The sequence below is a fragment of the Novosphingobium endophyticum genome (genome assembly GCF_014640675.1).
Lineage (GTDB): Bacteria > Pseudomonadota > Alphaproteobacteria > Sphingomonadales > Sphingomonadaceae > Novosphingobium > Novosphingobium endophyticum.
The window spans coordinates 1-55630 of sequence record NZ_BMHK01000022.1 but is presented as its reverse complement, the minus strand read 5'-3'; the positions used below and the strand labels follow the sequence as shown (position 1 = coordinate 55630).

The following is a 55630-nucleotide window of genomic DNA, read 5'->3' as shown; positions in this document are numbered from 1 at the left end:
GGCGTGGCGAAGCCGGCTGTGGATGGCGAAAAACCCATGGTTCGAGGCCGAAGTCCTGCCCGAATTGCGCGGCCGGATACGCCTGGCCCTTAACTAGTCGCCACGGCGATTCTGCCAAAAGCCGGCGCCGCGCATATCAGCGCGAATCTGTTCTTTCAGGAATTTATCTTCAAGACAGTGCGCAAATCCATTATTGAGTCCATTATTGAGGTGGCAGTCGTTTGCGCAAATTGTGAAGCGGGCCTGGTTCGAACAGACAGGGGAGAGGCTCTTGATTGCGGCTGACCAGACAGGTCACATCGGCAACAGGCAACCTCGCCTCGCGAGATCGGCATGAGTGACGAGGCTCCGGATCGCGACGAGGGTACCGGGCAGGCCGTTCCGGCGGTTTCCGGCAACGAAGCGCACCTGCAGTCGATCCTCGACAGCGTGCCCGATGCGATGATCGTGATTGACGAAGCGGGCAGGATCATCTCGTTCAGCTCCGCCGCCGAAAGGATGTTCGGCTTTTCTGAAGCCGAACTGATCGGCGAAAACGTCAGCACGCTCATGCCTTCCCCCGACCGGGAGCGGCACGACATGTATCTCAAGCGCTACCTCGTCACCGGGGAGCGGCGCATTATCGGGATCGGCCGGGTCACCACCGCGCGGCGGCGCGATGGCACCACTTTTCCCATCGAGCTTTCGGTGGGCGAGGCGCACATCGGCTCGCGGCGCATCTACACCGGCTTCATCCGCGACCTGACGGAGCGCCAGCGCACGGAACTGCGGCTTCACGACCTGCAGGATGCGCTCACGCACGTTTCGCGCGTCACGGCCATGGGAACGCTGGCGACCTCCATCGCGCACGAGTTGAACCAGCCGCTCACCGCCATCGCCAACTACGTCCAGACCGCGAGCGAGATGCTGGCCGATCCGAGCGCGGAAAACATCGCGCTCATTCGCGAAGCGCTGGACGAATGCGCGGCGCAGTCCATCCGGGCCGGGCAGATCGTGCGCCGGCTGCGCGACTTTATCTCGCGCGGCGAGACCGAGCGGCAGATCGTCGCGCTGCCCCGGCTGGTCAACGAAGCGAGCGCCCTCGCCTTCGTCGGCACCGGCAGCCGATCAGTGGAGTTCGAGGTGCGGATCGATCCGTCCGCCGAACTCCTGCTGGTGGACCGCATCCAGATCCAGCAGGTCCTGCTCAACCTCATCAGGAACGCGGTCGAGGCGATGGAAACCTCGCCATTCAAGCGGCTGGAACTCAGCAGCAGCCGCATTCACGATGGCCATGTGCAGGTGACGGTGGCCGACAGCGGGCCAGGCCTCGCCCCGCAAGTGGCGGCGCAGCTCTTCCAGCCGTTCATGACCACCAAAGCGGCGGGCATGGGGCTCGGGCTTTCCATTTGCCGGACCATTGTCGAGGCGCACGGGGGAAAGATCTGGGCCGAGCCCTCGTCGCTTGGCGGCACCGCGTTCCATTTCACCCTGCCCGAGGCGGAGATCCACGCCGATGAATGACAGCAAGACGGTCTATCTGGTAGACGATGACGAAGCCATCCGCCGGTCGGCCTCATTCATGCTGCGCAGTTCCGGCTATGCGGTGACGACGTTCGCAACCGGCGTCGATTTCCTCGATGCCGTCGGGCAGCTGGACGCCGGCTGCATCCTCCTCGACGTTCGCATGCCGGAGATGGACGGGCTGGAAGTCCAGCAGGCCTTGCGGGAACGGGCGATAACCTATCCGGTCGTTGTGATGACCGGGCATGGCGATGTCACCGTGGCGGTCCAGGCGATGAAGGCAGGCGCGGTGGACTTCATCGAAAAGCCATTCGACAAGGCCGTGTTGCTGGAAGCAATCGAGGACGGCTTTTCCCGGCTGGCGCAGTCGCACAGCAACCTTTCCCGTCGCGAACAGGCGCTGGCCCGGCTGAGCGTGCTGACCCCGCGCGAGCTGGATGTCCTGGAAGGGCTCGTGCGGGGGCACCCCAACAAGACGATCGCCTTCGATCTGGAGATCAGCCCGCGCACGGTGGAGGTCCACCGTGCCAATCTGATGCAGAAGCTGGAAGTGGCGAGCCTGTCCGAAGCCCTGCGCGTCGCCTTCGCCGCCGGGGTCGGAGCGGATCAGGATTGACGATCGACAGGCGGTAGGTCGACGACGCGAAATGGCCAGCTGCCGCCCTCACTCCTTTCGATCATCACCTCGTCGCCCGGCAACAGGCGTCGCATCTCGATCAGGAACAGCGTCCTGCCATTCGTCGCCGGCTGGAAGGACAGCGCCCAGCCGCCATCGGTACGCACGACATGCCCCCGCCGGTCCGGCTCGTTGGGCCAGAAGCGCCGGAACCCCGCAATCGCGGGATTTGCCCGAACCGCTTGCACATCAACGGTGCCGTCCTTGCGCATGGGAAGGTTCAGCATGTAGGCCCTGCTTGCCGAACCGCTCGGAAATCCCGGCGTCTTGGCCAGTTCGAGACGGATGCTCTTCCAAACATAAGTCAAAGGACCGCGTGCCGTCATTCTCAACAACTGCGGGATACGACCAGTCGCGGAAATTGGGATTGTTACGTAACCCGGCCGTCTAAGCACTTTCAGCACGGGTCTCCAGCTCCTCTCGATCGAGGATCGCGATCGTGCGCTTGCCTGGCGTTTCGATCAGCCCGTCGCAGCGTAGCCTGGTGATCTGGCGGCTGACGGTCTCGATGGTGAGACCAAGCACCTCCGCGATCTCCTGCCGCCCGAAAGGCAGTTCGAACACGATCCGACCGGCTTCGTCTTCGCCATCCTCGGAAAGGCGCGAGGCCATTTCGAGCAGAAAGCTCGCCACCCGTTCAATCGCGCTCTTCTGCCCCAGCAGCAGCATCCAGCGCCGCGCGTGGTCGAGGTCCGACAGCGTCCGCTGCAGCAGCGAGTGCTCGAGATCGGGATTGCGTTGTGCGACGGCATCGAAATCCGCCCGCGTGAAGGTGCACACCATGGCGTCGGTCAATGCCGTCACCGACTGTTGGCTCTTCGTTCCGAAGGGCCGGCCGATGAAGTCGCTGGGATAGGCGATACCAAGCGTCTGGTCGCAGCCGTCCCAGGTCGAGGCGGAGAGCTTGAGCACGCCGTCGATCACATTGCCGACAAGCAGCGAATCCTCGCCTTCCCACAGCAGCGTCTGCCCCCTCGTCACGTTCTGGCGGCGCCCGTACCTGCTGAGTTCCTCGAGCCTGTCTTCGGGCAACGAATGGCAGATTGCGCTTTCGCGGACGGCGCAGTGAGCGCATGCATCCATGGTTCAGAGGTCCTTTCTGAAAGGGGGCCACGGGTTTTGCTGTTCTCATTGCCCGGCCGCCTTGCGGCGCTGATCTGCCGGTCAATGAGCTACATCAAGTTCACGCCCTTTTTCTCGTCCACGGCTCGCGGCCTCGCCATTCGCAATTTTACGGATGGGAACACCGCGTAGCGCGATGAGGGGCGCCCCGTTTCACCCGGCGCGCCGAACCGGATACGCCGCGATGCGCAGGATATAGTCCGCCGCGCCGGACGTGAGGTGGCATTCGAGGATTTCGTCGAACGTTCCCACCGCCCGCTCGAAATCATCCATGGCGTCCCGGCTCTGGCTCACGAGCGTGATTTCCACGAAGATTTCGGCCCCCGGCCTTATTCCGATGAATATGCCGTTCAAGCGCAAAATAGGAAACAACTGGCGGGCATTCTGGATTATTCTCCAATAGTCCCCGGGCGCATTCGCCCTCGTACCGGATCGAAGGTGAGGAGAAGGACCGCCATGCGCATCGGCACCGTTCGCGAAATCAAGAACCATGAATACCGCGTCGGCCTGGCTCCCGAGAGCGTCGAGGAACTCGTTTCGGCCGGGCACGAAGTCTGGGTCGAAACCGGCGCGGGTCTCGGGATCGGCGCCGCCGACACCGCCTACGAGGCCGCTGGCGCTGCCATCCAGCCCGACGCCAGGACCGTGTTCGACGGCGCGGAAATGATCGTCAAGGTGAAGGAACCGCAAGCCGTGGAGCGTGCGATGCTGCGCCGGGGCCAGATCCTGTTCACCTACCTGCACCTCGCGCCCGATCCGGACCAGACGGCGGATCTCGTCAAGTCGGGTGTCACCGCGATCGCCTATGAAACGGTGACCGGCCCCGGCGGCGGCCTGCCGCTGCTCAAGCCGATGAGCCAGGTGGCCGGCCGGATGGCGATCCAGGCGGGCGCGACGGCGCTGGAGAAGGCGCATGGCGGCCGCGGCGTGCTGCTGGGCGGCGTCCCCGGTGTTCTTCCCGGCAAGGTCCTTGTCATCGGCGGCGGTGTCGTGGGCTTCAATGCCGCGCAGATGGCGGTCGGCCTGGGCGCCGACGTGACCATTCTCGACCGCGATCACGGCGTCCTGGAACGGCTCGACAACCATTTCGAAGGCCGCGTGCGTACTCTCTATTCGGGCAAGGCGACGCTCGCCGAGCTGGTCACCCACGCCGATCTCGTCATCGGCGCGGTCCTGATACCGGGTGCCGCGGCGCCACGGCTGGTCACGCGCGAGATGCTCGCGACGATGAAATCCGGCGCGGTCCTCGTGGACGTGGCGATCGATCAGGGTGGGTGCTTCGAGACCAGCCGTCCTACGACCCATGCCAAGCCTACCTATGTCGTCGACGGCATCGTCCACTATTGCGTCGCCAACATGCCCGGAGCCGTGGCCCGCACCAGCACTTATGCCCTCAACAACGCGACCCTGCCGCATGTGCTGCGAATCGCCGGCAAGGGCTGGAAGGCGGCGCTGGCGGCCGATCCGCACCTCGCCGCCGGGCTCAACGCCCATGAAGGCAAGATCACTTACGAAGCCGTCGCCCGCGATCTGGGCTACGCGTTCACGCCGGCGTCGTCGATCATCGGCTGATCCCACCCGGCGCGGTTCGCGCTAAACGCGCTCCCCGCCTCGAGCCTGAACCAGATCCTCGCGGTTGACCTCGAAGTCGCGCGCGTCGTGGCGCTCGCGCAGCTGGCTCTCCGGCTCGCCCGAAGTGCGGTTGACCATCCTGCCCCGGATGACGGCGGGGCGCGCCGCGATCTGCCTCACCCAGCGATCGAGATGGGTGTATTCATGAACCGACAGGAATTCCTGTCCATCATAAGCGCCATTCATGATGCCGCCGTACCAGGGGAAGATGGCCATGTCGGCAATGGAATATTCGTCGCCCGCCATGAACTCGCTGCGGGCCAGGTGCGTGTCGAGCACATGCAGTTGCCGCTTGGTTTCCATCGCGAAGCGGTTGATCGGATATTCCATCTTGAAAGGCACGTAGGCATAGAAATGCCCAAACCCGCCGCCGACGTAGGGCGCCGCGCCCATTTGCCACATCAGCCAGTTCATTGTCGCCGCGCGCTTGTGCGGTTCCGAGGGGAGGAACTCACCGAACTTCTCGGCGAGGTAGAATAGGATCGAACCGCTTTCGAACAGATGAACCGGCGGATCGATCGAGCGATCGACCATGGCCGGAATCTTCGAATTGGGATTGATCGCCACGAAGCCGCTGCCGAACTGATCGCCTTCGCCGATGCGGATCAGCCAAGCGTCATATTCGGCGCCCGCATGCCCCTTTTCGAGCAGCTCCTCGAGCATGATGGTGACCTTGACGCCGTTCGGCGTGCCCATCGAATAGAGCTGGAGCGGATGCCTGCCGACGGGCAGTTCCTTGTCGTGCGTCGCGCCCGAGACCGGACGGTTGATATTCGCGAAGGTGCCGCCGCTTGGCGCATCCCAGGTCCACACCCGGGGCGGAACATAGCCCGGGGGCTGGTTCTGCGCGAAATCGCCGTCGGCCATTCGCTTTTCTCCTTCTCGATAATGGTTTGCCGTGCGTGCGACAGATAGGCCTCGATCGCATATCGGCAACCGTCGCCGCCAGATAATGCCCGCCGCGAACGCCGGCTGCCACGCGTCTTGCGGCAGCCTATTCGTGAATCCGGGTCAGCATCTCGATCAGCATTTCGACCTCACGGTCGGTAAAGCGGGATTTCAGCCAGCGTTCGTGCTCGACGATCGCCTCCTTGGCGGTCACCAGCGTCTCGCGACCGGACGGAGTCAGGTTGAGCGTCTGCTTGCGCGCGTCGGTCGGGGATTTGCCGCGCACCAGATAGCCGCGCGCCTCGAGCCGATTGACGATCGCCATCGTCGTCGCGCGGTCCATGCGCATGCGCTGTGCAACGTCGGTCTGGGCAACGTCGGGATGGTCTTCGACCAGCCACAGGACGGACACCTGCTTCTGGGTCAGGCCAAGTTCGGAGAATGTCTCGGTGAAGTGGCGATAGACCGCGCCGTGTGCCAGCCGGATATGGAAGCCCACGATGTTCCGGATTTCGCCGATGTCCTCGTCCCCCTCCACGTGGGGCGCGGTCGGCACCGGATCTTCCTTGGATCTAGTCATCAGGGTCTCCCGGCGGGATCGTCATACTGTGAATCGAGAGGACAAGCATGGCCGTCATCGCCCGAACCCGCCAATGCCAACGATTTCAATGCCCCATCGCCGATGAAGCCTCACGCCGCAATCAATACCCGTGCCGCCGGTTGTAATCCGCGATCCACTCGAGCGTCTTTACCATGCCACCGAAGGGGTAGAAGTGCAGCCGCACGCGGCCGTGCTCCGGCCCCAGCCCGGCGGCGAAGGCATCGACCATCTTGTCCGGGCCGGCACTGCCGAGCAGGTTGGTGACGGAAATGCCGTACTTCTTCAGAACCGAAGCCGATGCACCCACGCCGCAGCGCGCCGCGTAGGACAGCAGGCGCTTGATCCCCGCCGGACCCGGCACGCCGAGACGGACCGGACAGTCGATGCCGCGCACGCGCAATTCCTTGAGCCACGCGAGGAAAGCATCGGGGTCGAAGCCGAACTGGGTGACGATCAGCGGCGCCATGCCGCGCCGTTCGATCTCGGCGACTTTCCGTTCAAGCACGGCCCAGCATTCGGCCGTGGTCATGTTCGGGTGGCCTTCGGGATGGCCGCCGATGCCGATCGCCCTGATTCCCGATCGCTCGAAAGCGCCGGTGGCGATCAGCGCGGACGTGTCGAAATAGGGTCCCTCGGGCTCGGGCGGATCGCCCGCGACGATGAAACAGCGTTTCACGCCCGCCTGCTCGACGACGGCCTTCAGATAGCCCTCGAAGTCATCCTCCGAGTGGATACGCCGCGCCGAAAAATGCGGCATCGGCTCACAGCCAAGCTCGCGCACCGCCACCGTGGCGGCGACGCGTGCCTCCAGGGCCTCGCCAGGCAGGTAGGTGATGGCGACGGGGGTTTCGGCCGGGACCAGCGGCGCCGCGTCGCGCAGCGCAGGCTCGTCCCTGGCGGTCATCTCAAGCGAGAAGCCGTCGGTGATCCCGTTGGGCTCCTTGTCCCAGTTCGGGTGGATCAGCGGTATGGCCATGCGTCTCCTCAGCCGGTGGCGGTCGCCGCCCGTTCGCGCTTGCGGCGATCCTGGCGGCGCGGCGATTGCGGGGTTCAGCCGTGGGTGCGCCAGCCTTCGTGATAGGATTCGCGCGCCACGCGGCTGTAGGGCACCGGCGAGACGATCGCGCGGACCGAAAGCTGCTTGTGCGGCTCGACGGTGGTCTTCCCGGTGCCGCCGTTCTCTTCGCCCCAGACCACGCGGATCTCGCTGCCGACCGGAACCGAGGGGTCGATGGTGGCGAGCGAAAGCGCCTGCTTTTCATTGAACGAATAGCCGGTGAACATCGAGAAGCCGAGGGTCTTGCCGTCGGCGTCGGTGACGCGGTCGTAGTTCGAGGAGGCATAATTCGCCAGCGGCACGTCGAAGAACTTGTAGTTCTCGCCATCGGGATCGAACAGCGACGCCATGATCTTCGCCATGTCCTCCGGATGCCAGGCGAGCGTCACCTTCGTGCGCTGCGCGGCCGGATCGAGCTGCTCCAGCGCCTTGCGGCCGTGGAAGTCATGATCGAACTTCACGAACGGGCCGTAGCCCAGTTCCCACGGGTTGAGGTAGTAATCCTCGATATTGTCCGAAACGAACGAGCCGCCGATCGAACCGGTCGCCTCGTAGCTGTCGCCGCCGAGCCACTCGCGGTAGGCCTTGAGCTTGTCGCCGGTGTAGATCGCCGGGAGCGGCGAGGGAATCCATCCCGACTCGAGCGTGTTCGAAGGATAGGCCCGGCTTCCGCACGGGATCAGGCCGAATTCCCTGCCCGCCTCCAGAATCGCCGCGCGGATTTCCTCCTGCTCCTCGTAGGGGCCCCAGATTTCGAGGCCCGGCGCGCCCGACATGCCATGGCGCAGGGTGCGGACCTGGCGACCGGCGATGTTCATCGTGCTCATGTTGAAGAACCTGAGCTGCTCCAGCGGGCCGCCGTGCAGCTTCTCGATCACGGCCCAGGCATTCGGACCCTGGATCTGGAAGCGCCATTCCTTGCGGACCACCGGCTTGCCCATCGGGCGCATCGGCGAGCGGTCGTCCAGCTCGATCTCGACGTCGTAGCCGCCGGTCGCGGCATGGAAGCGCAGCCAGTTCGAAGCCGGGGCGCGGCCGACATAGGTGAACGACTCCTCTTCCTCCCAGAAGATGATGCCATCACCGATAACGTGGCCATAGGGTGTGGTCGGGACGTACTGCTTGGCCTTGCCCACCGCCCAGCCCTTGGGCGAGTTCACCATGGTGTCGGACAGTAGCTTCAGCGCGTCCTTGCCCCGGATATAGAGGTTCACCATGTGGTGTGACTGGTCGAACAGCACCGCAGAGTGCTGCCAGGCCCACTGCTCCGAACGCCAGTTCGAAAACTCGGGCGCAACCACGGGGTAGACATAGGCGCCCAGCTGCGAATTGCGCAGCATTCCCACCACATCCCCCGTCCGCGCGATCACATCCTCAAGGCTGTTGACCGACATTTCGTCCTTCTCCCATCGAAAAACACTGTAAGCAACGCATATCAAATTTCGTATGCCATGCAAACAATCGTCGTCCTGTGCTCCCGCCGCACCTCGTGCGGAACGCGATAGAGGCGATGAAAGCATTGCTGGGCGCCCGAACGACTCGGGCCCGCAATAGTTCGCCAGACCTGCCTCGCGCGGGATCGTTCAACCGCCGGAAAGCAAACGTAAAGAAATCCAACGGCACAAGATGGCACAGGTTGGCATGCCGGTGGATAGGTCGAGTTAATTGCTGGTAGCCAAAAGCGAAACTTGATACCATTCGAGTCTGACGAGCAGGGCGAGCGAGGTATTTCGCGATGGCCACGAACGATCTCTTTTCAAAATACATGCACTCCTATGAGGCGCATCGGGAAACCGAGTGGACGCTGGAGCAGTACCTGTCCAAGTGCAGCGATGATCGCATGCTCTACGCGGGCGCTGCCGAGCGTCTCCTGGCGGCAATCGGCGAGCCGGAAATCGTCGATACATCGAAGGACGCGCGCCTCGGCCGCATTTTCATGAACCGGACGATCCGGGCCTACCCGACGTTCTCCGAATTCTACGGCATGGAAGATACGATCGAGAGGATCGTCTCGTTCTTCCGCCACGCCTCCCAGGGGCTCGAGGAGCAGAAGCAGATCCTCTACCTGCTGGGTCCGGTCGGCGGCGGCAAGTCGTCGATCGCCGAACGGCTCAAGGCACTGATGGAGGTCCATCCGATCTACGTGCTCAAGGCCGGTGACAGCCTGAGCCCGGTCTTCGAGAGCCCGCTGATCCTGTTCGATCCCGATGTGGACGGACCCGACATCGAGGAGACATACGGCATCCCGCGCCGGTACATGGCGGGCCTGATGAGCCCATGGTGCCGCAAACGCCTCGACGAGTTCGGCGGAGACATTTCCAAGTTCCGGGTCGCGCGCATCACCCCTTCACGCATGCGGCAGATCGCCATCGCCAAGACGGAACCGGGGGACGAGAACAACCAGGACATCTCCTCGCTGGTCGGCAAGGTCGATATCCGCAAGCTCGAGCTGCTCTCGCAGAACGACCCCGACGCCTACAGCTACTCGGGCGGCCTCAACCGCGCCAACCAGGGCATTCTCGAGTTCGTCGAGATGTTCAAGGCCCCGATCAAGATGCTGCATCCGCTGCTGACCGCGACGCAGGAGGGCAACTACATCGGCACCGAGAATATCGGCGCGATCCCCTTTTCCGGCGTCATCCTGGCGCACTCCAACGAATCGGAATGGCAGAACTTCAAGAACAACCGCAACAACGAGGCTTTCATCGACCGCATCTACGTGATCCAGGTTCCCTACTGCCTGCGCATCACCGAAGAGCAGAAGATCTATGAAAAGCTGCTACGCGAATCGCAGCTTTTCGAAGCGCCCTGCGCGCCCGGCACGCTGAATATGCTGGCCCGGTTCTCGGTTCTGACCCGGCTCAAGAATCCGGAGAACAGCTCCATCTATTCCAAGATGCGCATCTATGATGGCGAGAGCCTGCGCGATATCGATCCGCACGCCAAGACGATGCAGGAATACAAGGACAACGCCGGCGTCACCGAAGGCATGAACGGCATGTCCACGCGCTTCGCCTTCAAGGCGCTGGCGGCGACGTTCAACCATGACACCGAGGAAATCGCCGCCGATCCGGTGCACCTGATGTACGTACTCGAATCGATGGTGCGGCAGGAACAGCTTCCCGCCGAAACCGAGGCGCAATACCTCGAATTCATCAAGGGCGAACTGGCCCCGCGCTTTGCGGAGTTCATCGGCAACGAGATCCAGAAGGCCTACCTCGAATCCTACGAGGACTATGGCCAGAACCTGTTCGACCGCTACGTCGCTTATGCCGACGCCTGGATCGAAGACCTCGACTTCAAGGACCCCGATACCGGCCAGATGCTGGACCGCGACGTCATCAACCAGGAACTGACACGGATCGAGAAGCCGGCGGGCATCGCCAATCCCAAGGACTTCCGCAACGAGGTGGTCAAGTTCGCCCTGCGCATGCGGGCGGCCAACCACGGCCGCAATCCCTCGTGGAACTCCTATGAGAAGATCCGCGAAGTCATCGAGAAACGCATGTTCAGCCAGGTGGAAGACCTGCTGCCCGTGATCGGCTTTGGCTCCAAGCGCGACAGCGAGACAGAGCGCAAGCACGACGAGTTCGTCACGCGGCTGGTCGAGCGCGGCTATACGCCCCGGCAGGTCCGGCGGCTGGTCGAATGGTACATGCGCGTCAAGCAGGCGGAGTAAGGCCCGTTTGAGCTGAGGAGGCGTACCAACAACGACATGCATATCATCGACCGACGCCTCAATCCCCGCGGCAAAAGCCTGGTAAACCGCCAGCGTTTCCTGCGCCGGGCACGCGACATGGTACGCGGTGCGGTGCGGGACTCGCTGGGATCGCGCAAGATCCGGGAAATCGAGAGCGAAGGCGAAGTCAGCATCAAGCCCGGCGGCGTCCATGAGCCGACGCTGCGGCGGGACAGCTCCAGCGGCAATCGCGACCACGTCCTGCCCGGCAACCGGGTGTTCCGTACCGGCGACCGGATCAAGCGCCCGCAATCCGGCGAGGCGAGCGGCAGCAAGGCCGGCCAGGGCAACGGCGAGGACGAATTCCGCTTCATTCTCACGCGCGAGGAGTTTCTCGACCTCTTCCTCGAAGATCTGGAACTGCCCGATCTCGCCAAACGCCAGCTGACCGCCAGCGATGCATTCGACATCCGCAGGGCGGGATACACGGTCACAGGCTCGCCTTCCGCCCTCTCGGTGCCGCGCACCATGCGCAATGCGATGTCGCGCCGACTGGCAATGCGCCGGCCGAGCAAGGCTGAGATGGACGAACTCGAAGAGGAGATCGCAGGGCTGGAAGCCAAGGCCGTGCCCACGGAAAAGGACCGCAAGACACTGGGCGAACTGCGTGAAAGGTTCGAGGCGCTGGTGCGGCGGCGCACGCTGATCGGCTATATCGACCCCATCGACCTGCGTTACCGGCGCTTCGAGCAGGATCCCCGGCCGATCTCGCAGGCCGTGATCTTCTGCCTGATGGACGTTTCGGGATCGATGAACGAGCACATGAAGGAGCTGGCGAAGATCTTCTTCATCCTGCTCTACCTGTTCGTCACGCGCTGCTATCGCCACGTCGAGATCGTCTTCGTCCGCCATACCGATTCCGCGCAGGAAGTGGACGAGGACACGTTCTTCTACAGCACCGAAACCGGCGGCACGCGCGTTTCCGCGGCGCTCGAGGAGATGTTGGACATCGTCCGGAAGCGCTATTCGCCGCTGGACTGGAACATCTACCTCGCCCAGGCTTCCGACGGCGACAACTTCACGCGCGACAATCCGCGAACGATGTCGCTGATGCGTGACGAGATTCTGCCGCTGGTGCAGTATGCCGCCTATCTGGAGGTTTCGGACGCACCCGCGTCTCCCACGGCAGCTTCGGCAATGGGCGAGGAAAGGCCCAGCAATCTGTGGCAAGCCTATCAGGAGATCGGTACGGCGGGCGGGAAGTTCGCGATGCGCAAGGTCCACTCGCGCAAGGACATCTATCCCGTCTTTCGCGAGCTGTTCCAGCGTCGGGGCATGGCGCGCGCCTCATGAACGCACCGACCTCCACCCTGCTTTACCGCGGCAGCGACTGGGACTTCGACACCTTGCAGCGGATCTACGACGCGGTGGAGCGCATCGCCATCGGCGAACTGGGCCTCAATGTCTATCCCAACCGGATCGAGGTGATCACGTCCGAGCAGATGCTCGACGCCTATGCCTCGACCGGGATGCCGATCTTCTACAAGCACTGGTCGTTCGGAAAGCAGTTCCTCGCCAACGACCTGCTCTATCGCAAGGGGCTGCGCGGCCTGGCCTACGAGCTGGTGATCAATTCCGATCCCTGCATCAGCTACGTCATGGAGGAAAACAGCGCGACCATGCAGACGCTGGTGATCGCGCACGCCGCATTCGGCCACAACCACTTCTTCAAGAACAATTACGTCTTCAAGCAATGGACCGATGCCGAGGGCATCCTCGATTACCTCGAATTCGCGCGGCACTACATCGCCCGGTGCGAGGAACGGCATGGGCAGGCCGAAGTGGAACGGCTGCTCGATGCCGCGCATGCGCTGATGCAGCAGGGCATCCACCGCTATCCGCGCGCCGCGCCCCTGAACCTCAACGCGGAGCGACGGCGCGAGGAGGAGCGCCGCGCCTACGAGGAAGCGACCTACAACCCCTTGTGGCGCACACTGCCCAAGAAAAAGCGCGGCAAGCGCGAGAATCGCGACGAGCGCCGCCGGACGTTCGGGCTCCCGCAGGAAAACGTCCTCTATTTCCTGGAGAAGTCCGCTCCGCGACTCAGGGGCTGGCAGCGCGAAATCCTACGAATCGTCCGGCTCATCGCGCAATATTTCTATCCGCAGCGCCAGACCAAGGTCATGAACGAGGGTTGCGCCGTCTGGTGCCACTACCGGATTCTGGAACGGTTGCACAAAACCGGACAGATCAGCGACGGCGCCTTCATGGAGTTCCTGCACTCGCACTCGAACGTGCTCTACCAGCCGGTCTACGATTCGGGGCACTATGGCGGCCACAATCCTTACGCGCTCGGCTTTGGCATCATGCAAGACATCGAGCGCATCTGCATCGACCCCACCGAGGAGGACCGGCTCTGGTTCCCCGAATTCGCCGGCGGGAACGAACCGGTCGAGGTGCTGAAGAACGCCTGGGCGAACTACCGCGACGAAAGCTTCGTCGCCCAGTTCCTCAGCCCTCATCTCATCAGAAAATGGCGTCTTTTCAAGCTCGACGACAACGAAAGCGAGGACGAGGTCCGGGTCGCGGCGATCCACGACGAGCAAGGCTACCGCGAGATTCGCCGGACCCTGGCGCGCCACCACGACGTCGCCTGGCAGGATCCCGACATCCAGATCGTGGACGTCGATTTCGACAGCGACCGCAAGCTCCTGCTCGAACACAGCGTGCGCGACAAGGTGCTGCTCGAACCCGACGATGCGGAGCGGGTGCTGCAGCATCTCGCCGACCTGTGGGGATATGAGGTGATTTTGACCGAGGTGTCCGGCGCCGACAGGAAGAGTCTCAACACTTACACGATAGAGCCGCGGCCCGGCTTATTCTTCTGAACGGTCTCCTGACGCGCCGAGTTACCTCGATTCGGGTTCCCTTCCAGTCTATTCTGGCGTAGATTGGTCGCTTGGAATTGCCGGCTCAGCCATGCGGGCTTGCCGGTGCATGGATTCCGGCGTAACCACCCTTCGTCGGCATGCAAATGCTGGTGGGTGGGGCAGAACCCGGAGGAAGACGAATGGAAGGCAATCTTTCGTCGGCCGAATATCGTCAACGTGCTGAAATGCACGATTCTCTTGCGAATGCGACGGCCGATGCCGAAGCGCGCAAGATGCATCGCGCCATGGCCGAGACGTACCGGCGCAAAGCTGATCAGCAGGACGTGGGCCTGGAAGAATACCCCGTAGGACGCGGGCCGGTTCTTGAGGTTCAGATCCCGGTGGGCGCCCGCGGCTGACAGCCCGGTCAGAGGCCCGATTCCGTCCCTTTCAGCAAGCTTCACGGCAGGTCATGTCCGATCCGCCGTAAATGGCCGCATGCCTGTCGCAATTCCGGCGCTTGCCCGTTGGAGGCGGCGCGAGTCTCTGCTATAATTCGCCGCACCAAAGGCGCTGGTCCGACCTGGCGCCCGGCTCGGTCCCGAAGCCCTCTTGCGGACCGCACCTTCGGGACAGGCCGTACAGCGCTCCGGATGGACTGGAGAACGCCATGGCTATCTCACCTCACCTGCGCGAGTATCTCACGGGCTGTGGCACGGCCTACGACGAGATCCCGCACGATCGCACCTTCACCTCGGCACAGGCCGCGCAGGCCGCGCATGTCTCCGGCAATCATGTGGCAAAAGGCGTGATGCTGCAGGCAGGCGATGACTACCTTCTGGCGGTGCTGCCCGCGTCCCGGAGAGTGGACCTGAACCGGCTTCGCAGATCGCTCGGCCGCGATGTCCGCCTGCTCAAGGAACCGGAAGCGGCGATGAGCTTTCCCGACTGCGAATTCGGGGCCATTCCGGCGCTGGGCGCCGCCTATGGCCTGGAAGTCATCGTCGACGACGACCTCATGCGTGAGGAAACGGACAGGGATGACGAGATCTTCTTCGAAGGCGGCGATCACCGCACGCTGGTTGCCATCGAAGGCGCGGACTGGCGACGGATGAACGGCAAGTCCAGGCATTGCGCCTTCGGCATGCTCAACTGATACCAACGGCCAGCCGCCCTTCCGCAGCATCGATCGCCGCCGTAACCGCGTCGCGGCGCATCAGTTGCGAGGTGTCGAGAACGATCGCATCGCTCGCGGCCCTGAGCGGCGCCTGCGCGCGTTCCCGGTCTCGCTTGTCTCGCGCCGTCAGTTCGGCCGCCACTTCCCTCAGTTCGATCGGATATTCGGCTTCCATCAGCGCTTCGAAACGGTGGCGGATGCGGATGGCAGGCTCGGCAGTGACATAGAACTTGAGATCGGCATCGGGCGCTATCACCGTCCCGATGTCGCGCCCCTCCAGCACTGCGCCGCCGCGCCGATGGGCAAAGGCCCATTCCCGCTCGAACAGGGCCTGCCGCACCGCCGGGAAAACAGCAACATGGCTCGCAAGGTCCGCGATCAGTTCGGAAATCAGGTGCGGCTCACTGAGCAGTTCGATCGGGAAATCGCAGGCATCGAACGCGTCGTCTTCATCATCGACATTGCCGCCATTGAGCAGAACCTGCCGGGCGACGGCGCGATAGTGCAGCCCCGTATTGAGATGCGGAAGTTTGAAACGCCGGGCCAGCGCACCGGCAATTGCGCCTTTTCCCGCTGCTACGGGACCATCAACGGCGATAAGCATGGCCTTGTGCCCCCTATCTTGTCGATGATCCCGAGATGGGCATCTACAGGCATGTTTGCAATGATCCGGCAGGGTTGGCCGGGCGGCACGGTCAGCCCTGCAGCCCGCGGTCGATGGGTCCGGAATCGAGCAGCGGCGCGGCGTCGATGTCGCTCGCGCCGAGCAGCTCGCTGAGACGTTCGAGCCCGGCGAGGATCATCGCCTGCTCCCATTCCGGCAACGAGGAATAGCGTTCTCCGAAGCGGTCCTGGAGCATGTCAGGCGCACGGTTCAGGACCGACCGGCCCTCGTCGGTGATCCGCAACAGCATCCGCCGCTTGTCGAGGTCGCTGCGCTGGCGTGTGACGAGACCCACCGCGACCAGACGGTCCACCAGCGTCGTGATCGTTGCCTGGCTGAACTGGAGCGCATGCGCCACGGCGCTGGGCATGACCTCCCCCCCGCGGTCGACCTCCTGCAACACCATGAGCTGCGACGTCGTCAGCCCCGTCACAGCGGCCAGCTGCTTTCCCCCCAGTTCGGTGACTCGCAGGAGTCGGCGAAGCGCGCGTAGCGTAGGATGCAAAAAATCGGTTTCCACAGCGGTTTTCTACTTTTTGTCGCCGTCCGCGACAATCGAATTTCCCTTAGTCAAACTAAGCATTTTGGCAAGGCGCGCGCCCTCCGGGAGGCGCTGCTCCAGCATAATGGGTTGATAAAAGCGTCACAATCCTCATATACGGCGCCACATCGGGCGCAGCGAAGCGCCTATTTGAACTGAAAAATCCTTTGGGAGGTAAATTATTTCCGACCGGAAGACCAAAGCGATCCCCGGATCGCCGCGGGACAACACGCTTTCTCCCGAACCAGGCGAGGAAGCGTTCAGTTTCAGAGAGCCTCGCGCCGAAGACGGGCCGGCCGTCACCAGCCTGATTGCCGCCTGCCCGCCGCTCGATACCAATTCCGCGTATTGCAACCTGCTCCAGTGCAGCGACTTTGCCGACACCTGCATCATCGCGGAGCGCGGCGGCGAGCTGATGGGATGGATTTCCGCCTATCGCCCCCCCACGCGCCCCGGTGAGCTGTTCGTCTGGCAAGTCGCGGTATCGGAGAAGGCGCGCGGGCAGGGCCTTGGCGGGCGCATGCTCGATGCCCTGCTGGGGCGGCCCGCGACGCATGGGGTGACCGCGCTTACGACGACCGTCACGCCCGATAACGACGCATCGCTCGCCATGTTCCGCAGCTTCGCGCGGCGGCGCGAGGCGCCCCTGGAGCGGACCCCGCGCTTCGACCAACAGATTCACTTCGCCGGCGCGCACGCAACCGAATGGCAAATTCGCATCGGCCCTTTCCATACCCAACCGGCCGGCGACGCCCGACCGGCCAAACCGGAGATTTCGCTGTCATGACAATCATGCCGAAACCCAGCCAGAATATTCCCGACCGGGGCATCTACGAGCGCCGCGAATCCGTGGTGCGCAGCTATTCCCGGGCAATGCCGCGCCAGTTCAACCGGGCCGAGCACGTCTGGATCCACGACGATCAGGGCGGCCGTTATCTCGACTTCCTGGCCGGCTGCTCGACGCTCAATTACGGGCACAATCACCCCGTGCTCAAGCAGGCCCTGCTCGACTACATCTCCGCTGACGGCATCACCCACGGCCTTGATCTGCACACCGATGCCAAGGCCAGCTTCCTGGAAGCGCTGGAGACAGTGATCCTGAAGCCGCGCGGCCTCGACTATCGCGCCATGTTCACCGGCCCGACCGGCACCAACGCGGTAGAGGCGGCAATCAAGCTGGCTCGCAAGGTCACCGGACGCGAACTGGTGATCGCCTTCACCAACGGCTTTCATGGCATGACGCTGGGCGCGCTCGCCTGCACCGGCAATGCCGCCAAGCGCGGCGGCGCGGGCGTGCCGCTCTCGCACGTCAGCCACGAACCCTACGACGGCTACTACGGCCCGGACGTGGACACCGCCGATCTGCTCGAACAGCGGCTTGCCGATCCCTCCAGCGGCCTCGATGCGCCGGCGGCGATCATCGTCGAGACGGTGCAGGGCGAAGGCGGGCTCAACGCCGCCTCGCCCCAATGGCTTCGCAGGATCGCGGCCATCGCCAAGCGCCACGGCGCGCTGCTGATCGTAGACGACATCCAGGCCGGCTGCGGGCGCACCGGCGGCTTCTTCAGCTTCGAGGAGATGGGCTTCACGCCGGACATCGTCACGCTGGCCAAGTCGCTTTCCGGCATGGGCCTGCCTTTCGCGCTGACGCTGTTCCGCCCCGAGCTAGATCAGTGGTCGCCGGGCGAGCACAACGGCACCTTCCGGGGCAACAACCATGCCTTCGTCACCGCCGACGCGGCATTGCGCCACTTCTGGGGCGACGAGGGCTTCATTGCCGACGTCAAGCGGCGAGGCGACCTGCTTGCCGCGCGGCTCGAGCGTCTGGCGGCCGACCTTGGCCTTTCGACGCGCGGGCGCGGCATGATGCGCGGCATCGACGTGGGCTCGGGCGAGGCGGCCGAGGCCATTACTTCCGCCTGCTTTGCGCAGGGCCTGATCATCGAGACCAGCGGCGCGCACGACGAAATCGTCAAGGTCTTGGCGCCTCTCGTCATCAGCGACGACGAACTCGCCGCCGGGCTCGACATCCTCGAACGCTGCACGCGCGACGTGCTCGCGGCCGCCTACGACGTGGCCGCGGAATAAGGAGATACTACCCAGATGATCGTTCGCAAACTCTCGAAAATCCGCGACTCGGACCGCAACGTCAAATCCGACGGCTGGGAAAGCGCGCGCATGCTGCTCAAGGACGACGGCATGGGCTTCTCGTTCCACATCACGACGCTCTACGCCGGCGCGGAACTCCACATGCATTACCAGAACCACCTGGAGTCGGTCATGGTGCTCAAGGGCACCGGCACGATCGAGGACCTTGCCACCGGCGAGGTTCACAGGCTGGCGCCGGGCGTCATGTATGCCCTCAACGAGCACGACCGGCATATCGTGCGCTGCGAGACCAATATCCTGACCGCCTGCGTGTTCAACCCGCCGGTGACAGGCGACGAGGTGCACGACGAGAACGGCGCCTATCCGGCCGATCCGCAAGTGCCCGCCGAGCCTGAATTCAGTACCTGATCGCAGTCAGAACCAAGCAGGGGAATTCCCATGCAGGACATCTATCCTTCGCGATGCGCGGCAGAGCCCGAGATGCTCCCGCGCACCGATCCTGTCGTGCACGGCACGTGGACCGAAGCGGCGCCATTGACGCGTGCGCAGACCGAAGGCTTCGAGCGCGACGGCTTTCTCGTGCTCGAAGACCTGTTTTCCGCGGATGAGATCGCGGCGCTCCAGACAGAGGCGGCCAAGATCCTCGCCGATCCCGACGCGCTCGAACCCGAGACGGTGATCGCCGAACCGGGCGGCAAGGAAGTACGCTCGGTCTTTTCGGTCCACACGCAGAACCGCCTGATGGCGCGCCTTGCGGCCGACGAGCGGCTGGCCGGCGTCGCCCGGTTCCTGCTCAACGACGACATCTACCTCCACCAGACCCGCCTCAACTACAAGCCGGGCTTCCTGGGCAAGGAGTTCTACTGGCACTCCGACTTCGAAACCTGGCACGTCGAGGACGGCATGCCGCGCATGCGCGCGCTGTCCATGTCGGTCCTGCTGGCCGAGAACACGGCCAACAACGGCCCGCTGATGCTGATCCCCGGATCGCATCGGAATTACCTGACCTGCGTCGGCGAGACGCCGGAAAACCATTACAGGACGTCGCTGCGCAAGCAGGAATACGGCGTGCCCGACGATCAGAGCCTGGCTGAAATGGCGCACCGGCACGGCATCGTCGCGCCGACCGGCAAGCCCGGCACGGTGATCATCTTCGACTGCAACACGATGCACGGTTCGAACGGCAACATCACGCCCTTCCCGCGCTCAAACGTGTTCTTCGTCTTCAACGCCGTCTCGAACCGGCTGGAGCGTCCTTTCGGCCCCGAGACGCCTCGGCCCGAATTCATCGCCGCGCGCGCCGAAACACCGGCACTGCGCCCGGTAAGCGGCCTACTGACAGGGGAATTGGTGTGATGGGCAACCATAGCGTCGAAAAGATCGGCGGCACTTCCATGGCCGCCACCGCCACCGTATTCGACAACGTGCTGATCGCCGGCCGCGAAGGCGCGGAGCTTTACAACCGCATCTTCGTCGTTTCGGCCTACGCGGGCATGACCGACCTGCTGCTGGAGCACAAGAAGACCGGCGCTCCCGGCGTCCATGCCCGCTTCGTCAACAACGACGGAGAGGAGTGCTGGCGCGAGGGGCTGGAAGATGTCCGCAACGCGATGCACGAGCGCAACGCCACCATGTTCGCGCGCGCCGGCAGCCGCGATGAAGCGGACGCCTTCGTCGATCAGCGAATCGATTCGCTGGCCGCCTGCCTCGAAGACCTCGACCGGCTGCGCTCGCACGGGCGCTTCTCGGTCAAGGACCAGCTCATGACGGTGCGCGAGATGCTTGCCGGGCTGGGCGAGGCGCACAGCGCCCACAGCACCGCCCTGCTGCTGCGCCACCGGGGCGTCAACGCGCGCATGGTCGACCTCACCCACTGCGGCGAGGAAGACCAGGCCAGCCTCGACGAACGCATCCTCGCGGCGCTGGAACCCATCGACCTCACCCGCGAGTTGCCGATCGTCACCGGCTATGCCGGCTGCAGCGACGGGATGGTGCGCCGCTACGCGCGCGGCTATTCCGAGATGACGTTCTCGCGCATCGCCGTGCTGACACAGGCACGCGAGGCGATCATCCATAAGGAATTCCACCTCTCCAGCGCCGATCCCAAGCTGGTCGGCAAGGGCAAGGCACGCAAGATCGGCCGCACCAACTATGACGTCGCCGACCAGCTTGCCAACCTCGGCATGGAGGCGATCCATCCGCGCGCCGGGCGCGGCCTGCGCCAGACCGATATTCCGCTGCGCGTGCGCAACACTTTCGACCGCGAGGACGAAGGCACGCTGATCTGCGGCAACTATGTGTCCGACCGGCCGAAGGTGGAAATCGTCACCGGCGTGCCGACCGTCCATGCGCTGCAGTTCTTCGAGCAGGACATGGTGGGCGAAAAGGGCTACGATGCCGCGATCCTGGAAGCACTTACGCGCCACGGCGCCTGGATTGTCAGCAAGTCATCGAATGCCAACACGATCACGCACTACCTCACGGCGACCGGCAAGACAGTGGCCCGCGTCCTCGAGGAATTGCAGGGCGCCTATCCGGGCGCGGCGATCAGCGCGCAGAAGGTCGCCATGGTCTCGGTGATCGGCAGCGACATTGCCCGGCCGGGGCTGGTGCCCGACGCGCTCGTGGCGCTGGACCGCGCGGGCGTGGGGATGATGGCCATGCAGCACCAGATCCGTAACGTCGATATCCAGTTCGTCGTCGATTGCGCCGATTTTGAGACCGCCGTGCGCGCACTGCACAAGGCGCTGGTGGAAACCACCGCCGCCGCAGACGGTCGCCGGGCGGCCTGAGAACGGCCCCGGCGCGCCGCCTCCTCCATGCTCGCCGCGACCCTCCCCGTCAGGAGCCTGCTGCTCGCCATCTTCATGCTGATGGCGGGCAGCGGCTTTCTCTCGACACTCATCAGCGTGAGGCTGGAGCGCGCGGGGGAAGGCACACTGCTGATCGGCATGGTCGCGACCGCCTATTTCGCCGGGCTCACCATCGGTGCCCTGCGGGTCGGACGGCTGATCCAGCGTGTAGGCCATATCCGCGCTTTCGCCGCGTTCGTCTCGGTCCTCTCGGCCAGCACGCTCGCTTATGCCTTCTGGCAGCACCCGCTGTTCTGGGCCGCTTTGCGCCTGATCGACGGGTTCAGCCTCGCCGGCGTCTATGTCTGCATCGAAAGCTGGCTCAATGAGCGCGCCGAGCCGAAGACGCGCGGCTCCATTCTCGCCGGCTACATGATCTGCCTCTATCTCGGGCAGGCGGCGGGCCAGTACCTGCTGAACCTCGATGACAGCGCCGCCCCCTCGATCCCCTTCCTGGCATCCTCGGTGCTGATCTCGCTCGCCTCGATCCCGGTCTTGCTGACGCGCATCGCCGCGCCACTGTCGGGCGATGCCATGTCCTACTCGCTGCGTCGGCTTTACCACACCTCGCCGCTCGGCGTGACCGGCGCGGTCCTGACCGGCATGATGCTGGGCGCGTTCTATGGCCTAGCCGCCGTAAGCGTGCGCCGCATGGGGCTGGATCTTGGCGCCACGGCGATGTTCATGAGCGTGGTGATCCTGGGCGGCGTCGCCCTGCAGTGGCCGCTCGGCCATCTTTCCGACCGCTATGACCGCCGGCGCGTGATCGTGTTCGCGTTCGCCGGCGCGGCGCTGGTCTGCGCGGGCCTCGCTCTCACACGCGGAAGCGGCGCGCAGCTCTTCGCGCTCGGCGCCCTGTTCGGAGGCCTCAGCTTCGCGCTCTACCCGCTGTGCGTCGCGCATACCAACGACCGGCTGGAGGCCGAAGAACGGATCGGCGCGACCGGCGGCCTCGTGCTGCTCTATTCGGCCGGCGCGGCGGTCGGGCCGATGTTCGGCTCGGCGGCGATGACCCTGTCGGCCGAAGGCGGCCTGTTCGCTTTCATCGCCCTGTGCGCCGCCTCGGCGCTCGGCTTCGGCCTCTGGCGGCAGACCGCGACCCCGCCGGTGCCGTCAGACACGCAGCAGACCTATCAGATCCTGCCGCGCACCACACCGGTTGTCGCGATCATCGATCCCAACTCACCGGACAACGCAAACCTGACGGAAGACAACTGATGCCGCAAACCGATCCCGCCACCCTGCGCCGCGCGATCGCCGCTTCAGCGATCGGCAACGCCACCGAATGGTTCGACTACGGGATCTATGCCTATGGCGTCACCTATATCTCGGCGGCGCTGTTTCCCGGCGACACCGACGAGGCGGTGCTGTTCGCGCTGGCGACATTCGCGATCTCGTTTCTGATGCGGCCGCTCGGCGGGCTGTTCTGGGGGCCGCTCGGCGACCGGTTCGGGCGCAAGTCGGTGCTGGCAATCACCATCATCGTCATGGCGGGCGCGACTTTCTGCGTGGGGCTTGTTCCGGACTATGACGACGTCGGCTTCTGGGCGCCGTTGCTGCTGATCGTCCTGCGCATGGTGCAAGGCTTCTCCACCGGCGGCGAATACGGCGGCGCGGCGACTTTCATGGCCGAATATGCGCCGGCCGAACGGCGTGGCTTCTACGGCAGCTTCCTGGAGTTCGGCACGCTCGCGGGCTTTTCCCTCGGCGCGCTGTTGATGCTGGGCTTTGCGCTGTTCCTGGGAGACGCCGCCATGCACGAGTGGGGCTGGCGCATTCCCTTCCTGGTGGCGGGGCCGCTGGGCGCGGTGGGCGTCTACCTGCGATCGCACATGGAGGACACGCCGGTCTTCCGCGAGGCGCGCGACGAGAGCAAGCGCGTCTCGCACGGCCTTCCCTACCTGATCCAGCACTACTGGCGGCCGATGCTGGTGATGAGCGGGATGGTCGTGGCGCTCAATGTCGTCAACTACACCCTGCTCAGCTACATGCCGACATACCTCGAACGCCGGCTGGGCCTGACGCCGGACGAGGCGCTGATCGTACCGATCCTGGGCATGCTGTTCATGATGATCCTGCTGCCTTTCGGCGGTTCGCTATCGGACAGGGTGGGGCGCAAGCCGCTGTGGTGGTTCTCGCTCATCGGACTCTTCGTGGGCGTGGTCCCGCTCTATTCGCTGATGTCCTATGGCCTTGCCGGCGCGGTGGTCGGCTTCATGGCGCTCGGCCTGCTCTACGTGCCGCAGCTCGCGACGATTTCGGCGACGTTCCCGGCGATGTTCCCGACCGCCGTGCGCTTCGCCGGCTTTGCCATCTCATACAACGTCGCCACCTCGATCTTCGGCGGCACCGCGCCCGCGATCGGCAGCGAACTGATCACGGCCACCGGCAATACGCTGATGCCAGCCTACTACATGATGGCGGCTTGCCTGGTCGGCGCGGCGGCGCTCGTGTTCCTGCCCGAAACGGCGGGCAAGCGGCTCGAGGATGTTCATCCGGAATAGCCCCGCGCCGGTGCCACCCCGCCGGAAGGGTCGGGACGGTAAATCCCGTCAGGCGCGCTTCAATTCGCCCAGAGACTCACGCCTGCCAAGCGCTAGCAGGGCAATGGCCGCGAGCAGCGAACCGCAGGCCATGACAGTCGCCACGACCGGCAGCCCGAAGCCGACCTGAAACAGCAGTCCGCCGCATATCGGACCCAGGACGGCGCCACCCCGGCCCACGCCGATGACAAAGCCGGTGCCGCCCGCGCGCACGGCGGTCGGGAAAGACGCGGCGGCAATCGCGTAAAGCCCCACCATTCCCGCATTGGTGAAGAAACCCGCCGCGGCGGCGGCCATCGAAAGCCCCTGAAGATCGGCCTGTCCCAGGCCGAACACGCAGACCATCACCGCGGATGCCAGCATCACGCCGATCACCAGCAATCGCAAGGCGACCCGCAGCGAAAGCACGCTGAACAGGAGCGAGCCGATCAGGCCGCCGACGTTCGCCCAGACCAGCACGCCACCCGCCGAGGAGGGCGTGAAGCCCATGTCGACGACGATCTTGGGCACCCACTTGAGGATGAAGTAGAACGTCATCACGTGCAGGAAATAGGCCAGGGTCAGCAGGATCGTGACCGATGCCAGCCCCGGAGCAAACAGGGCGACAGGACCGGTGCGCGGAGCGTCGGGCTCCGGGTCGGGCAGTTCGGCGACAGGCTGGTGGCCGAGCGCCTTCAGGCTCCTGTTCACTTGTGCGAGCGTCTCGCCCTTGCGGCGATTCAGCAGCGAACTCACGGGCTCGGGCACAAGCAGCGGGATCAGCGGAAGACACATCGCCGTCATGCCCGCGCCCAGGAAGAACACCTGCCGCCAGCCGCCGGATTCGAGCAGTTCATTGGCGATGGCACCGCCGGCAATCGCGCCCGCGGGATAGCCCGCGGCCATGATCGCCACGGCCGCCGCCCGCCACTTCCGGTTGGAAAACTCCGCCACCAGCGCGTTGGTCGTCGCCAGCATGCCGCCAATGCCAAGGCCGGTGAACAGTCGGGTAGCGGCGAGGGCGCCGATGGTCCCCACTTGCGTGGTAGCCAGCATTCCCGCCGCCATGATCAGGAGACAACCGATTGCCGTGGCCTTGCGGCCGACACGGTCGGCGACTTGCCCAAGAACCATCGAGCCCGCCGACATGCCGATCAGTTCCATGGACAGTACGACACCGAGTGCGGCGCGGTTTATCCCCCATTCGTCGGCAATGCCGGGCGAGGCGAAGCTGATCGAGAGCACGTCGAACCCGTCGAGGCCATTGAGCAGGACACAGACACCCACGGCAAGGAACTGCCGCAAGGTCATCGGCGCGTCGTCCAGCATCCTGCGAGGATCGGCCTTCACCTGGATCGTCAACTGCATTCTCCCGATCCGCCAGCCCGCCATTGCGGGTGCCACGGCAATCCGTCGGACATGCATGAAGGGATCATCGCGCCTGCCGGCGGTTCGCCTATCCTTACGACATCCAGCGGACGGCGCCATTCATAACAAACTTATTGCTATAAACAATAACGGTATCGAGGCGCGGCAGACGGTCCTCGCGATGAGGCGTCACACCGCCGGTCCGCATTCAGACCGGCAGGCCCACGTAGTTCTCGGCGATGCTGGTCTGCGCGGCGCGGCTGGTGGCGATGTAGTCCAGCTCGGCCACCTGCATGGCACGTTCGAAATCGCCGTCCTCGGGGAAACGGTGCATCAGGCGGGTCAGCGACCAACTGAAACGCTCCGCCTTCCATACGCGGGCAAGCGCCTTGTCCGAATAGCCCGAAATCGCGTCCCGATCGTTGCGCTTGAAGAATCCGGTCAGCGCCTCGGCGGCATAGTGCACGTCGCTCGCAGCAAGATTAAGCCCCTTGGCGCCCGTGGGCGGCACGATATGCGCGGAATCGCCGCACAGCATCAGGCTGCCGTGGCGCATCGGCGCGAAGACATAGGAACGCAGCGGCGCGATCGACTTCTCGATCGAGGGGCCACGCATGATATGCGCCGCCGCGTCGGGGCCAAGGCGGATCGCCAGTTCGTCCCAGATCCGCTCGTCGGACCAGTCCTCTACCTTCTCGGTCAACGGAACGTCGACATAGTAGCGGCTGCGGGTATGCGAACGCATCGAGGCGAGCGCGAAGCCGCGTTCGTGGTTGGCGTAGATCAGTTCATGGTTGCAGGGCGGAACGTCGGCGAGGATGCCAAGCCAGCCGAAGGGATAGACACGCTCGAACTCGCGCCCCGCTCCGGCGGGGATGGCCTTGCGCGAAGGACCGTGAAAGCCGTCGCAACCGACGATGAAGCGGGCGTCGATACGCTGCCGGGCACCGGCGCTGCTGAACGTGACGTAAGGAGAATTGCCGTCGATGTCATGCAACGCGACGTCCGCGGCTTCGTAGATCACTTCCAGGCCGCGTTCGTCGGTGGCGTCCATCAGGTCGCGGGTCAGTTCGGTCTGGCCGTAGACCATGACCTGCTGGCCGGTCAGCGCGGCGATGTCGATGCGGATGAGGCGCTCGCCGTCGGCGAGATTGAAACCGTCGTGCGGTAGTCCTTCGGCCTTTATGCGGCCGTCGAGACCAAGCCGCTCCATCAGGCCGACCGTGACCTGTTCCAGCACCCCGGCGCGGATGCGCGAAAGGACGTAGTCCCCCGTCCGCCGTTCAAGCACGATGCATTCGATTCCCTCGGCCTTCAGCAGGTGGCCCAGCAGCAGTCCCGCAGGGCCGGCGCCGATGATGGCGACTTGTGTACGCATGCTTGCTCTCCCGGCTTCCGCGCCCTCGCGGCGCGTGTTGCCATGGACGCGACATTGACAGGTCCGGCCCATTGGCTGAAGGTGCGGCTGGACCAATATTCCGGTACTTTCGGGACATTCCGATGCCTGCGCCTTCCGCCATTCCCACATATGTCCTCTACGGCGAGGAATTGAGCGCAGGTACGCAGGTATTCGCGCATATCGAGACGATTGCCGTGCGCAGTTCGCTGCACGACTGGGAGATCTCTCCCCACCGCCACACCGGCAGCGTTCAGGTGATACTGGTGTCTGAGGGACAGGTGGACTTTCTCATGGACAAGACCCGCAAGATCCTGCGGGCACCGTGCCACATGGTCATTCCGATCGGCAGCGTGCACGGTTTCCGCTTCGAGCCGGACACCCAGGGTCATGTGCTGACGCTCTCCGCCGGATTTGCGGGGCGCTGCGACGGAGCAGAGGACCCCATGCTCCGTCTGCTCAGTCACGGCGCCGGCCGTGAAACGCCCACGGCCGTCCAGCCGCGCGTGGATTGGCTGTGCCGCGAGATGCTTTCGCTGGAGGCGCAGTGGCACGCACCGCAGCCGCTGTTCCTTGCGCTGGCGGAAGCGCTGGTACGCTCGCTGGGCAGCGAGGAGGGGGAGGACGACCTCCTTGCCGGTGGCGACCGGCGGCTGTCCCGATTCCGCGAACTGGTGGAGATCCACCTCAGCGATCACCTTCCGGTGAGCCGCTACGCGCAAGTGCTGGGCATGACGACGAAGACGCTGACGCGACTGTGCCGGCGCGAGCTGGGGCGCACGCCGCTGGACGTCATCCACACGCGCCTGGCGCTCGAGGCGCAGCGCCTGCTCTGCTTCACCAATGTCGGCGTGGCGCAGGTGTCTGACGAATTGGGCTTTTCCGATCCGTCCTATTTCTCGCGCTTCTACCTGCGGATGACGGGGCGCCGTCCGCAACAGGACAAGTCCGCTTTTTCCGGCGGTCACCAGAACGATGCCTGATTATGCGCCCAAACGCTCCGGACTCGGCATCGACGGCATACGCGGCGCTCGACACTCTTGCTGCAGCGCGGCATAAGGCCGCCATGGATTTCCTCGTATGGTATGAGCAGACGGCCAGCTGGATCGTCAGCTTTTGTCCGCCGCCGGACAAGGTCGCGCATAGCTATGCTGGCCTGGCCATCTGGCTCGTCGCCGCCCTGACGCTGCGCAAACCGCTCCATTCGGTCTGGCCGCTGCTGGCGGTTATCGCCTTGGAGCTGGGCAACGAAGTGATCGACCGCATGGCGCACGGTTCGTGGCGTATGTCCGATACCACGCGTGACCTTGCCGCGACCTGGTTCTGGCCTTTCCTGCTGTTCGCCTGCATGCGGCTGTTCCCCTGGCTGTCCGGCGGGAATGGCGCGGCGCAGGCGGAGCCGCTAGCGCCGCCGCTTCAGCACCACATAGAGCGCCCCCGCCCCGCCATGCCGCCGATGCGCGCCGCGAATCGCGACGATGTCCCCGGCGTGCTCGCTTGCGGCGAGCCAGTCTGAGATCTTGGCGCGAATGGCCCCGCGCCGTTCGCCGCGATCCATGGCATCGACCGGGCGCGGCTTGCCGGTCACGATCAGCACGACACGCGCGCCCATGGCCTTGGCCTGCGTCAGCCCGTGCATCAGGCGGCGATAGGCGGTTTCAAGGTTCGCCCCGTGAAGGTCGAGATGGAAGTCGGGAATCAGCGTACCCTTCGAAATGCGCCTTTCCCAACTGCCGTCGAGATGAGCCCGGTCCTCGCTTGCGGGCTTGGCCGGAACGGGAGCGGGGGGTAACGGTGGAGGGACGCGGCCCTTGACCTTCCTGGTCGGTGCAGGACCGGGCACGGGCGCCGCGTGGGGCTTGGGCGGCGAGTGCTCCCCTTCAGCGCCGGAGGGACTGACCTTGCGCCGGACCAGCGGCGTCACGGTCCGCGCCACCCTGGCCCAGACCTCCTTTTCTTCCGGCGACAGCGGGCGCCCCGAACGTCTCATTGCACGCCAAGGCGGCTCAGCGTTCCCTTCGGCAGAAGGATCAGCGCGTCGCCGCGTCCGCTCATGCCGCCAGCGATCGTGCGCGCCTCCTCGCCGGCGCCCCAGAAGGTATCGAAGCGATTGGCGCCCTTGATCGCGCCGCCGGTGTCCTGCGCGACCCACAGTCCGTCCGCCTCGCCGCGATCCAGATCGAGCCAGACGGGGGCGCCCAGCGGCACGAAGCGCGGGTCGGCGGCGACCGAACTGCGCGGGCGGACGGGCACGCTGAGCGCACCGAGAGGACCGTCACCGTTAAGTTCGCGGAAGAACACCCAGGACCTGTTTTCGCGCATCAGCGCCGCGCCTTCCGCCGGGTGCTCGCAGATATACTGCATGATCCCCTGCATCGAGCCCGGATATTTTCCCGGTCCCGATCCGATCAGGCCGCGTTCGCGCATGAGGCCGCCGATACCGGTATAGGGCTGTCCGTTCTGTCCGGCGTAGCCGATGCGCATGACCGTTCCGTCGGGCGCGCGCAGGCGCCCCGAACCCTGCACCTGAAGGAAGAACACCTCCACCGGATCGGCCGCCCACGCGATTTCCAGACCCCTGCCCATGAGCGCGCCCTGCTCGATCGCGGCACGGTCGTAATAAGGCACGAACCTGCCGCGTTCATCATATCGGCCAAGCGGCATCCGGCCGTTCGCCAGCGGCTGCGCATCGCCCGGCCGCGCCCGCACGAGATCGGGCGGCAGGCCATAGATCGGCACGTCGTACCCCGGCAGGCGCACCCGCGAGCCGGTGATTTCGGGCTCGTAGTAGCCGGTGGCGAAAGCGGTACCGTCGCCGACGCGGGCGGTTTCGAAAAAGGCGGAGAAGAACCGGCTCGCCGTCGCCGGCGCCCAGCTTGCGGCGGCCGTGCAGGCCTGGCGCCAGTCCCCGGGGCTGGTGAGGCCGCTCGTGTCCGTACGCGAAGTGACGCGCGGGCAGCTCTCGCGAAAGGAGGCCAGCGCGGCGACGGCATTACCGTGTCCGAGCCGGAGCGAGCCGATCGCCGGGCCGGGCCGCACGCCGAGCGCCGCCGCCGATTCGGCTTGCGGCAAGGCCGTGGGTGCTCCCGGACCGCCGGGAATGAGCCGGACGCACGAAGCGAGCAGCATGGCCAGCGACACGGCGGCCACCCGGCATGCCCCTGCATATCCGGACCAGTGCCTCGCCGCTCCCCCTCGTTCCAACGTCACGCTCCGGTAAGAGTCGGGGCCGGAAAACCGGCCCCGCTTCAAATCAGTGTCGAGAAGACCTGCCATGCGATCCGGCCGACGACAATCAACCTTCGTCGGTGGCGTCTAGCAGCCAGTCAGGATCGGGCGAATTGACGTCGCGGCCGAAAGTCCACACGTCCACCGCCTCCACCGCATCGTCGAGCGAACCGGCAATGACAAGCCCTTCGGCATCGCGCGTGACCGCGGCGATGTCGGCGCGGAAGCGCACGGTGATGCGGGCATAGGAGTCGTCGAGCCCAGCCGAAGTGATAGTGCTTTCCTCGACGCGGATCAGGCGGTTGTCGAGCGATTCGCCGGCTTCCACGCGCGCATCGATCGCGGCGGCGAAGCTGTTGTAGACATCATCGTCGCAAAGCGCGCGCAATTCGGCCTTGTCGCCCTTCCAGAAGGCTTCGAGAATCATGCGATAAGCGCCGCGCGCGCCTTCGAGGAAGGCGAGCGTATCGTATCGGCGATCGAAACGGCCGATCTCAGCGAGACCGCGCTCGACCGAAGGCGCCGCCAGCGGCAGATCGCGCATTTGCGGCTGCCTTGGCTGCGGACGATCATCCGCCTTGGCGTCGGGCTTGCTGGGAGCCGGAACGCGCCGTGCACCCGGCTGCCCCTGATGCCCTTCGAACCGCCCCGGGATCGGCTCTTCCTCGTGCTCGGCACGACGTCCGAGCACGGAATAAAGCCGCAGGCCCAGAAAGGCTGCGATCATGGCCAGGATTACAATTTCCGGTGTCACGTTCCCTTAACCATCCCTTCTTCGCACTGGTCGGCGGCTTGCATTCGGCGGGTTTCGCTTCATCCGTCACCGAACCCGCGGGGCTTTCGATCCTGACCGTCGCGTCGATCAGCGAACGCCCTCTCCAGTACGTCAACATAGCCTGAGATAGGTAGCCTTTACAAATGAACAACGCGTGAGCGGCCGGGTCGAGGCATTTTTTCGCCCGTCTGTTGCCTTTTCGACGGCTGCCGAGCCGGCGCGGACTTCTCCGTCCGTGAAACCGCCCGATTTCACGCCGAACGCAATTTCCGGAGCCTCGGGTGTTCCACCGGCCGGCAAAATGCTCTAGGCGCGCGCAGACATTTACGAAGACATCTTGCGGAAAGACAGCACAATGGCCGACGAGGGCAACATCATCTCCGACCTCAACTCGGGCAATGGCGAGGACACTTCGCCGAGCGCGGGCATCATCTCGCAGTACATCAAGGATCTCTCGGTCGAGAATCCGAACGCGCCGCAGAGCTTCCAGTGGCAGGAACAGCCGCAGATCGACATCCAGTTCAACATCGGCGCCCGCCCGATCGATGCGGACGTCCACGAAGTCGAACTGAAGATCACCTGCGCGTCGAAGACCGACGCCGGCACGGCCTATGTCATTGACCTGTCCTATTGCGCGCTCGTCGGCATGCGCAATCTGGACGAGGCCCAGGCCCATGCGTTCCTCTTCGCCGAGACGCCGCGCATCCTGTTCCCCTTCGCTCGCCGCGTGGTGGCCGATGCCGTGCGCGATGCCGGCTTCGCGCCGCTGATGCTGGAGCCGATCGACTTCAACGGCCTCTACGTGCAGCAGCTCCAGGCCCAGCAACAGGCGGCCGAAAGCCAGCCTGCCGGCAACGCCTGAGTCCGCCACCCGAACGTGACCGCACCGATACCGGCCTGACGCGATGAGCCTAGTCCGCAATGTCGGCACCATCGGAGGGCTGACCGCGCTCAGCCGCGTCTTCGGCTTCGCGCGCGACATCCTGCTCGCCAGGGTGCTGGGTGCCGGACTGGCGGCGGACGCATTCCAGCTCGCCTTCGTCCTGCCCAACACCTTCCGCCGGCTTTTCGCCGAAGGCGCCTTCTCGGTCGCATTCGTGCCGATGTACACGCGCACGCTGGCGGGCGAAGGCGGTGAGGAAGCCGCCGACAGGTTCGCCAGCGACGTGCTATCGGTCTTCGTCTGGGTGCTGCTGGCCTTTTCGGCGCTGGCGATGATCGCCATGCCGGGCATCGTCTGGCTGCTCGCGCGCGAGTACCAGGACGTTCCGGGCAAGTTCGAACTGGCGGTCACCCTCAGCCGCGTGACGTTCCCCTACCTCGCGCTCGTCAGCCTCGTCGCCATGCTCTCGGGGCTGCTCAACGCCCATTCGCGATTCGCGCCCGGCGCTTTCGTGCCGGTGCTGCTCAATGTGGTGCTGATCACCGGCATCGTCACCGGCCATTTCCTGCGCGAGGCGGGCGGCAACGACATGACGGTGGCATGGTCGATTTCCGTCGCCGTGACGGCTGCGGGCATTGCCCAGCTCGCCTACATGGGATGGGCGACGCGCAAGGCAGGCGTGCGGCTGAAAATCACGGCCCCGAAGTTCACGCCCGAGGTCAGGAAGCTCGGCCTGCTGATCCTGCCCGCCACTTTCGGCGCGGGCGTCTATCAGATCAGCCAGTTCGTCGACACGTTCTTCGCCACATCGCTGGCGCAGGGTTCGCTGACGCTGCTCAAGTATGCCGACCGCCTGAACCAGATGCCGCTCGGCATCGTCGGTATCGCGCTCGGCACCGCGATCCTGCCGATGCTGGCGCGCCACATCCAGAGCGACGACCGCGCCGGCGCGCAGCGGCTTCAGGCCAACGCGGTGGAGATCGCCACGCTCCTGACCCTGCCCGCCGCCGCCGCACTGGCAATCTGCGCACCGGCCTTCGTCACCGCCTTCTTCGTGGGCGGCAAGATGACGGTGCAGAACGGCGAGGTCATGGCCAATATCGTGGTGGCCCTTGTCGTCGGCCTGCCGTCCTACGTGCTGGTCAAGGTGTTCCAGCCCGCCTTCTTCAGCCGCGAGGATACGCGCACCCCGGTGTGGGTGGCGGCTGGAGCGCTGGTCATCAACATCATCGTCAACATTATCGTCGTTCCGATCTTCGGCATCGTCGGCCTCGCCGCGGCGACCGCCTTCACCTCGACGCTCAACGTGCTGACGCTCTACACCATCCTGCAGATTCGCGGCTGGTTCCGTTTCAGCGGAAAGCTCGCCTCGCGGATCGGCCGCCAACTCGTGGCGACGGCAGCGATGAGCGTAGCGTTGTGGTTCCTGATGCCCACGATGGCATCGCGCTACGCCGGCAATGTCTTCGAGAAGGTCTGGTCGCTCGGCGCGCTGTGCGGAGCCGGGTTCGTCGTGTTCTTCGGCGTGGCCTATGTCGTCGGCGCTCTCGACAAGGACCTCATTGCCCAGCTACGGCGTCGCCGGCCGGCGGCGAAGGAGCAGCCGGTCGATCTTTCGGAATAATATCAGGCCATATCACACATGCGCATCGTCTCCGGCATTCAGCCCACCGGCAACCTGCACCTCGGCAATTACCTGGGCGCGATCCGCAACTGGGTGAAGATGCAGGATGATGCCACCGCGACGGGCGGCGAGTGCCTTTACTTCCTTGCGGACCTCCACGCGATCTCGATGCCGCACGTTCCGGCCGAGCTGGCGTCGAATACGCGCGAGATGGTCGCCGCGCTCGTCGCCTGCGGCGTGGATCCGGACCGGTCGATCCTGTTCAACCAGGCGCAGGTGCCCCAGCATACCGAGCTGCAATGGCTGCTCAACGGCACCGCCCGCATGGGCTGGCTGAACCGCATGACGCAGTGGAAGGACAAGGCCGGCAAGAACCGCGAGGGCGCGAGCGTGGCACTGTTCACCTACCCCGTGCTCCAGGCCGCCGACGTCCTGCTCTACCAGGCGACGCACGTTCCGGTGGGCGAGGACCAGAAGCAGCACCTCGAACTCGCGCGCGACATCGCCCAGAAGTTCAACAACGACTTCGCCCCCAAAGATGGGAATGGGGAAGAAGCGCCGGTCTTCACCCTGCCCGACCCGATCATCCCGCCCGAAGCGGCGCGCATCATGTCGCTGCGCGACGGTACGGCGAAGATGAGCAAATCCGACCCATCGGACATGGCGCGCATCAACCTGACCGACGATGCCGACACGATCATGAAGAAGATCAAGAAGGCCAAGACCGACCCCGAACCGCTGCCCTCGGACAAGGCGGGCCTGGCAGGCCGTCCCGAAGCGGCGAACCTTGTCGGCATCTATGCGGTGATGACGGGCGGTACGGTCGAGAGCGTGCTTGCCGAGTTTGGCGAAGAAGGCTTCGGGAAATTCAAGCCGGCGCTGGGCGAACTGCTGGTTTCGAAGCTGGCGCCGATCAACGACCGCTTCGTCGAACTGCGGCGGGATCGCGCGACGCTTGACGCGTTCCTTCGTCAGGGCGCGGAAAAAGCGCGGGCACTCGCCGTACCGACGCTGAACGCCGCCTACGATGCGCTCGGGCTGGTGCGGGGGTGACCACAATACAAAGCCCCGTCCTCTGAGGAGTAGGGCTAGCGTGTGTGCACCTCCCCCTGCCCCCCTCATCGTCACCCTGAACTTGTTTCAGGGTCCATCGAGCCGCCCAACCGGGGGGTCGGAAACACCGCAAACCGCGCGCCCATGCTTCATTCAATGGGCGGGGCGAACCGAGGAATGGATGCTGAAACAAGTTCAGCATGACGACGCCGGAGACGAAATTCGTGTATCCGATTGCCCTGCGCCTCTGAGGAGCAGGGCCTTCAATCCGTTTCAAGGGTCCAGCAGCTTCGCGCGCCGCGCGCGCCAGGGCTCCGCCAATGCCGCCACGGCGCCCAGCGCTTCGAGGCCTTCGCGATCCCGCTTGTGATCGCCGGCGATGAGCAGGCCGAAAACGCGCCGCACCGTCCATTCGGGCCACGGCCGTGCGACGAGCCTCATCACATCGCCCGCGCCGGCCTCGCCCTCCTTGATCACGCGGTAGTACCAGCCGGGTCGGCGCGCCTTCACCACGTTCGCGTTGACGGGCGCGCCGTCGAAACGGTGGTCCAGCTTCCAGCAGGGCTGGCGCCCCTGGCTCACCTCGACCAGCGCGCTGCCGAGGCGCCAGCGGTCTCCGATGCAGACCATGTCCTCCGTCAGTCCCGCCGTGGAGATGTTCTCACCAAAGGCCCCGTAGTCCGCCAGCAGCGGGTGGGCGCCGATCGTCCGGCGCCAGAAGTCATAATGATCATACGGATAGTGGTGGATCGCCTTGTCCGGTCCGCCATGGACGGTGCGATCCGCCTGCTCATCGCCATCGAGGCCGAGGCGGTGGACGCGCACTTTCCCGGCAACCGGAAACTTGCCGATGGCGCTGGGCTCGCTCTCTCCGCGAAACGGGCGGGCCTTGCCGCGCTGGACCGAAAGAACCGGGAAGGACAATTCAGGAACAGAATTCGCCATAGGCCGTTGTATTCCTACATGCGATCCTTGTGTGCAAGGCACTGAATGGCGGCCATGGGCAGCCGAATGGTGGTTTGCTTCAGGCTACGGGCCGTCGTACACTTGGCTCCATTCAACCGCTATTCAGACCGTAGGCCTTAGATAACTATCGGAAAAGGAATCGCGGGTCCGTCGTGCGGGGTCAGGCAGGCCCCCATGAACATTGGAGAAGGCCAGGATGACTTATCACTCCGGATCACTTTGGGGCAGATTGCGCTTCGCCGCGGCGGCAGTGCTGCTCATGGCGGTGGCGGCTTGCGCCACGCCTTTCAAGGCGGACGTCTCGCGCTTCCAGTCCCAGCTTCCGGCGCCTTCAGGCCAGACGTTCGCGGTTGTCGCGGACGATCCGAAGCTGAGCGGCGGCCTGGAGTTCGAACAATACGCCAGACTGGTCGAAAGCCGCATGGCCAACCTCGGCTACGCGCCGGTGGCGGACCCCGCCAAGGCGCAACTGATCGTGCGTTTCGACTATGGCATCGACAACGGCCGCGAACGCATCCGTTCGACCGGCGGCTTCGGCCCTCGCTGGGATCCGTGGTACGGCTATAGCCCATATTGGGGACGTCACCGCTTCGGCTACTGGGGCGGCCCGTGGCACTACGGCTGGTATGATCCGTTCTTCGACAACCGCGTCGACAGCTATACCGTCTATACCAGCGGCATAGACCTGAAGATCGACCGCGCCGCCGACGGCCAGCGCCTGTTCGAAGGCAAGGCCGAGGCCGTCTCGACCTCGAACCGTCTGCAGTACGTCATACCCAATCTCGTCGAGGCGATGTTCACCGGCTTCCCCGGGAACTCGGGAGAGACCGTACGCATTACAGTGGCGCCAGAGAAAAAGTGACCTGACAGGCTCCCCGTAAAAAGGGAGTCACCGAGGGACGGGTCCGTCGCGAGGCGGGCCCGTCCTTTGACTTTGGCGGAAGCCCGCCTCGTCGAACCCGGACATTCCCGCCCATGAACACTTTCATGACCATCATGTCGCAGCTTTTCTGGGGCGTGACTGTGGGCGCACTTTCGTCCGCCTTCTCGTCGCTGGCGACAGGCGCGGCGACGGTCGCGGCCGTTGGCGGCGCGGGATGGTACGGCTGGAAGCGCCGGCGCCGGAAGCGGTCTGGCGAGGATCAGGACTGAACCGCCACGCCGCCGGCGGGGCCGTATGACGGGAACGTCCGATGCGCTCGAACCGCACAGTTGACCTCCCCCCGCGCGGCCTGAGCGGAGTTGGGTAATGACTGAGGCGTTCGGGTAGGCGTCGTTGCGGAAGCCCACCCCGCTGCGACTATGTTCGCCTGAAGGCTCACCAAGTCTCGCGGCCCTCCCGCTTGCGGGAGGGCACAGACACGCCGCCCCTGGAACTCCCCTCCCGCATGCGGGAGGGGTTGGGGGTGGGCTTTTTTCGCAGCGTCCGTTTTGTCAGCGCGACCGCGCCATCAGCTCCCGAGCGACACAACCCCGCCGGTCGAGCCGAAACCGCCTTCGCCCCGCACCGTCTCGTCCAGTTCTTCCACCTTCAGCCACGATGCGCGCGTGACGGGCGCCAGGACGAGCTGGGCCACCCGGTCGCCGCGCAGGATGGCGAAGGCCTCGGCGCCGTGGTTGATGAGGATCACTTTCACCTCGCCGCGATAATCCGAATCGATCGTGCCGGGCGCGTTGGCCACGGTGATGCCATGCTTGAGCGCCAGCCCCGAGCGCGGGCGGACCTGGATTTCAAACCCGTGCGGAATAGCCACGGCCAACCCGGTCGCGACGGCATGGCGCGCGCCGGGAGCGATCGTCACGTCCTCGGCCGAGACCACGTCCATTCCGGCCGCGCCCTCGGTCGCATAGGCGGGCAGCGGCAGATCCTCGCCGTGCGGCAGGACCTTGATCGGCACGGGAACGCTAGGAGACGAGTGCATCGGCAAACCTTTCGACGAGGAGCCGCGCGACATCCTCCTTGGGCATTTCGGGCAGGCTGACGACATCCGTGCCGGTTACGATATGCACCGTATTGGCATCGCCGCCCATGACGTCGCCCGACACGTCGTTGGCGATGATCCAGTCCACGCCCTTGCGCTTGCGCTTTTCCTTGGCGTACTCGATCACGTTGTCGGTCTCGGCGGCAAAACCGATCAGCAGCGGCGGCCGGTCGGGCCGCGCGGCGACCGTCGCGAGAATGTCGGGATTCTCTGTCAGCAGCAGCGCCGGCGGGGCCGAGCCGCGCTTCTTGAGCTTTTCCTTGGCGGTATTGACCGTCCGCCAGTCGGCCACGGCGGCGACCATGACCGCGATATCGGCCGGCAGGGCGCGCTTGACCGCCTCGGCCATTTCCAGCGCACTCTCGACATCGACCCGGCTGACACCCGGCGGCGTGGGAAGATGGACCGGCCCCGCGACCAGCGTGACCCGCGCACCGGCCGCGGCGGCGGCGGCGGCAATCGCGAAGCCCTGCTTGCCCGAGGAACGATTGGCGATGTAGCGCACCGGATCAATCGGCTCCCAGGTCGGTCCGGCGGTGACAAGCACATGGCGGCCCTTGAGCGGCCCATCCACCGGCAGCGCGTCGGCGGCCCCGCCTTCCGCGAACATGTCCGCGCCCATGTGCTGGTCTTCGAACGCCTCGGGGGCGCCGGCATGACGGTCGCCTGAAACGAGATGGTTGATCGCCTGAGGATCGGTGGGCGGCGCTGCGCGCGCGGCACCCTTTTTCGACACCAGCGGCGGTGCGGGCGCGGCCTCCGGTGCCGTGGCGGCCTCTTCCTCGTGATGACCGAACGAAATCGCCTTCTTGGCCTTCTGCAACCCGCGCGAGATCATGGAACCGGTCAGACCGCCCAGCCCGTGGACATCGGAATCGGAATGCTCGGTTTCATGCTCGTCGAACTGCGGCTGCCAGATCAGCGGGTCCGGCTGAGGAGCGTGCGGCAGGCCGGGAACAGGCGCGGAACCCGGCAGCGGCGCGACTTCCACCGGGCCAAGGCCGAGCGCCCAGGCAATGCGCTGCCAGATCGCGATGGGATCGGGCAGGCGGCCGGGTCCGAACTCACCGCAGGCCATGGTGCCTTCGTCCGGCTCCATCACGTCGACGCCGGCCTCGCGCAGGGCATGGACGTTGCGCATGGTCGCCGCATGTTGCCACATGCGCACGTTCATGGCGGGCACGGCCATGACGGGCTTGTCGGTGGCGAGGAGCATGGTCGTCGCCAGATCGTCGGCGATGCCTGCCGCCATCTTGGCGAGCAGGTCGGCCGTCGCCGGACAGACGACCACGAGATCCGCCTCGCGGCTGAGCTGGATATGCCCCATCTCGACCTCGTTCCTGAGGTCCCAGAGCGTGGTGTAGACAGGTCTTTCCGAAAGCGCGGCGAGCGCCATGGGGGTGACGAACTTCGACCCGCCCTCGGTCAGCACGCAAGTAACCTCGCCGCCCTCCTTGCGGATGTGGCGGACGAGCTCGCAAGCCTTGTAAGCGGCGATCCCGCCGCCGACGACCAGGAGGATTCTGGGTCCACTCATCGTCCGGGCTTGTGCATCAGCATCGGCGAACACGCAATTACTTTACGGCGGTTAACCGCGCCCCGCCCGCAAGCCTTGCCGCTTCGACAAGCGCACCCAGCGCGCGCGGCGCAAAGACGATGCCGGCGAACATGGCCGGCGCGATCATCGCCCCCCAATAGAAGTTGTCCCACCGTCCGGCGAGCATGAAAGCCGCGCCATAACCCGCGCTCAGCAGGAAGCCGAAAGTTCCCGCGCGCGAATTCCAACCCAGCCAGCCGAACGTCATCAGCACCACCGCCGGCCCCGCCAGCCAGTGCGGCAGCCAGCGCAAGTTGCTGGACTGCACGACGTTGGCGAGCCAGCCCGGCAGGCCGCGCAGCACCAGCCAGGGCGCCGAATGCGGATCGCTCGGCAGAACGTCCTGGGCGACGATGGCGAGGTGCCAGGCAAGACCGGCGAGGAACAGTACGACGAGCGCCAGCCAGGCCGCCCCCTCGCGCCAGTTGCGATAATAAAGCGCGGTCGCCGCCATGAGCAGGACGAAGGGCAGCGTATGCTCGCGGATCGCCAGTGCCAGCGCGGCGGCGAGGAATGCGCCGATCCAGCGCCCGCCATGATCCCTCGTCCCGATCCGGTGCAGGCCGAAGGACAGCGCGATCAGCATGCCCGCCCAAAGTTCATGCAAGGGAAAGAAGTGGCGATTGAGGCCAAGCGCGGCGGCTACGGCGACCATGGCCGTCGCCCTTGCCGACAGCCGTCCAAGCGCGGGATCCTCGCGAAACTTGCGCCACCACGCGGCAATCACGCCCAGCATGAGCGCGATCGCGGCCGCCATCTGCCCGAAGCTGCCCAGCCAGGCGTCAATATAAGCAAGCGTCGGCAGCCGCACGGCCAGGCCGGGGTTTACGGGATAGCGGCGGGCTCGCTGCTCGGAGACGATGAAATCGTAGTAGCTCTCACCCTGCCGGATCCGCTCGATGGCGACCTTATAGAGCGCGATGTCCTCGTCGTAATCGGCGGCCACCGCGTCTGCGGCCTGCCGCGCTTCGACGGAACCTTCCGATCCGGCGGGCCTGCCGACGGGTACGAGGGCTGAAGCCGTCAGCAGCAGTGCCAGCACCGCGAGCGCGATGCGCGCGACAAACGGCGGCAGGCCAGCTAGCCGAGAATGCTCCAGTACGTGACCGCCCATGCGGCAATGCCCCCAGCAATTGCGGCAAGAGCATAGCGCGCCCAATGGTTACTATCGGGTTTACCCGAACCTTCCCGCGCTACCCTTCGCCGCCAGATGAGGTCGACTTCGGGCAATGGCGCCTGTTCGGGCGCGCCTCCCTTGGGCGGGAATTTCTCCTCGATCCGGCGGACGAGGTCGGGCAGACGCGCGAGCACGCCCAGATCCTCGCGCAGGCGGTCGGCGATCTTGGCCTCGGGGCCCAGTTCGTCGCGAATCCAGCTTTGCACGAAGGGGCCGGAGACATCCCACATGTTGATGTCGGGATCGAGCGCGGTCGCCAGTCCCTCGACCATGACCATGGTCTTCTGCAGCAGCAGGAGGTGCGGCTGGACCTGCATGTCGAAATCGCGGGTGATGGCGAAGAGCCCGTCGAGCATCTGTCCCACCGAAAGCTCAGACACCGGCTTGCCGCGCATCGGCTCGCCCACCGCGCGAAGGGCCGTCGCGAACTCCTCGATCGTGTGATAGGCGGGCACGTATTGCGCCTCGAAATGGATTTCGGCGACGCGGCGGTAATTGCCGGTGGTGAGGCCATAGAGGATTTCCGCCAGCCACAGCCGCGCCTGGCGGTTGATGCGGCCCATGATGCCGAAATCGATGGCAACGATGGTGCCGTCGGCGCGCACGAACAGGTTTCCCTGGTGCATGTCGGCATGGAAGAAACCGCCCGAGATCGCCTGCGTCAGAAACGTCAGCACCAGCTTGCGCGCCAGCGCCGGCATGTCGTGCCCGGCGGCGCGCAGGGCGTCGAGATCGCTCATCCTGACACCGTCGATCCATTCGACCGTCAGTACCGAGCCATTGGTGCGATCCCAGTCGATGTCGGGGATGCGATAGCCCTCGATCCCCTTCATCGATTCGGCGAGTTCGGAAGCCGATGCCGCCTCGCGCCGCAAGTCCAGCTCGCGCACGGTCCAGCGCTTGAGGTTGTCGATAACCGCGCGCGGGCGAAGCCGTGCCGCCTCTCCGCCCAGCGCCTCGAGATGCGCGGCGGCCCATTCGTAAGTGCCGACATCGCGGGCAAAGCGTTCACGGATGCGTGGGCGCAGGACCTTTACCGCGACCTGCCGCCCGTCGGTCGTCACCGCGCGGTGGACTTGCGCGATCGAGGCCGCGCCGACCGGCTCCTCCTCGAAGGAGGCGAACAGGACATCGAGCGGCCGGCCGAAACTCTCCTCGATACGCTCGCGGATCAGTCCGAAGTCGACCGGCGGGAGGCTGTCCTGCAACGCCAGCAGGTTGCGCGCGGGGCCTTCGCCGACCAGATCGGGGCGGGTCGCCAGCGCCTGCCCCAGCTTGATCGCCGCCGGACCGACTTCCTGAAAGGCGCCCGCGTAATCCGGTTCCCGTGGCTGGCGCGTGCCAAAGCGGGCGATACGGCACAGCCGCTTGACCTGCGCGGGCGCATTGCGGTCCCTTTCGATTCCCCGCAGCGCCCCGTGGCGCGCCAGAACGCGGCCCCACTTGAGCAGGCGCAGGATGTGGATGGCGGGATGGGTCAAAGCACAACCTCGCGCCGCCAGGCCGCGAGACAGCCTTCTCCCCTCTCGCTGGCGGGAGGGGCCGGGGGAGGGCATGTTGTCGTGCGTAAACCGGTCGCCAGATCGAGAGCGGACACTCCCTCCCCCTGTCTCCCCTCCCGCCAGCGGGAGGGGAGACAGGGGGCTTCGCTGCTTCGCGCGAAGGTCGCTCTCACACCTTCCACCCCGAATGGATCGCCACCAGCCCGCCCATGATCGGCTCGACCCTGGTATGCTTGAACCCCGCCTCACGGATCATGCGCTCGAACTCGGGCATCGGCGGGAAGCGGCGGATCGATTCGACGAGGTAACGATAGGAGTCCGCGTTCCCCGCGATCGCTTTGCCGATCCGGGGCACGAGGTGATGCGAATAGGCATCGTAGATGTCCTTGAACCCCGGCCACTGCGTGGTCGAGAATTCCAGGCAGAAGAACCGCCCGCCGAACCCCAGTACGCGGAATGCCTCGGCAAGCGCCTTGTCGACATGCGTCACGTTGCGGATGCCGAAGGCGATGGTGTAGGCATCGAAGAAGCGGTCCGGGAAAGTCAGCTCCTCGGCATTCTGGCGTGACCAGACGAGGCTGTCGATGCCGCGCTCCATGGCGCGTTCGATCCCGACGTCGAGCATGTCCTGGTTGATGTCGGATACGGTGATCCGCGCGCCCGACTTTTCCATTCGGAACGCGATGTCGCCCGTGCCGCCCGCCATGTCGAGGATCTGCTCACCCGCGCGCGGCTTCACCCGGCGGACGAACTTGTCCTTCCACACGCGGTGCATGCCTGCCGACATGGCATCGTTCATCACGTCGTACTTGCGCGCGACGCTGGAGAAGACCGCGCCGACGCGGCCCTCCTTCTCCTCGGGGGCGACCTCTTCGTAGCCGAAGGAAACGGTTTCGTTCATGGGCGGGGCTTTAGGCCGGTTTGCCCGGCTAGCAAAGGGGCCTGAGGCGGGAAGCGGCGGCTTCTCCGGTCCAGGGTCGATATCGGGGTCATCGTGATCAACCGAGCGGGCTCCCCGGAGTTTTTAAGTAACGAAATTTTTTTATTTTTGTGGTGATCCCTTATCTCAATCAGTCAAGGGTCGCGCAAATCAGCATCATGAGCGGATATTCGCCAGTAAACACGGGGTGGAAAGACCGGCGCGGTGCCGTCTCGGTCCTGAGCGCGCTGTCGCTGCCCTGCATTATCGGTTTCGTCAGCCTCGCGGTCGAAGTGGGGAACGGCTATGCCGTCCACATCCGCAATCAGGCCATCGCCGACACCGCGGCGCTCTCCGCCGCGCAAGCATATCTGGTCAACGAGAAGAATGCGGAATGGGAAGGCGCGGCCAGGGAAGCCGTGGCTGCGGCCGGGCTTTCCGCCGATGCGGTCGCCCCGGCCCTGGTCGATTCTCCCGACGGCAGCGGCGCCCAGGCGATCAAGGCCGTCGTCACCACGCAGCAGCCCTACTTCTTCAGCCGCATGTTCAACCTGGGCAGCAGCTTCACCATCAGGGCCGCCGCCTATGCCAAGCTGCCCGGCGAGACCGCACCCTGCATCATAGCGCTGGCACAGGGTTCCCTGAACGGCGTCGAGGCCGCGCGCGGCTCCGGCATCGACGCGGCGGACTGCGCGATCCACACCAACGCCAACGTTTACGCGTCGGGCAGTTCGTCGATCTCCTCCAACAGCATCAGCGCCCACGGAACCATATCCAGACCGCCCAACGAAAGCGCGATCACGGCCTCGCTGATGGGCGAAGGCGCCGATGTCGTGAGCGATCCGCTCGCGGGCAACGCAGCCATTGCTACAGCGCTATCCACCACTGGGACGTATACCGCGGTCCAGCTTCCCCACATCGCCCCTGTACCGACCGTTTCCGCATCATGCAGCAATGCGCGGTTCGAGCGGACATGGTGGCCGGCAAACGGCTATTTCTACAAGAACGGCGGAACCTCGATCGGCGCCACGCTGGAAGGGGACACCTGGGTCTTCCCCGCCGGAACCTACGAATTCGACGATCTTTCGGTCGGCGAGAAGATCGCGTTCGACGGCCCGACGACGATCAATGTCAACAAGTCCATCACCATGGTCTGGCCGAGCATCACGATTCGCGGCGACGGTGTCGTCAATGTCGGCAAGAACGTGGAGAACGTCGCCGGTCTCACGATAACCGGCAACGGCATCGTCAATGTCGGTGGAAACGCCGCGTTCGGCGGGTGGGGAGACGGCCTGAAAATCGGAGGCAGTGCCGAACTCAACGTCGCCGGCAATGTGAGCACCGGCGCCGGCTTCTCACTGGGCGACGGCGGCTCAGCCACCGTCAACATCGCCGGGAACCTGACGGTATCGAACTACTTCATCTCCGGCGACGGCGACCTTGCCGTGGCCGGCCGCACGACCGTGCAGGGCAGCGCCAGGACGACCGTCGGCAATGGCCGTCATTACTTCGGCCCGATCGAGACCGCGGGCTCAACCGCGCTGACGGTAGGCGACGGCGATACCGACGTGAACGGCAAGCTGACCGTGGGCGACAGTTCCACCGTGCGCTTCGGCGATGGCGCTTTCGCCATCGTCAAGGACGTCTCGGGCGACGGTCTGGCCATCCAGGTCGGCGGGTCTTCCAGCCTGGCGTTCGGATCCGGCCCCTTCAGCGCAAACGGCGGCATCAAGGCGTCGGGCACCGTCACTTTCGGGGCGACGGCAAGCCACTACATCAACGGCGATCTCGTACTCGGCAACAATACCACGTTCGGCGCGGGGGCCTACTACATCAACGGAGGCCTGACCAACGCGACCGCCGGCAGCATGACCGGCACGGATGTCAGCTTCATCCTGGCGGGACACGTGACGATCAGCGGCGCGGCCGCGCTCAACCTCACCGCCGCGACGACCAGTTCCACCGGCGCGCTCAAGGAGATGCTGATCGTCACCACCGACAGCCGGGACACGGTCATCGAAGGCGCCGGCGGCAGCGTGCTGTCCGGCATCATCTACGTTCCCAATTCGGCCCTGGAGGTCCGCTACGGCGGTACGCTCAGCGGCGGAGGCAAGTGCTGGAGCCTCGTTGCGCAGACGGTCTACGTCCATGACGGGGCCGGCGCCGCGACATCCGCATGTTCCGCGCTTTCCGACGGGAGCGGCGGCGCTTCCACATCGATTTCACTGGTACGATGACCATGACGAAAGACACGATTCTTTCCCTTCGCGACGATCGCCGGGGCGTCGCCATCATCGAGTTCGCGCTGTGGGCCAGCGTGATCTTCGTCGTCCTCCTGGTCAGCGCCGACTTCGCGATGTTCTCCTTGTACAAGGCGCGCCTGGGACGCGCCGTCAGCGCCGCGTCGCTTGCGGGCTTCAACAGCCGCGAAGCTCCCGACACCGATCAGATCGCCCGCTATGTGACCGCAATGGCCGACATTCCGGGGATCACTCCCGAAGTGACCGTGACGTGCAACGGCAATACCGTCTGCGATGCCGGCCTGGCGCAATGCGGCTGCATATCGCTGAGCGACGGCAGCTTCTCGGCGGCGCATTCGTGTGGCACCTCCTGTCCGTCGGGCGCGCTTTCGGGCAAGTTCCTGACCATTTCCGCGCGGGCCACCTATCGCCATGTCGTCATGCCCAATCCTTGGCTGGAGGGAAGAGTGATGACCGCGACCACGACGGTCCGCCTGTGATGCCGCGCCGGCTTCTGCGCGAGCGGCGGGGCGTGACGGCGGTGGAGTTCGCCATCATCGCGCCGGTGCTGCTGCTCTTCATATTCGGGATCATCGAGACAGGCCGCATGATGTGGACCTGGCAGGCCCTGCAGGAGGCCGCCTATGCCACGGCGCGGTGCGTCGCCATCGGCGACACGCGATGCGCCACCGACGAACAGGTCAGGCAATACGTGATCGACCGCCTTGCCGGCTCGCGGATCGGCCTTGCCACATCGGACGTCTCTATCGCGAGCACCGCGACATGCAACGGACTGAGCGGCATGTCCCGCGTCGCATTGACCTTGCCCTACGAGGCCCCGCTGGGCGGCCTGTTTCCGGGCTTTCCGTCGGAACTGACGGTGTCGGGCTGCATGCCGGCACAGGGAGGGTGAGCGCTGCCATGGCCCTGCCCGTTCCTCGCAACGGGGAGGATCTGATGACACCCCGCGCTATTGCCGCTAACGCACCCGCAAATGCCCGAGCTTCCCGAAGTCGAAACCACCGTGCGCGGCCTGGCGCGCTATCTCGAAGGCGAGCGCATCGCGCGCATCGCGGTCAACCGGCCGGATCTCAGGCGCCCCTTCCCGCCCGATCTGGTCCAGGCGCTGACTGGCGCGCTGGTCGTTTCGCTCGGACGACGGGCCAAGTACGGCCTCATCCACGCCGACCGGGGGCAGACCATGGTCTTCCACCTTGGCATGTCGGGCCGCTGGCGGATCGAGCCGGAAAGCCCCGACCGGCACGACCATCTCGTGATCGAGACGGGAAGCGGCCATGTCCTCGCCCTCAACGACGCACGGCGCTTTGGCTCGGTCGATCTGGTGTCGACCGAAGGGCTGACGGCATGGGGTCCCTTCGCCGGCATGGGCCCCGAGCCCCTGGGAGACGGACTGACGCCGCGGCACTTGCGCGCCGCCTTCTCCGGCCGCACGGCGCCGATCAAGCAGCTTCTGCTCGACCAGCGGATCGTGGCCGGGCTCGGCAACATATATGTGTGCGAAGCCCTGTTCCGTTCGGGCATCCGCCCCGACAAGCCGGCGGGCCGCGTCGCCCTGTCCGCGCTCGGCCGTCTGGTCCCGGCGATCCGCGCGGTTCTCACCGAATCGATCGCGGCGGGCGGCTCCACTATCCGCGACTATGCCCAGCCCTCGGGCGAACTCGGCTACTTCGCCGCCGCCTGGCAGGTCTATGGCCGCGAAGGCCAGCCTTGCGGATGTGGCGCCCCGGTGTTGCGCATGGCCCAGGGCGGGCGCAGCACGTTCTGGTGTCGAAAATGCCAGAAATAGGCGGTTTCGAGCCGGTCAGCCACCTTGACGCAAGGCCCGCCTGCCGCTAAGGGCCGCGCTTTCCGGCGAGTCCGCTCGCCATTCACGAGATTCGACAGGCAATTGGGCCGCGAGGCGGCCAGACAGAGGAACGACATGGCCAACACGCCGCAAGCCCGCAAGCGCATCCGCCGCAACGAACGCCGCGCCGAGATCAACATCACCCGCATGAGCCGCATCCGCACTTTCGTGAAGAAGGTGGAATCGGCCATCGCCGGTGGGGACAAGACTGCCGCAGCCGATGCGCTCAAGGCCGCTCAGCCCGAGCTGGCGCGCGGCGTTGCCCGCGGTGTGCTCCACAAGAACACTGCCGCGCGCAAGATGTCGCGCCTTTCGAAGCGCGTCGCCTCCCTCTGAACTTCCGAATCGCAGGGCGCGAGAATCGATTCGCGCGCACTGTCATAAGGACGAAACAGGAACGGGGCCGGAGAGTCGATCTCCGGCCCCGTTCCTGTTTCATGCCGCACCGCAGCATGGCCGTCCACAAAGCGCGGAATACCTGCGATTCGGTATATCAACTTCTGCAACTGACTGATTTTTAAGGCGGAAATTTTCCCCCGTAAAATTTCGGCGGAGTTGCGTGAGTCAACCGACATTATTTTATTTATTTGGTTGGCCGCGTCTTGCCTGTCCGGCCAAGGCGTCTTTAGAAAGGCGTCGGCCGTTGCGGAACGGGCCGGGGAACATCGATTAGCAGGCGAGATACCTGCTGCAAACACCGGTTTGCAGCAGAGGACTCGTTTACGCCGGAATCGTGTGGAAAACGGATTGTTCCGCAAGTCTCGGGGGGCCGGATGCGGACAAGGGGAGTTCGACCGTTGACAGGTAATTCGACTGGGCGAGGGGCTGGCGCAGGTCATGGCGTGCACCACATCATAAAGAAGTCAAAGGCGGACAAAGCGGTAATGGAAGAGGATCAGGAAGCCGTGAATCTGGCGGCGGACTGGGCCGACATCAGCCAGGGCCTGCGCAAGGACCTGGGGCACCAGGCTCACAGCCAGTGGATCAAGCCGATCCAGCCCGGCAACTACTGCAAGGAAACGGGCACGCTCGACCTTTACCTGCCGACCGAATTTTCGGCCAACTGGGTGAACGACCGCTTCGCGGACCGTCTCTCGCTGGCGTGGAAGATCTCGCGGCCGGACGTGCGTCATGTGCGCATCCTGGTCCACCCGGGCCGCCGCCAGCTTCCCGAGCTGCGTCTCGGCCACGGCGGCCGTCCCAGCGGCGCGCCGGCCAACGATTCGGCACAAGGCGTGGCCGATCCGATCTCGGCCGCACTGGCCGGCGATTCCTTCGCCGCGCTCGGCCAGGGCACCGCCGGCATCGATGCCTCGCAGACTTTCACGACTTTCGTCACCGGCACCGCCAACGTGCTGGCCTTCAATGCCGCGCAGCGCATGGCGGCAAGCGAAAAGCCGCAGTTCTCGCCGCTCTATCTCAAGGCGGCGACGGGCCAGGGCAAGACGCACCTGCTCCACGCGATCGGGCACGCATATCTTGCAAGCCACCCGCATGCCCGGATCTTCTACTGCTCGGCCGAGCGCTTCATGGTCGAGTTCGTCCAGGCCCTGCGCCAGAACCAGATGATCGAGTTCAAGGCACGCCTGCGCGGCTTCGACCTGCTGCTGGTGGACGACATCCAGTTCATCATCGGCAAGGCCAGCGCACAGGAAGAACTGCTCTATACGATCGACGCGCTGCTCAATGAGGGCAAGCGGCTGGTGTTCGCCGCGGACCGCGCGCCGCAGGCGCTCGACGGCGTCGAGCCCCGCCTGCTCTCGCGCCTCTCGATGGGCCTTGTCGCCGACATCATGCCCGCCGACATCGAACTGCGCCGTTCGATCCTGGAGAACCGCCTGCAGCGCTTCGCCTCGGTCGACGTCCCGGCCGATGTCATCGAGTTCCTGGCGCGGACCATCAACCGCAACGTGCGTGAACTCGTCGGCGGCCTCAACAAGCTGATCGCCTATGCCCAGCTTACCGGCCAGGCCGTCTCGCTGCAGCTTGCCGAGGAACAGCTTACCGACATCCTCTCGGCGAACCGCCGCCGGATCACCATTGACGAGATCCAGCGCACCGTCTGCCAGTTCTACCGCATCGACCGCACCGAGATGAGCTCCAAGCGCCGCGCCCGCGCCGTCGTGCGCCCTCGCCAGGTGGCCATGTACCTCGCCAAGGTGCTCACCCCGCGCTCCTATCCCGAAATCGGCCGCAAATTCGGCGGACGCGATCACTCGACGGTGATCCACGCGGTGCGCCTGATCGAGGAACTGCGGACCCGCGATGCCGACATGGACGGTGACGTCCGCTCGCTCCTGCGCCAGCTCGAAAGCTGAGGTTCTGCCGGGGGATCCCCGGCCTGCACACAGTCTTGTCCACAACGGGCGCGAGAGGGACCGGCCTTCTCGCGCCCGTCGTGTGACCATTTGGCGGTGCCTTCTCCGCGATGCCGGGCGTTAAAGATCTTTAACTTGCCGGTTGCTTGCCGCGTACAGCACTATTGGCGAGACTGGTACAATCGCCCGCCGACACGATTGATAGTCTGTCACGCGGGTAGATCCCGCAGGACGCGCCGGCCAGACCCGGACCAGGGCGGTCTGCCGCAAATCCTGCCGGCAATGCCAAGGGTTTCTCGCAATAAATTAGTACCTTGCGCGCAAAAATTAACGATTGACTAAGGACATCTACTTAGACTTGCGGATCGAAACGACATCTCTGCGACAATGATAAAAAAGGCACCGCGATGCGCTTCTACAAAGCCACGGCCTTTCTGTTCCCGAGACACTACGAACGGCGGATATTGCTCGTCTGCCTCGTCACGGCGCTGATCCCGCTGACCGCTTGCATCGTTCTTCAGGCCACTACGGGCGCATGGAACATCCCCACGCTGACGACGCTCTTCGTCGCAACGCTTGTCGCCGCCGCGCTGGGCCTCGCCGCGATCCACGCCCTGCTCTCGCCGATTGGCCATGCCGTGACGGTTCTCGATGCCGTGCGCGGCGGACACCCCTTTGTCGACCTGCCCGAATGCGGCGATGACCTCGTCGGCCGGCTGTTCAGGGGTGCCGCCGCCGCAGCCAGCGAGGCGGCCGGCCGGATCGAAAGCCGCCTCGAGGCCACCGAGCGCGATCCCCTCACCGGCCTCCGCAACCGGAGCGGCTTCCTCGATTCGGCGGAGAGCCTCCTGCTCGGCACCGGAAACGCGGTGGTGGCGCTGGTCGACGTCGACCATTTCAAGCTGATCAATGAACAGTTCGGCCGCGCCGCCAGCGATTCGCTGCTCAAGGGGCTGGCCATGCGCCTTGAGGACAGCCTGCGCCGCACGGACATCGCAGCACGCTGGGGCGGCGAGGAGTTCGCGGTGCTGTTTCCCGACACGCAGCTCGACGAGGCGCGTCTGGTGATGGAACGCCTGCGCGCATCGGTCGCGCTCGACAGCGAGTTCGGCCTTGAGGGCTGGCCCGTCACCTTCTCGTGCGGGCTCGCTTCGCTGCGCACCTTCGCCGATCTGGGCGACGCCACGCACCGGGCGGAAGCCGCGCTCCACATCGCCAAGGAAAGCGGGCGCAACCGCGTCCAGATCGCGCGCGGGGAAAACGCCTGACGCAATGGCGAAGTTTTATCTCCCCTCCTCTTCCGAGGACGGGGTCAGGGGGGCGGTGACGATGCGCTGCGTCGCTCGCAGAGCGATCAGGGACACCGGCGCAAGCACCGCCCCCCAAACGCCTTACGTTCTTCCCCCGGCCCCTCTCCTGCTCTAAGCGGGGCCGCATGAGTCCCGCCAACGTCCTGCTGCCCGCCACGTTCGGGCAGGCCGCCCTTCGAGGCATCCGCTGCACCTGCCCGCGCTGCGGAGAGGCACGGCTGTTCCGCAAGTGGCTGAAGCCGCTCGAAACCTGCCCGCGCTGCGGCGTCGACTGGAGCCCGCAGCGCGCCGACGACTTTCCCGCCTACATCGCGATCCTTGTCACCGGACATCTGCTGGCACCGCTCGTGATCGCGCTGGCGACAGATTTCGAACTCGGCCCGGCGGCCATGTTTTCGATCATCGTCCCGCTTGCCGTGGCGATGATGCTGGGCATGCTCCAGCCCGCCAAGGGCGCGGTGATCGCGGCGCAGTGGTGGTTCGGGCTGCACGGGTTCCGCCGGGAACGGCTGCCGGAAGCTCCCGGTTCGAACCCGGACCGCCCATGACCCTCTCACCCGACAGGCTGGAACGATATGCCCGGCACATCGTGCTGCCGGAAGTCGGCGGCAGCGGCCAGGCGGCGCTGGCCCGCGCGCACGTGGTGCTTGTCGGCTGCGGCGGGATAGGAAGTCCATCCCTCCAGTATCTCGCCGCAGCCGGCATAGGCCGACTGACGCTGGTGGATGACGACGTCATCGACCTCAGCAACCTTCAGCGCCAGACGATTTACACGCCGTCGGATATCGGCAAGCCCAAGGCGGAAACGGCTGCCGATTGGGTGCGGCGTTTTGATCTTGGCCTGGAAGTGCGCGCAGTCGTCGGTCGGGCGGGGGTAGAAAACGTTGCGCAGACTCTCTCCGGCGCAACCCTTGTACTGGACGGGTGTGACAATTTCGCGACGCGCCTTCTGGTGTCAGATGCTTGCGTGAAACTGGGGATCCCGCTGACGAGCGCGGCGATCGGGCGCTTCCAGGGGCAAGTCGCCAACTTTGCCGGGCACCTGGCGGACCAGCCCTGCTACCGCTGCTTCGTGGGCGATGCCTTCGACGCCGACGATTGCGATACCTGCGCGGCGGACGGTGTTCTGGGCGCCATGGCGGGGATGATCGGCACTTTCGCGGCGATGCATGCCATTCGCGTGCTGCTGGCGGGCCATGCCGCGCTGGGCGATCCGCAGTTCGGCACGCTGCACATGTTCAACGGACTGGCCCCCTCGATGCGTCCCCTGCGGATCGCAAAGGATCCGGGGTGCAAGGGATGCGGCACGGCGGCTGAAGGGGATTGATCTCACGCCCCCGCGCGAGAACTATAGCGAAATGCGCAAAATCAGAGTCAGGTCGATGCAGATTAAGCGCACGATGCTCTAAGCCCGCCCTGCCAGCATCTCATCCACCCACGCCGGCACCACTGCGGTCGCAGGACCATGGCGCGCCTCGTTGAACCACAGCGTGCCTTGCGAAGGTTCGAGATTGAGCTCGAGCGTCGCCGCGCCGAGATCGCGCGCGTCGCGCACGAAACCGGCTGCCGGGTAGACCGCGCCCGACGTACCGATGGAGACGAACAGGTCCGCCTCGCGCAGGGCCACATGGATCTCGTCCATATGGTAAGGTATCTCCCCGAACCAGACGACATCGGGCCTCAGCGCCGCCTCGCCGCATTGCGGGCACGGTGGACGCTGGATCAACGCCCCCGTCCACGGTGAACGCTCATCGCAGGCGAGACACCATGCGTTGAGATGCGTCCCGTGCATGTGCAGCACGCGCTTTGCCCCTGCCCGCTCGTGCAGGTCATCGACGTTCTGGGTCACGATCAGCAAGCCACCCGGCCATTCGGCGTCAAGCCGGGCCAGCGCGTGGTGCGCGGCATTGGGCTGCCTAGTCTGAATCGCTTCGCGCCGCATGTCGTAGAAGCGCAGCACGAGATCGGGATCGCGTTCGAAGGCCTCGGGCGTGGCGACATCCTCCACCCGGTGCTGCTCCCACAGCCCGCCGGCATCGCGGAAGGTGTCGATGCCGCTCTCTGCGGAAACCCCGGCACCGGTGAGGATGACGATGTTGCGGATTTTGCCCAAACCTGACCTCATTTCGCCATGCTGAACTTGTTTCGGCATCCATCGTGCCCCACAGACTGTCCGAACGAATGACGCACAATGGGCCCTGAAACAAGTTCAGGGTGACGAGAAGGGTTGGAGTCGTGGCACGGATCGGAATCATCGGCAGCGAGGGACGCATGGGCCGCGCCATCGCGGAGGCCATCGCGGCGGCGGGCGAGACGCTGGCAGGCGGCACCGACAAGGGTGGCGACGTAGCAACGCTCGCGGGCAAGTGCGACGTGCTCATCGACTTCTCCAGCCCCGCCGCGCTCGAAGGCAATCTCGAGGCGGCCATGGCGGCCAACCTGCCTATCGTCATTGGCACCACCGGCCTTGAGGAACGCCACCACTGGCTGATCGACAGCGCGGCCGAGACGATCCCCGTGCTCCAGACCGGCAATACCTCGCTGGGCGTCACGCTGCTGGCCCACCTCGTGCGTGAAGCCGCGAGCCGGCTCGGTGAGGAATGGGACATCGAGATCGTCGAGACCCACCACCGCATGAAAGTGGACGCCCCTTCGGGTACGGCGCTGCTGCTCGGCGAAGCGGCGGCGAAGGGCCGGGGCATCTCGCTCGCCGACAGCTCCGAGCGCGGCCGCGACGGCATCACCGGCAAGCGCGAAACCGGCACGATCGGTTTCGCGGCGCTGCGCGGCGGCACCGTGGCTGGCGACCACACGGTCCACTTCCTCGCCGACAACGAGCGCCTCGCCCTCTCGCACCTCGCCGAGAACCGGGGCATTTTCGCCAAGGGTGCGGTCAAGGCGGCGCAGTGGCTGCTGGGCAAGGGGCCGGGACGCTACACCATGCCCGAGGTGCTGGGGCTTTGAAGAAGGCCGACGTTTTCGAATTCTTCCGCCGTCTCGCCGAACTGAACCCCTCCCCCGAGACGGAGCTGGAATTCGGCAATACCTACCAGCTTCTCGTCGCCGTCGTGCTTTCGGCGCAGGCGACCGACATCGGCGTGAACAAGGCCACGCGGGCGCTGTTTCGCGAAGTGAAGACGCCCGCGCAGATGCTCGATCTCGGCGAGGAGAAACTGAAAGCGCACATCAAGACCATCGGCCTGTTCAATTCCAAGGCGAAAAACGTCATCGCCCTCTCCGAAATCCTCGTGGAACGCTACGGCGGCGAAGTTCCGGATGACCGTGATGCGCTGGTCGCGCTGCCCGGCGTGGGCCGCAAGACCGCCAACGTCGTGATGAACTGCGCTTTTGGAGCCGAGACCTTCGCGGTCGACACGCACATCTTCCGCGTCGGCAACCGCACCGGGCTCGCCAGGGGCAAGACCCCGCGGGCGGTGGAAAAGCAGCTTGAAAAGAATGTGCCCGCCCCGTTTCGCGTCGGCGCGCATCACTGGCTGATCCTGCACGGGCGCTATATCTGCAAGGCGCGTACGCCCGAGTGCTGGCGCTGCCCGGTCGTCGATCTGTGCGGCTACCGACACAAGGTGCTGGAACGGACCAGCGGAAAGGCGAAATCCAAGGCCGGGGCCTGATGTCTCCGTCTTCAGGGCAACGACCGACGACCGGGAACTTTTCCGCCCCCGGTTCGTCGGGAACGTAAGGAGGTTGTCATGAAACCCGTCCGCTTGATCGCCTTTTTTGCTGTCCCGCTGACGCTCACCGCCTGCATGCAGGGTGAAACGCGCGAGGCTCCGCCAGTCGAACCCGCCGCCGAAGTGATCGGCGAAGCGCGAAACTGCCTGCCGATCACCCAGTTTTCCAACACCCGGATCCGTGACGACTGGACGATAGACTTCATCGGCGGCGCCGGAAACAACGTCTGGCGCGTCACCCTGCCAAATCGCTGCTCCGGCCTGAAATCGGCGGACAGCTTCACGTACGAAACCTCGCTGAGCCAGCTCTGCAACACCGACATCATCTATCCGCTGCAGCGTTTCGGCAGCGACCTGCGGCGCGGCGCCGGCTGCGGCATGGGACAGTTCGTGCCGGTCAGGCTGGCTCGGTAAGCGGGCTCGATTCTTCGCTGCTGATCGCCGAAATCACCGTCGCGGCGACGAGATCGCCTACCACGTTGAGCGTGGTGCGGCACATGTCGAGGAAGCGGTCGACGCCCAGGATCAGCCCGATCCCCTCCGGCGGCACGCCGACGCTGCCCAGGATCAGCGCGATCACCGGAAGCGAACCCGCTGGCACGCCCGCCGTGCCGATGCCGGCGAGGATGCACACCAGCATGACGAAAAGCTGCTGGCTGAGGTCCAGGTTCACCCCGAAGAACTGCGCGAGGAACAGCACGGTCACGCCTTCGAACATGGCCGTGCCGTTCTGGTTGGCGGTCGCGCCGATGGTCAGCACGAAGCGGGCGACACGGCGGGGCAGCTTCAGCTCCTCGTCGGCGACACGCAGCGCGGTGGGCAGGGTCGCGTTCGAGCTGGCCGTCGAAAAAGCCATGACGCTGGCCTCACGCGTTTCGCGAAAGAAGGCGAGCGGGTTCTTGCGGGCAATGAAGGCAAGCAGCGCCGGGAAGACGCCGAACATCTGCACCGCCAGCGCCAGCAGCACCACCGACACATAGGCGGCAAGCTTGAACAGCAGATCCCACCCGAACTGCGCCGCCAGATTGAACATGAAGCAGAAGATCGCGAAAGGGGCGAGCTGGATGACGATCCCGATCAGCCGCATCGCCACTTCGAAGATGCCCTCGATCCCGTTCTTGAGCGTCGCGGTGCGCGGCGTGCTCACGAGCAGCAGGCCGATGCCGAAGAACAGCGCGAAGAACATCACCGCGAGGATGTCGTTGTTGCTCATCGCGGTGATGACATTGGAGGGAATGAGGTTCAGCACCGCGTCGACGCCGGAGGCCGATTGCGAGGATGCCTGGACTATGCCCCCGGCGGTATCGGCGCCCCGGGCCAACAGGTCCTGCGCCGCCTGCCGGTCGACACCCTGGCCCGGCCGCAGCACGTTGACGAGCAGCAGGCTGAGCGCGACGGCAATGCCCGAGACGATCACGGTGTAAACCAGCGTCGCGATCCCGACTTTCCGCAGCGCCCTGATCTCCCCCATCTCGGCAATGCCGACGACGAGCGCGGAGAACAGCAGCGGGATCACCAGCATGAACAGCAGGCGCAGGAATATCTGCCCGATCGGCCCGGTCACGTAGGTCACGACTGTCGAAACCCACGCGCTGTCGCGAGCGAAAGTGTAGGCCAAAAGGCCCAGCACCAGACCGGCGATAAAGCCAACCAGGATGCGCCACTGCAAGCCGTTATGGCCGACTTCCGGCCGGGCGTCGGTTTGCTCGGTCATTCGTGCTGATCCCTTTTTCCCACGGCGCGTCGTTCCGCCAGCATGAATCCAACGTCTTCACACGAGAGCTTCGTCACCCTGAACCTGTTTCAGGGTCCATTTCTCGATTCAAACCGAAGGTCTGAT

Annotated in this window: 58 protein-coding genes (1 of these 58 cut by a window edge); 36 read left to right on the top strand and 22 right to left on the bottom strand. The window is 65.2% G+C overall.

Translation table 11 applies throughout. The features are described 5' to 3' along the window. From IEX32_RS14795 to IEX32_RS14785, 3 genes are all read left to right on the top strand, one after another. Positions 1-97 carry the 3' portion of a uracil-DNA glycosylase family protein gene (locus tag IEX32_RS14795; protein WP_188772320.1) on the top strand. 488 nt of this gene lie to the left of the window's left edge, so only the last 97 of its 585 coding nucleotides appear in the window; its start codon lies beyond the left edge, outside the window; it ends in the stop codon at positions 95-97. A gap of 236 nt (positions 98-333) precedes the next feature. Beyond that, complete coding sequence (locus tag IEX32_RS14790) at positions 334-1503, top strand: two-component system sensor histidine kinase NtrB (protein WP_188772319.1); 1170 nt, start codon at positions 334-336, stop codon at positions 1501-1503. Next, entirely contained in the window at positions 1496-2119 is a 624-nt protein-coding gene (locus IEX32_RS14785; protein WP_188772318.1) for a response regulator transcription factor, read from the top strand. The genes IEX32_RS14790 and IEX32_RS14785 overlap by 8 nt, the downstream gene beginning before the upstream one ends. Here the strand turns inward: IEX32_RS14785 and IEX32_RS14780 are convergent. The 3 genes from IEX32_RS14780 to IEX32_RS20715 all read right to left on the bottom strand — a co-directional run bounded on the left by IEX32_RS14780 (position 2110) and on the right by IEX32_RS20715 (position 3610). Next, a complete protein-coding gene (locus IEX32_RS14780; RefSeq protein WP_188772317.1) occupies positions 2110-2505 on the bottom strand; it encodes a hypothetical protein in 396 nt (131 codons plus the stop codon). The genes IEX32_RS14785 and IEX32_RS14780 overlap by 10 nt on opposite strands. A gap of 61 nt (positions 2506-2566) precedes the next feature. Further along, positions 2567-3262, bottom strand: coding sequence for a Crp/Fnr family transcriptional regulator (locus tag IEX32_RS14775; RefSeq protein ID WP_188772316.1), 696 nt, complete (start codon positions 3260-3262; stop codon positions 2567-2569). Between the two features lie 192 nt (positions 3263-3454). Further along, entirely contained in the window at positions 3455-3610 is a 156-nt protein-coding gene (locus IEX32_RS20715; RefSeq protein WP_373285454.1) for an Lrp/AsnC ligand binding domain-containing protein, read from the bottom strand. A 147-nt stretch (positions 3611-3757) separates the two neighbouring features. On the opposite strand from IEX32_RS20715, the gene ald reads away from it, so the two are divergent. Continuing rightward, complete coding sequence (gene ald, locus IEX32_RS14765) at positions 3758-4873, top strand: alanine dehydrogenase (RefSeq protein WP_188772314.1); 1116 nt, start codon at positions 3758-3760, stop codon at positions 4871-4873. Between the two features lie 21 nt (positions 4874-4894). Here ald and yghU read toward each other — a convergent pair whose 3' ends face one another. The 4 genes from yghU to ligM form a co-directional block, all read right to left on the bottom strand. Then, on the bottom strand, positions 4895-5800 hold the full coding sequence (yghU, locus tag IEX32_RS14760; protein ID WP_188772313.1) for a glutathione-dependent disulfide-bond oxidoreductase: 906 nt from the start codon (positions 5798-5800) through the stop codon (positions 4895-4897). Between the two features lie 127 nt (positions 5801-5927). Next, positions 5928-6401, bottom strand: coding sequence for a Saro_0803 family transcriptional regulator (locus IEX32_RS14755; protein ID WP_188772312.1), 474 nt, complete (start codon positions 6399-6401; stop codon positions 5928-5930). A 121-nt stretch (positions 6402-6522) separates the two neighbouring features. Beyond that, on the bottom strand, positions 6523-7398 hold the full coding sequence (locus IEX32_RS14750) for a methylenetetrahydrofolate reductase (RefSeq protein WP_188772311.1): 876 nt from the start codon (positions 7396-7398) through the stop codon (positions 6523-6525). Between the two features lie 74 nt (positions 7399-7472). Further along, positions 7473-8873 carry a vanillate/3-O-methylgallate O-demethylase gene (ligM, locus tag IEX32_RS14745; protein ID WP_188772310.1) on the bottom strand — a complete coding sequence of 467 codons (1401 nt, stop codon included), beginning with the start codon at positions 8871-8873 and terminating at the stop codon, positions 7473-7475. 341 nt (positions 8874-9214) lie between these two features. On the opposite strand from ligM, the gene IEX32_RS14740 reads away from it, so the two are divergent. From IEX32_RS14740 to IEX32_RS14720, 5 genes are all read left to right on the top strand, one after another. Then, positions 9215-11158, top strand: a complete 1944-nt coding sequence (locus IEX32_RS14740) for a PrkA family serine protein kinase (protein ID WP_188772309.1) — start codon at positions 9215-9217, stop codon at positions 11156-11158. Between the two features lie 36 nt (positions 11159-11194). Further along, the gene (locus IEX32_RS14735) at positions 11195-12511 is read left to right on the top strand and encodes a YeaH/YhbH family protein (RefSeq protein ID WP_188772308.1); all 1317 of its coding nucleotides are present in this window, start codon (positions 11195-11197) and stop codon (positions 12509-12511) included. After that, the gene (locus IEX32_RS14730) at positions 12508-14046 is read left to right on the top strand and encodes a SpoVR family protein (protein ID WP_188772307.1); all 1539 of its coding nucleotides are present in this window, start codon (positions 12508-12510) and stop codon (positions 14044-14046) included. The genes IEX32_RS14735 and IEX32_RS14730 overlap by 4 nt, the downstream gene beginning before the upstream one ends. A 182-nt stretch (positions 14047-14228) precedes the next feature. Beyond that, positions 14229-14447, top strand: a complete 219-nt coding sequence (locus tag IEX32_RS14725; RefSeq protein ID WP_188772306.1) for a hypothetical protein — start codon at positions 14229-14231, stop codon at positions 14445-14447. A 251-nt stretch (positions 14448-14698) separates the two neighbouring features. Next, on the top strand, positions 14699-15184 hold the full coding sequence (locus IEX32_RS14720; RefSeq protein WP_188772305.1) for an aminoacyl-tRNA deacylase: 486 nt from the start codon (positions 14699-14701) through the stop codon (positions 15182-15184). Here IEX32_RS14720 and cmk read toward each other — a convergent pair. After that, entirely contained in the window at positions 15177-15809 is a 633-nt protein-coding gene (gene cmk / locus IEX32_RS14715) for a (d)CMP kinase (protein ID WP_188772304.1), read from the bottom strand. The two genes, IEX32_RS14720 and cmk, sit on opposite strands and share 8 nt — an antisense overlap. Before the next feature lie 91 nt (positions 15810-15900). Then, positions 15901-16389, bottom strand: coding sequence for a MarR family winged helix-turn-helix transcriptional regulator (locus IEX32_RS14710; RefSeq protein ID WP_188772303.1), 489 nt, complete (start codon positions 16387-16389; stop codon positions 15901-15903). Positions 16390-16588: 199 nt separating this feature from the next. Between IEX32_RS14710 and ectA the strand changes: the two genes are divergently transcribed. From ectA to IEX32_RS14675, 7 genes are read left to right on the top strand one after another with little or no spacing between them, the layout of a single operon-like run. Next, positions 16589-17197, top strand: coding sequence for a diaminobutyrate acetyltransferase (gene ectA, locus IEX32_RS14705; RefSeq protein WP_308421062.1), 609 nt, complete (start codon positions 16589-16591; stop codon positions 17195-17197). Beyond that, positions 17194-18498: a diaminobutyrate--2-oxoglutarate transaminase gene (ectB, locus tag IEX32_RS14700; protein WP_188772302.1), complete on the top strand. Its 1305-nt coding sequence runs from the start codon at positions 17194-17196 to the stop codon at positions 18496-18498. Before ectA ends, ectB begins: the two co-directional genes overlap by 4 nt. Before the next feature lie 15 nt (positions 18499-18513). After that, a complete protein-coding gene (locus IEX32_RS14695; RefSeq protein WP_188772301.1) occupies positions 18514-18927 on the top strand; it encodes an ectoine synthase in 414 nt (137 codons plus the stop codon). A gap of 30 nt (positions 18928-18957) precedes the next feature. Beyond that, complete coding sequence (gene thpD, locus IEX32_RS14690) at positions 18958-19875, top strand: ectoine hydroxylase (protein ID WP_188772300.1); 918 nt, start codon at positions 18958-18960, stop codon at positions 19873-19875. Further along, the gene (locus tag IEX32_RS14685; RefSeq protein WP_188772299.1) at positions 19872-21311 is read left to right on the top strand and encodes an aspartate kinase; all 1440 of its coding nucleotides are present in this window, start codon (positions 19872-19874) and stop codon (positions 21309-21311) included. Before thpD ends, IEX32_RS14685 begins: the two co-directional genes overlap by 4 nt. Before the next feature lie 27 nt (positions 21312-21338). Next, positions 21339-22589: an MFS transporter gene (locus IEX32_RS14680; RefSeq protein WP_188772298.1), complete on the top strand. Its 1251-nt coding sequence runs from the start codon at positions 21339-21341 to the stop codon at positions 22587-22589. Next, positions 22589-23875 (top strand): MFS transporter, encoded by a 1287-nt coding sequence (locus IEX32_RS14675; protein ID WP_188772297.1) that lies wholly within the window; start codon positions 22589-22591, stop codon positions 23873-23875. The genes IEX32_RS14680 and IEX32_RS14675 overlap by 1 nt, the downstream gene beginning before the upstream one ends. Before the next feature lie 48 nt (positions 23876-23923). On the opposite strand, the gene IEX32_RS14670 is transcribed toward IEX32_RS14675, so the two are convergent. Both IEX32_RS14670 and pobA read right to left on the bottom strand, forming a co-directional pair. Further along, on the bottom strand, positions 23924-25261 hold the full coding sequence (locus tag IEX32_RS14670) for an MFS transporter (protein WP_188772296.1): 1338 nt from the start codon (positions 25259-25261) through the stop codon (positions 23924-23926). Positions 25262-25469: 208 nt separating this feature from the next. Continuing rightward, positions 25470-26639, bottom strand: a complete 1170-nt coding sequence (pobA, locus tag IEX32_RS14665) for a 4-hydroxybenzoate 3-monooxygenase (RefSeq protein WP_188772295.1) — start codon at positions 26637-26639, stop codon at positions 25470-25472. A gap of 122 nt (positions 26640-26761) precedes the next feature. On the opposite strand from pobA, the gene IEX32_RS14660 reads away from it, so the two are divergent. Then, positions 26762-27640, top strand: coding sequence for a helix-turn-helix domain-containing protein (locus tag IEX32_RS14660; RefSeq protein WP_188772294.1), 879 nt, complete (start codon positions 26762-26764; stop codon positions 27638-27640). An 83-nt stretch (positions 27641-27723) separates the two neighbouring features. Next, a complete protein-coding gene (locus tag IEX32_RS14655; RefSeq protein WP_188772293.1) occupies positions 27724-28173 on the top strand; it encodes a hypothetical protein in 450 nt (149 codons plus the stop codon). Here IEX32_RS14655 and IEX32_RS14650 read toward each other — a convergent pair. The 3 genes from IEX32_RS14650 to IEX32_RS14640 all read right to left on the bottom strand — a co-directional run bounded on the left by IEX32_RS14650 (position 28060) and on the right by IEX32_RS14640 (position 30639). Next, on the bottom strand, positions 28060-28647 hold the full coding sequence (locus IEX32_RS14650; protein ID WP_188772292.1) for a Smr/MutS family protein: 588 nt from the start codon (positions 28645-28647) through the stop codon (positions 28060-28062). The genes IEX32_RS14655 and IEX32_RS14650 overlap by 114 nt on opposite strands. Continuing rightward, positions 28644-29786: a murein transglycosylase A gene (gene mltA / locus IEX32_RS14645; protein ID WP_188772322.1), complete on the bottom strand. Its 1143-nt coding sequence runs from the start codon at positions 29784-29786 to the stop codon at positions 28644-28646. The genes IEX32_RS14650 and mltA overlap by 4 nt, the downstream gene beginning before the upstream one ends. 166 nt (positions 29787-29952) lie before the next feature. Then, positions 29953-30639, bottom strand: coding sequence for a Tim44/TimA family putative adaptor protein (locus tag IEX32_RS14640; protein WP_188772291.1), 687 nt, complete (start codon positions 30637-30639; stop codon positions 29953-29955). Between IEX32_RS14640 and IEX32_RS14635 the strand changes: the two genes are divergently transcribed. From IEX32_RS14635 to trpS, 4 genes are all read left to right on the top strand, one after another. Next, complete coding sequence (locus IEX32_RS14635) at positions 30633-30785, top strand: hypothetical protein (RefSeq protein WP_188772290.1); 153 nt, start codon at positions 30633-30635, stop codon at positions 30783-30785. The genes IEX32_RS14640 and IEX32_RS14635 overlap by 7 nt on opposite strands. Before the next feature lie 230 nt (positions 30786-31015). Beyond that, a complete protein-coding gene (secB, locus tag IEX32_RS14630; RefSeq protein ID WP_188772289.1) occupies positions 31016-31522 on the top strand; it encodes a protein-export chaperone SecB in 507 nt (168 codons plus the stop codon). A 43-nt stretch (positions 31523-31565) separates the two neighbouring features. Next, a complete protein-coding gene (gene murJ / locus IEX32_RS14625) occupies positions 31566-33167 on the top strand; it encodes a murein biosynthesis integral membrane protein MurJ (RefSeq protein WP_188772288.1) in 1602 nt (533 codons plus the stop codon). A gap of 18 nt (positions 33168-33185) precedes the next feature. Continuing rightward, positions 33186-34220 (top strand): tryptophan--tRNA ligase, encoded by a 1035-nt coding sequence (gene trpS / locus IEX32_RS14620; RefSeq protein ID WP_188772287.1) that lies wholly within the window; start codon positions 33186-33188, stop codon positions 34218-34220. Between the two features lie 273 nt (positions 34221-34493). On the opposite strand, the gene IEX32_RS14615 is transcribed toward trpS, so the two are convergent. Further along, positions 34494-35165, bottom strand: coding sequence for an MOSC domain-containing protein (locus IEX32_RS14615; protein WP_188772286.1), 672 nt, complete (start codon positions 35163-35165; stop codon positions 34494-34496). Between the two features lie 217 nt (positions 35166-35382). On the opposite strand from IEX32_RS14615, the gene IEX32_RS14610 reads away from it, so the two are divergent. Further along, positions 35383-36048: a DUF4136 domain-containing protein gene (locus IEX32_RS14610; RefSeq protein ID WP_188772285.1), complete on the top strand. Its 666-nt coding sequence runs from the start codon at positions 35383-35385 to the stop codon at positions 36046-36048. A 125-nt stretch (positions 36049-36173) separates the two neighbouring features. After that, positions 36174-36338 carry a hypothetical protein gene (locus IEX32_RS14605; RefSeq protein ID WP_188772324.1) on the top strand — a complete coding sequence of 55 codons (165 nt, stop codon included), beginning with the start codon at positions 36174-36176 and terminating at the stop codon, positions 36336-36338. 299 nt (positions 36339-36637) lie between these two features. Here the strand turns inward: IEX32_RS14605 and dut are convergent, their stop codons facing one another. From dut to IEX32_RS14580, 5 genes are all read right to left on the bottom strand, one after another. Beyond that, positions 36638-37108, bottom strand: coding sequence for a dUTP diphosphatase (gene dut / locus IEX32_RS14600; RefSeq protein WP_188772284.1), 471 nt, complete (start codon positions 37106-37108; stop codon positions 36638-36640). Beyond that, positions 37092-38705, bottom strand: a complete 1614-nt coding sequence (locus IEX32_RS14595; RefSeq protein WP_188772283.1) for a bifunctional phosphopantothenoylcysteine decarboxylase/phosphopantothenate synthase — start codon at positions 38703-38705, stop codon at positions 37092-37094. The genes dut and IEX32_RS14595 overlap by 17 nt, the downstream gene beginning before the upstream one ends. Before the next feature lie 37 nt (positions 38706-38742). Next, complete coding sequence (locus IEX32_RS14590) at positions 38743-39879, bottom strand: hypothetical protein (protein WP_188772282.1); 1137 nt, start codon at positions 39877-39879, stop codon at positions 38743-38745. Then, complete coding sequence (gene ubiB / locus IEX32_RS14585; protein WP_188772281.1) at positions 39846-41423, bottom strand: 2-polyprenylphenol 6-hydroxylase; 1578 nt, start codon at positions 41421-41423, stop codon at positions 39846-39848. Before ubiB ends, IEX32_RS14590 begins: the two co-directional genes overlap by 34 nt. Positions 41424-41613: 190 nt before the next feature. Next, the gene (locus IEX32_RS14580; RefSeq protein ID WP_188772280.1) at positions 41614-42345 is read right to left on the bottom strand and encodes a class I SAM-dependent methyltransferase; all 732 of its coding nucleotides are present in this window, start codon (positions 42343-42345) and stop codon (positions 41614-41616) included. 197 nt (positions 42346-42542) lie between these two features. Between IEX32_RS14580 and IEX32_RS14575 the strand changes: the two genes are divergently transcribed. The 9 genes from IEX32_RS14575 (at position 42543) to IEX32_RS14535 (ending at position 51425) form a co-directional block, all read left to right on the top strand. Then, positions 42543-44600, top strand: coding sequence for a pilus assembly protein TadG-related protein (locus tag IEX32_RS14575; protein WP_188772279.1), 2058 nt, complete (start codon positions 42543-42545; stop codon positions 44598-44600). After that, on the top strand, positions 44597-45103 hold the full coding sequence (locus tag IEX32_RS14570) for a TadE/TadG family type IV pilus assembly protein (RefSeq protein WP_188772278.1): 507 nt from the start codon (positions 44597-44599) through the stop codon (positions 45101-45103). The genes IEX32_RS14575 and IEX32_RS14570 overlap by 4 nt, the downstream gene beginning before the upstream one ends. After that, entirely contained in the window at positions 45103-45516 is a 414-nt protein-coding gene (locus tag IEX32_RS14565) for a TadE/TadG family type IV pilus assembly protein (protein WP_188772277.1), read from the top strand. Before IEX32_RS14570 ends, IEX32_RS14565 begins: the two co-directional genes overlap by 1 nt. An 81-nt stretch (positions 45517-45597) precedes the next feature. Next, a complete protein-coding gene (gene mutM, locus IEX32_RS14560; RefSeq protein WP_188772276.1) occupies positions 45598-46410 on the top strand; it encodes a bifunctional DNA-formamidopyrimidine glycosylase/DNA-(apurinic or apyrimidinic site) lyase in 813 nt (270 codons plus the stop codon). Positions 46411-46545: 135 nt separating this feature from the next. Beyond that, positions 46546-46806 carry a 30S ribosomal protein S20 gene (gene rpsT / locus IEX32_RS14555; protein WP_188772275.1) on the top strand — a complete coding sequence of 87 codons (261 nt, stop codon included), beginning with the start codon at positions 46546-46548 and terminating at the stop codon, positions 46804-46806. A 548-nt stretch (positions 46807-47354) separates the two neighbouring features. After that, complete coding sequence (dnaA, locus tag IEX32_RS14550) at positions 47355-48788, top strand: chromosomal replication initiator protein DnaA (RefSeq protein ID WP_188772274.1); 1434 nt, start codon at positions 47355-47357, stop codon at positions 48786-48788. Between the two features lie 407 nt (positions 48789-49195). Then, positions 49196-50056, top strand: coding sequence for a GGDEF domain-containing protein (locus IEX32_RS14545; protein WP_188772273.1), 861 nt, complete (start codon positions 49196-49198; stop codon positions 50054-50056). A 167-nt stretch (positions 50057-50223) separates the two neighbouring features. Beyond that, positions 50224-50646 carry a DUF983 domain-containing protein gene (locus IEX32_RS14540; RefSeq protein WP_188772272.1) on the top strand — a complete coding sequence of 141 codons (423 nt, stop codon included), beginning with the start codon at positions 50224-50226 and terminating at the stop codon, positions 50644-50646. Further along, positions 50643-51425, top strand: a complete 783-nt coding sequence (locus IEX32_RS14535; RefSeq protein ID WP_188772271.1) for a HesA/MoeB/ThiF family protein — start codon at positions 50643-50645, stop codon at positions 51423-51425. Before IEX32_RS14540 ends, IEX32_RS14535 begins: the two co-directional genes overlap by 4 nt. 78 nt (positions 51426-51503) lie before the next feature. Here the strand turns inward: IEX32_RS14535 and IEX32_RS14530 are convergent, their stop codons facing one another. Further along, positions 51504-52211: an NAD-dependent deacylase gene (locus tag IEX32_RS14530; RefSeq protein WP_188772321.1), complete on the bottom strand. Its 708-nt coding sequence runs from the start codon at positions 52209-52211 to the stop codon at positions 51504-51506. Between the two features lie 122 nt (positions 52212-52333). On the opposite strand from IEX32_RS14530, the gene dapB reads away from it, so the two are divergent. The 3 genes from dapB (at position 52334) to IEX32_RS14515 (ending at position 54204) form a co-directional block, all read left to right on the top strand. Next, entirely contained in the window at positions 52334-53062 is a 729-nt protein-coding gene (dapB, locus tag IEX32_RS14525; RefSeq protein WP_188772270.1) for a 4-hydroxy-tetrahydrodipicolinate reductase, read from the top strand. Then, positions 53059-53730 carry an endonuclease III gene (nth, locus tag IEX32_RS14520; protein WP_188772269.1) on the top strand — a complete coding sequence of 224 codons (672 nt, stop codon included), beginning with the start codon at positions 53059-53061 and terminating at the stop codon, positions 53728-53730. Before dapB ends, nth begins: the two co-directional genes overlap by 4 nt. Positions 53731-53808: 78 nt before the next feature. Next, complete coding sequence (locus tag IEX32_RS14515; protein WP_188772268.1) at positions 53809-54204, top strand: hypothetical protein; 396 nt, start codon at positions 53809-53811, stop codon at positions 54202-54204. On the opposite strand, the gene IEX32_RS14510 is transcribed toward IEX32_RS14515, so the two are convergent. Further along, positions 54188-55504 carry a dicarboxylate/amino acid:cation symporter gene (locus tag IEX32_RS14510; protein WP_188772267.1) on the bottom strand — a complete coding sequence of 439 codons (1317 nt, stop codon included), beginning with the start codon at positions 55502-55504 and terminating at the stop codon, positions 54188-54190. The genes IEX32_RS14515 and IEX32_RS14510 overlap by 17 nt on opposite strands. Between the last annotated feature and the right edge of the window lie 126 nt (positions 55505-55630).

Excerpts from the sequence above, each read along its gene's own strand:
- IEX32_RS14790 (WP_188772319.1), top strand. The coding sequence starts at position 334 with ATGAGTGACGAGGCTCCGGATCGCGACGAGGGTACCGGGCAGGCCGTT.
- IEX32_RS14785 (WP_188772318.1), top strand. The coding sequence starts at position 1,496 with ATGAATGACAGCAAGACGGTCTATCTGGTAGACGATGACGAAGCCATC.
- IEX32_RS14780 (WP_188772317.1), bottom strand. The coding sequence starts at position 2,505 with ATGACGGCACGCGGTCCTTTGACTTATGTTTGGAAGAGCATCCGTCTC.
- IEX32_RS14775 (WP_188772316.1), bottom strand. The coding sequence starts at position 3,262 with ATGGATGCATGCGCTCACTGCGCCGTCCGCGAAAGCGCAATCTGCCAT.
- ald (WP_188772314.1), top strand. The coding sequence starts at position 3,758 with ATGCGCATCGGCACCGTTCGCGAAATCAAGAACCATGAATACCGCGTC.
- yghU (WP_188772313.1), bottom strand. The coding sequence starts at position 5,800 with ATGGCCGACGGCGATTTCGCGCAGAACCAGCCCCCGGGCTATGTTCCG.
- IEX32_RS14755 (WP_188772312.1), bottom strand. The coding sequence starts at position 6,401 with ATGACTAGATCCAAGGAAGATCCGGTGCCGACCGCGCCCCACGTGGAG.
- IEX32_RS14750 (WP_188772311.1), bottom strand. The coding sequence starts at position 7,398 with ATGGCCATACCGCTGATCCACCCGAACTGGGACAAGGAGCCCAACGGG.
- ligM (WP_188772310.1), bottom strand. The coding sequence starts at position 8,873 with ATGTCGGTCAACAGCCTTGAGGATGTGATCGCGCGGACGGGGGATGTG.
- IEX32_RS14740 (WP_188772309.1), top strand. The coding sequence starts at position 9,215 with ATGGCCACGAACGATCTCTTTTCAAAATACATGCACTCCTATGAGGCG.
- IEX32_RS14735 (WP_188772308.1), top strand. The coding sequence starts at position 11,195 with ATGCATATCATCGACCGACGCCTCAATCCCCGCGGCAAAAGCCTGGTA.
- IEX32_RS14730 (WP_188772307.1), top strand. The coding sequence starts at position 12,508 with ATGAACGCACCGACCTCCACCCTGCTTTACCGCGGCAGCGACTGGGAC.
- IEX32_RS14725 (WP_188772306.1), top strand. The coding sequence starts at position 14,229 with ATGGAAGGCAATCTTTCGTCGGCCGAATATCGTCAACGTGCTGAAATG.
- IEX32_RS14720 (WP_188772305.1), top strand. The coding sequence starts at position 14,699 with ATGGCTATCTCACCTCACCTGCGCGAGTATCTCACGGGCTGTGGCACG.
- cmk (WP_188772304.1), bottom strand. The coding sequence starts at position 15,809 with ATGCTTATCGCCGTTGATGGTCCCGTAGCAGCGGGAAAAGGCGCAATT.
- ectB (WP_188772302.1), top strand. The coding sequence starts at position 17,194 with ATGACAATCATGCCGAAACCCAGCCAGAATATTCCCGACCGGGGCATC.
- IEX32_RS14695 (WP_188772301.1), top strand. The coding sequence starts at position 18,514 with ATGATCGTTCGCAAACTCTCGAAAATCCGCGACTCGGACCGCAACGTC.
- thpD (WP_188772300.1), top strand. The coding sequence starts at position 18,958 with ATGCAGGACATCTATCCTTCGCGATGCGCGGCAGAGCCCGAGATGCTC.
- IEX32_RS14680 (WP_188772298.1), top strand. The coding sequence starts at position 21,339 with ATGCTCGCCGCGACCCTCCCCGTCAGGAGCCTGCTGCTCGCCATCTTC.
- IEX32_RS14675 (WP_188772297.1), top strand. The coding sequence starts at position 22,589 with ATGCCGCAAACCGATCCCGCCACCCTGCGCCGCGCGATCGCCGCTTCA.
- IEX32_RS14670 (WP_188772296.1), bottom strand. The coding sequence starts at position 25,261 with ATGCAGTTGACGATCCAGGTGAAGGCCGATCCTCGCAGGATGCTGGAC.
- pobA (WP_188772295.1), bottom strand. The coding sequence starts at position 26,639 with ATGCGTACACAAGTCGCCATCATCGGCGCCGGCCCTGCGGGACTGCTG.
- IEX32_RS14660 (WP_188772294.1), top strand. The coding sequence starts at position 26,762 with ATGCCTGCGCCTTCCGCCATTCCCACATATGTCCTCTACGGCGAGGAA.
- IEX32_RS14655 (WP_188772293.1), top strand. The coding sequence starts at position 27,724 with ATGGATTTCCTCGTATGGTATGAGCAGACGGCCAGCTGGATCGTCAGC.
- IEX32_RS14650 (WP_188772292.1), bottom strand. The coding sequence starts at position 28,647 with ATGAGACGTTCGGGGCGCCCGCTGTCGCCGGAAGAAAAGGAGGTCTGG.
- mltA (WP_188772322.1), bottom strand. The coding sequence starts at position 29,786 with ATGCTGCTCGCTTCGTGCGTCCGGCTCATTCCCGGCGGTCCGGGAGCA.
- secB (WP_188772289.1), top strand. The coding sequence starts at position 31,016 with ATGGCCGACGAGGGCAACATCATCTCCGACCTCAACTCGGGCAATGGC.
- murJ (WP_188772288.1), top strand. The coding sequence starts at position 31,566 with ATGAGCCTAGTCCGCAATGTCGGCACCATCGGAGGGCTGACCGCGCTC.
- trpS (WP_188772287.1), top strand. The coding sequence starts at position 33,186 with ATGCGCATCGTCTCCGGCATTCAGCCCACCGGCAACCTGCACCTCGGC.
- IEX32_RS14615 (WP_188772286.1), bottom strand. The coding sequence starts at position 35,165 with ATGGCGAATTCTGTTCCTGAATTGTCCTTCCCGGTTCTTTCGGTCCAG.
- IEX32_RS14610 (WP_188772285.1), top strand. The coding sequence starts at position 35,383 with ATGACTTATCACTCCGGATCACTTTGGGGCAGATTGCGCTTCGCCGCG.
- IEX32_RS14605 (WP_188772324.1), top strand. The coding sequence starts at position 36,174 with ATGACCATCATGTCGCAGCTTTTCTGGGGCGTGACTGTGGGCGCACTT.
- dut (WP_188772284.1), bottom strand. The coding sequence starts at position 37,108 with ATGCACTCGTCTCCTAGCGTTCCCGTGCCGATCAAGGTCCTGCCGCAC.
- IEX32_RS14595 (WP_188772283.1), bottom strand. The coding sequence starts at position 38,705 with ATGAGTGGACCCAGAATCCTCCTGGTCGTCGGCGGCGGGATCGCCGCT.
- IEX32_RS14590 (WP_188772282.1), bottom strand. The coding sequence starts at position 39,879 with ATGGGCGGTCACGTACTGGAGCATTCTCGGCTAGCTGGCCTGCCGCCG.
- IEX32_RS14580 (WP_188772280.1), bottom strand. The coding sequence starts at position 42,345 with ATGAACGAAACCGTTTCCTTCGGCTACGAAGAGGTCGCCCCCGAGGAG.
- IEX32_RS14575 (WP_188772279.1), top strand. The coding sequence starts at position 42,543 with ATGAGCGGATATTCGCCAGTAAACACGGGGTGGAAAGACCGGCGCGGT.
- IEX32_RS14570 (WP_188772278.1), top strand. The coding sequence starts at position 44,597 with ATGACCATGACGAAAGACACGATTCTTTCCCTTCGCGACGATCGCCGG.
- IEX32_RS14565 (WP_188772277.1), top strand. The coding sequence starts at position 45,103 with ATGCCGCGCCGGCTTCTGCGCGAGCGGCGGGGCGTGACGGCGGTGGAG.
- mutM (WP_188772276.1), top strand. The coding sequence starts at position 45,598 with ATGCCCGAGCTTCCCGAAGTCGAAACCACCGTGCGCGGCCTGGCGCGC.
- rpsT (WP_188772275.1), top strand. The coding sequence starts at position 46,546 with ATGGCCAACACGCCGCAAGCCCGCAAGCGCATCCGCCGCAACGAACGC.
- dnaA (WP_188772274.1), top strand. The coding sequence starts at position 47,355 with ATGGAAGAGGATCAGGAAGCCGTGAATCTGGCGGCGGACTGGGCCGAC.
- IEX32_RS14545 (WP_188772273.1), top strand. The coding sequence starts at position 49,196 with ATGCGCTTCTACAAAGCCACGGCCTTTCTGTTCCCGAGACACTACGAA.
- IEX32_RS14540 (WP_188772272.1), top strand. The coding sequence starts at position 50,224 with ATGAGTCCCGCCAACGTCCTGCTGCCCGCCACGTTCGGGCAGGCCGCC.
- IEX32_RS14535 (WP_188772271.1), top strand. The coding sequence starts at position 50,643 with ATGACCCTCTCACCCGACAGGCTGGAACGATATGCCCGGCACATCGTG.
- IEX32_RS14515 (WP_188772268.1), top strand. The coding sequence starts at position 53,809 with ATGAAACCCGTCCGCTTGATCGCCTTTTTTGCTGTCCCGCTGACGCTC.
- IEX32_RS14510 (WP_188772267.1), bottom strand. The coding sequence starts at position 55,504 with ATGACCGAGCAAACCGACGCCCGGCCGGAAGTCGGCCATAACGGCTTG.